General features: G+C 70.4%; 42 protein-coding genes (1 of these 42 running past the window's edge). 17 read left to right on the top strand and 25 right to left on the bottom strand.

The features are described 5' to 3' along the window. Positions 1 to 406: C40 family peptidase (locus HNO80_RS09310; RefSeq protein ID WP_175322562.1), on the top strand; the 406-nt coding region annotated here is incomplete at its 5' end. 28 nt (positions 407 to 434) lie between these two features. Here the strand turns inward: HNO80_RS09310 and HNO80_RS09305 are convergent. From HNO80_RS09305 to HNO80_RS09285, 5 genes are all read right to left on the bottom strand, one after another. Continuing rightward, the gene (locus tag HNO80_RS09305; protein WP_349627297.1) at positions 435 to 1,289 is read right to left on the bottom strand and encodes an ABC transporter permease; all 855 of its coding nucleotides are present in this window, start codon (positions 1,287 to 1,289) and stop codon (positions 435 to 437) included. Between the two features lie 7 nt (positions 1,290 to 1,296). Further along, positions 1,297 to 2,223 carry an ABC transporter ATP-binding protein gene (locus HNO80_RS09300; protein WP_175322576.1) on the bottom strand — a complete coding sequence of 309 codons (927 nt, stop codon included), beginning with the start codon at positions 2,221 to 2,223 and terminating at the stop codon, positions 1,297 to 1,299. Between the two features lie 83 nt (positions 2,224 to 2,306). Beyond that, positions 2,307 to 3,407 carry a LolA family protein gene (locus HNO80_RS09295; RefSeq protein WP_175322561.1) on the bottom strand — a complete coding sequence of 367 codons (1,101 nt, stop codon included), beginning with the start codon at positions 3,405 to 3,407 and terminating at the stop codon, positions 2,307 to 2,309. 60 nt (positions 3,408 to 3,467) lie between these two features. Then, complete coding sequence (locus HNO80_RS09290; RefSeq protein ID WP_175322560.1) at positions 3,468 to 6,284, bottom strand: PEP/pyruvate-binding domain-containing protein; 2,817 nt, start codon at positions 6,282 to 6,284, stop codon at positions 3,468 to 3,470. Positions 6,285 to 6,331: 47 nt separating this feature from the next. Next, the gene (locus tag HNO80_RS09285; protein WP_175322559.1) at positions 6,332 to 7,369 is read right to left on the bottom strand and encodes a universal stress protein; all 1,038 of its coding nucleotides are present in this window, start codon (positions 7,367 to 7,369) and stop codon (positions 6,332 to 6,334) included. A 379-nt stretch (positions 7,370 to 7,748) separates the two neighbouring features. On the opposite strand from HNO80_RS09285, the gene HNO80_RS09280 reads away from it, so the two are divergent. Beyond that, on the top strand, positions 7,749 to 8,390 hold the full coding sequence (locus HNO80_RS09280) for an NAD(P)/FAD-dependent oxidoreductase (RefSeq protein WP_175322574.1): 642 nt from the start codon (positions 7,749 to 7,751) through the stop codon (positions 8,388 to 8,390). Between the two features lie 14 nt (positions 8,391 to 8,404). Here the strand turns inward: HNO80_RS09280 and HNO80_RS09275 are convergent, their stop codons facing one another. Beyond that, entirely contained in the window at positions 8,405 to 9,073 is a 669-nt protein-coding gene (locus HNO80_RS09275; protein WP_175322558.1) for a copper resistance CopC family protein, read from the bottom strand. Between the two features lie 112 nt (positions 9,074 to 9,185). Between HNO80_RS09275 and HNO80_RS09270 the strand changes: the two genes are divergently transcribed. After that, positions 9,186 to 10,628: an NCS2 family permease gene (locus HNO80_RS09270; protein WP_175322557.1), complete on the top strand. Its 1,443-nt coding sequence runs from the start codon at positions 9,186 to 9,188 to the stop codon at positions 10,626 to 10,628. A 235-nt stretch (positions 10,629 to 10,863) separates the two neighbouring features. Further along, complete coding sequence (gene hutG / locus HNO80_RS09265) at positions 10,864 to 11,835, top strand: formimidoylglutamase (RefSeq protein ID WP_175322556.1); 972 nt, start codon at positions 10,864 to 10,866, stop codon at positions 11,833 to 11,835. Between the two features lie 3 nt (positions 11,836 to 11,838). Here the strand turns inward: hutG and HNO80_RS09260 are convergent, their stop codons facing one another. After that, positions 11,839 to 13,143: a cation:proton antiporter gene (locus HNO80_RS09260; RefSeq protein WP_175322555.1), complete on the bottom strand. Its 1,305-nt coding sequence runs from the start codon at positions 13,141 to 13,143 to the stop codon at positions 11,839 to 11,841. A 190-nt stretch (positions 13,144 to 13,333) separates the two neighbouring features. On the opposite strand from HNO80_RS09260, the gene HNO80_RS09255 reads away from it, so the two are divergent. Continuing rightward, a complete protein-coding gene (locus tag HNO80_RS09255; protein WP_175322554.1) occupies positions 13,334 to 13,570 on the top strand; it encodes a hypothetical protein in 237 nt (78 codons plus the stop codon). Between the two features lie 108 nt (positions 13,571 to 13,678). Here the strand turns inward: HNO80_RS09255 and HNO80_RS09250 are convergent, their stop codons facing one another. The 4 genes from HNO80_RS09250 to HNO80_RS09235 all read right to left on the bottom strand — a co-directional run bounded on the left by HNO80_RS09250 (position 13,679) and on the right by HNO80_RS09235 (position 18,625). After that, positions 13,679 to 13,915: a hypothetical protein gene (locus HNO80_RS09250; protein ID WP_175322553.1), complete on the bottom strand. Its 237-nt coding sequence runs from the start codon at positions 13,913 to 13,915 to the stop codon at positions 13,679 to 13,681. 151 nt (positions 13,916 to 14,066) lie between these two features. Beyond that, positions 14,067 to 15,716 (bottom strand): histidine ammonia-lyase, encoded by a 1,650-nt coding sequence (gene hutH, locus HNO80_RS09245; RefSeq protein WP_502707834.1) that lies wholly within the window; start codon positions 15,714 to 15,716, stop codon positions 14,067 to 14,069. Positions 15,717 to 15,834: 118 nt separating this feature from the next. Beyond that, the gene (gene hutU / locus HNO80_RS09240) at positions 15,835 to 17,589 is read right to left on the bottom strand and encodes a urocanate hydratase (protein ID WP_175322551.1); all 1,755 of its coding nucleotides are present in this window, start codon (positions 17,587 to 17,589) and stop codon (positions 15,835 to 15,837) included. Positions 17,590 to 17,749: 160 nt separating this feature from the next. Continuing rightward, positions 17,750 to 18,625 carry an IclR family transcriptional regulator gene (locus HNO80_RS09235; protein WP_249777241.1) on the bottom strand — a complete coding sequence of 292 codons (876 nt, stop codon included), beginning with the start codon at positions 18,623 to 18,625 and terminating at the stop codon, positions 17,750 to 17,752. Positions 18,626 to 18,828: 203 nt separating this feature from the next. On the opposite strand from HNO80_RS09235, the gene HNO80_RS09230 reads away from it, so the two are divergent. Beyond that, positions 18,829 to 19,167, top strand: coding sequence for a hypothetical protein (locus HNO80_RS09230; protein WP_175322550.1), 339 nt, complete (start codon positions 18,829 to 18,831; stop codon positions 19,165 to 19,167). A 5-nt stretch (positions 19,168 to 19,172) separates the two neighbouring features. Then, positions 19,173 to 19,538 carry a hypothetical protein gene (locus HNO80_RS09225; RefSeq protein WP_349627294.1) on the top strand — a complete coding sequence of 122 codons (366 nt, stop codon included), beginning with the start codon at positions 19,173 to 19,175 and terminating at the stop codon, positions 19,536 to 19,538. Here HNO80_RS09225 and HNO80_RS09220 read toward each other — a convergent pair. Beyond that, positions 19,526 to 19,978: a DUF5956 family protein gene (locus HNO80_RS09220; protein ID WP_175322549.1), complete on the bottom strand. Its 453-nt coding sequence runs from the start codon at positions 19,976 to 19,978 to the stop codon at positions 19,526 to 19,528. The two genes, HNO80_RS09225 and HNO80_RS09220, sit on opposite strands and share 13 nt — an antisense overlap. 237 nt (positions 19,979 to 20,215) lie before the next feature. Here HNO80_RS09220 and HNO80_RS17785 point away from each other — a divergent pair, with 237 nt between their 5' ends. Further along, positions 20,216 to 20,497: a hypothetical protein gene (locus HNO80_RS17785; RefSeq protein ID WP_217500745.1), complete on the top strand. Its 282-nt coding sequence runs from the start codon at positions 20,216 to 20,218 to the stop codon at positions 20,495 to 20,497. 46 nt (positions 20,498 to 20,543) lie between these two features. After that, on the top strand, positions 20,544 to 20,738 hold the full coding sequence (locus HNO80_RS17780; protein WP_217500744.1) for a helix-turn-helix domain-containing protein: 195 nt from the start codon (positions 20,544 to 20,546) through the stop codon (positions 20,736 to 20,738). A 44-nt stretch (positions 20,739 to 20,782) separates the two neighbouring features. Here the strand turns inward: HNO80_RS17780 and HNO80_RS09210 are convergent, their stop codons facing one another. The 3 genes from HNO80_RS09210 to HNO80_RS09200 form a co-directional block, all read right to left on the bottom strand. Then, positions 20,783 to 21,415, bottom strand: coding sequence for a flavin reductase family protein (locus HNO80_RS09210; protein ID WP_175322547.1), 633 nt, complete (start codon positions 21,413 to 21,415; stop codon positions 20,783 to 20,785). Between the two features lie 112 nt (positions 21,416 to 21,527). Then, complete coding sequence (locus HNO80_RS09205) at positions 21,528 to 22,277, bottom strand: 3-hydroxybutyrate dehydrogenase (protein ID WP_175322546.1); 750 nt, start codon at positions 22,275 to 22,277, stop codon at positions 21,528 to 21,530. A 48-nt stretch (positions 22,278 to 22,325) separates the two neighbouring features. Next, positions 22,326 to 23,705 (bottom strand): MFS transporter, encoded by a 1,380-nt coding sequence (locus HNO80_RS09200; protein ID WP_175322545.1) that lies wholly within the window; start codon positions 23,703 to 23,705, stop codon positions 22,326 to 22,328. A 133-nt stretch (positions 23,706 to 23,838) separates the two neighbouring features. Between HNO80_RS09200 and HNO80_RS09195 the strand changes: the two genes are divergently transcribed. Next, complete coding sequence (locus HNO80_RS09195; protein ID WP_175322544.1) at positions 23,839 to 24,756, top strand: LysR family transcriptional regulator; 918 nt, start codon at positions 23,839 to 23,841, stop codon at positions 24,754 to 24,756. A 28-nt stretch (positions 24,757 to 24,784) separates the two neighbouring features. On the opposite strand, the gene HNO80_RS09190 is transcribed toward HNO80_RS09195, so the two are convergent. Continuing rightward, complete coding sequence (locus HNO80_RS09190; RefSeq protein WP_175322543.1) at positions 24,785 to 25,735, bottom strand: spermidine synthase; 951 nt, start codon at positions 25,733 to 25,735, stop codon at positions 24,785 to 24,787. A 181-nt stretch (positions 25,736 to 25,916) separates the two neighbouring features. On the opposite strand from HNO80_RS09190, the gene HNO80_RS09185 reads away from it, so the two are divergent. The 6 genes from HNO80_RS09185 to HNO80_RS09160 all read left to right on the top strand — a co-directional run bounded on the left by HNO80_RS09185 (position 25,917) and on the right by HNO80_RS09160 (position 31,039). Then, positions 25,917 to 26,780: a hypothetical protein gene (locus tag HNO80_RS09185; protein WP_175322542.1), complete on the top strand. Its 864-nt coding sequence runs from the start codon at positions 25,917 to 25,919 to the stop codon at positions 26,778 to 26,780. Beyond that, entirely contained in the window at positions 26,777 to 27,208 is a 432-nt protein-coding gene (locus tag HNO80_RS09180) for a phage holin family protein (protein ID WP_175322541.1), read from the top strand. Before HNO80_RS09185 ends, HNO80_RS09180 begins: the two co-directional genes overlap by 4 nt. Positions 27,209 to 27,223: 15 nt before the next feature. Next, the gene (locus tag HNO80_RS09175) at positions 27,224 to 27,832 is read left to right on the top strand and encodes a DUF3618 domain-containing protein (RefSeq protein ID WP_175322540.1); all 609 of its coding nucleotides are present in this window, start codon (positions 27,224 to 27,226) and stop codon (positions 27,830 to 27,832) included. An 81-nt stretch (positions 27,833 to 27,913) separates the two neighbouring features. Beyond that, the gene (locus tag HNO80_RS09170) at positions 27,914 to 29,038 is read left to right on the top strand and encodes a YihY/virulence factor BrkB family protein (protein ID WP_249777240.1); all 1,125 of its coding nucleotides are present in this window, start codon (positions 27,914 to 27,916) and stop codon (positions 29,036 to 29,038) included. 77 nt (positions 29,039 to 29,115) lie between these two features. Continuing rightward, positions 29,116 to 29,967, top strand: coding sequence for a universal stress protein (locus HNO80_RS09165; RefSeq protein WP_175322539.1), 852 nt, complete (start codon positions 29,116 to 29,118; stop codon positions 29,965 to 29,967). Positions 29,968 to 30,085: 118 nt separating this feature from the next. Continuing rightward, a complete protein-coding gene (locus tag HNO80_RS09160) occupies positions 30,086 to 31,039 on the top strand; it encodes a zinc-dependent alcohol dehydrogenase family protein (RefSeq protein WP_502707833.1) in 954 nt (317 codons plus the stop codon). Here HNO80_RS09160 and HNO80_RS09155 read toward each other — a convergent pair. Both HNO80_RS09155 and HNO80_RS09150 read right to left on the bottom strand, forming a co-directional pair. Beyond that, complete coding sequence (locus tag HNO80_RS09155) at positions 31,036 to 34,206, bottom strand: HAD family hydrolase (RefSeq protein WP_175322537.1); 3,171 nt, start codon at positions 34,204 to 34,206, stop codon at positions 31,036 to 31,038. The genes HNO80_RS09160 and HNO80_RS09155 overlap by 4 nt on opposite strands. 61 nt (positions 34,207 to 34,267) lie before the next feature. Further along, a complete protein-coding gene (locus HNO80_RS09150; protein WP_175322536.1) occupies positions 34,268 to 35,239 on the bottom strand; it encodes a polysaccharide deacetylase family protein in 972 nt (323 codons plus the stop codon). 213 nt (positions 35,240 to 35,452) lie between these two features. On the opposite strand from HNO80_RS09150, the gene HNO80_RS09145 reads away from it, so the two are divergent. Continuing rightward, positions 35,453 to 37,387 (top strand): heavy metal translocating P-type ATPase, encoded by a 1,935-nt coding sequence (locus HNO80_RS09145; protein ID WP_175322535.1) that lies wholly within the window; start codon positions 35,453 to 35,455, stop codon positions 37,385 to 37,387. On the opposite strand, the gene ppsA is transcribed toward HNO80_RS09145, so the two are convergent. The 7 genes from ppsA to HNO80_RS09110 form a co-directional block, all read right to left on the bottom strand. Beyond that, positions 37,335 to 39,752 (bottom strand): phosphoenolpyruvate synthase, encoded by a 2,418-nt coding sequence (gene ppsA / locus HNO80_RS09140; RefSeq protein ID WP_175322534.1) that lies wholly within the window; start codon positions 39,750 to 39,752, stop codon positions 37,335 to 37,337. The genes HNO80_RS09145 and ppsA overlap by 53 nt on opposite strands. 82 nt (positions 39,753 to 39,834) lie before the next feature. Beyond that, positions 39,835 to 42,492 carry a cation-translocating P-type ATPase gene (locus tag HNO80_RS09135; RefSeq protein WP_175322533.1) on the bottom strand — a complete coding sequence of 886 codons (2,658 nt, stop codon included), beginning with the start codon at positions 42,490 to 42,492 and terminating at the stop codon, positions 39,835 to 39,837. Positions 42,493 to 42,654: 162 nt separating this feature from the next. Next, entirely contained in the window at positions 42,655 to 43,392 is a 738-nt protein-coding gene (locus HNO80_RS09130; protein WP_175322570.1) for a glycosyltransferase family 2 protein, read from the bottom strand. Between the two features lie 65 nt (positions 43,393 to 43,457). Further along, positions 43,458 to 44,873 (bottom strand): bifunctional PIG-L family deacetylase/class I SAM-dependent methyltransferase, encoded by a 1,416-nt coding sequence (locus HNO80_RS09125; RefSeq protein WP_175322532.1) that lies wholly within the window; start codon positions 44,871 to 44,873, stop codon positions 43,458 to 43,460. Beyond that, entirely contained in the window at positions 44,867 to 45,958 is a 1,092-nt protein-coding gene (locus tag HNO80_RS09120) for an acyl-CoA dehydrogenase family protein (RefSeq protein ID WP_175322531.1), read from the bottom strand. The genes HNO80_RS09125 and HNO80_RS09120 overlap by 7 nt, the downstream gene beginning before the upstream one ends. Before the next feature lie 168 nt (positions 45,959 to 46,126). Continuing rightward, positions 46,127 to 46,804, bottom strand: a complete 678-nt coding sequence (locus HNO80_RS09115; RefSeq protein WP_175322530.1) for an O-methyltransferase — start codon at positions 46,802 to 46,804, stop codon at positions 46,127 to 46,129. A 76-nt stretch (positions 46,805 to 46,880) separates the two neighbouring features. Then, positions 46,881 to 46,909, bottom strand: partial view of a thiamine-binding protein gene (locus tag HNO80_RS09110; RefSeq protein WP_175322529.1) — the 3' portion only. Its footprint extends 298 nt past the window's final position; only the last 29 of its 327 coding nucleotides appear in the window; its start codon lies off the right edge, out of view; the stop codon is at positions 46,881 to 46,883.

Here is a 46,909-nt window from a genome sequence, read left to right as displayed (position 1 = left end):
GCCGCCGCCTCCGACCCCGGCCCCGGCCCCCGGCGGTTCCAACCAGGCAGCACTGTCCTCGGCCATGGGCAAGGTAGGCGCGCCCTACTTCTACCAATACGGCGGAACAGGCGCCTACGGCTTTGACTGTTCCGGCCTGGTCCAGAACGCGTTCGCCGCGGCCGGCAAGAGCCTGCCCCGCACCGCCGCCGAGCAGTTTGCGCAGGCGCCGGTGAAGGTGCCGCTTGCCGCAGCACAGCCCGGGGATCTGCTGGTCTGGGGCTCCGCCCCGGGGTTCTACCATGTGGCCATCTACCTTGGCGGGGGCCGCGTGGTGCAGGCACTGAACCCGGAGAGCGGGATCACCGTGACGGACCTCGCGTCCATGTCCGGGATGCAGCTCTACCCCTACGCCGCCCGGTACTGATGCCAGGGATCGGCGTCGCCCGGATGCCCTAGGAGAGCACATCCTTCGTGGTGAACCGGGCGTAGGCGAGGGCACCGAAGACGGCCAGGTACCCGCCCTGTAGCAGGGCGTTGGCGGCGAACGAGTCCCAGACGATGGGCTGGCGCAGTAAGTCGGCGAAGTCGAGCCAGCGGTGGGTAAAGAGCCAGGGGTGCAGCCACTCCAGTTGGGGCAGCGCATCGGCGACCTGGGATACGACGGCGAACACCACCGTTGCCGCCATCGCGCCGACGGGCACGTCCGTGAGGGTGGACATGAACAGGCCGATGGCGGACAGCCCCACGAGCGACACCGCCAGGTAGGCGGCAATCAGCAGCAGCCGCGCCAACGCCTCGGCGGCGCCGATCGAGTCCCCGGACAGCAGGGTCACGGGACCCACCGGGAAGAGTGCCGCGCCGATGCCTGCACCGACCAGGGCCACCGTGAACGGGGCCGCGACGGCGAACACGACGGCGCCCGCGAACTTGACCACCAGCAGCCTTCCCCGCCCGGCCGGGGCCGCCAGCAGGTACCGCAGGGTTCCCAGCCCTGCCTCGCCGGCCACGGTGTCTCCCGCGACCACCCCGATCGTGAGCGGCAGGAACAAGGGGACAGCGACCAGCATGGCCGTGACGCCGGCGAACAACCCGTTCTGGCTGATCCGGTCCAGGAACGCGGGCCCGCGCCCGGGCGGCACCGCCGAGGAGAGCCGCACGGCCACGGCGATCAGCACCGGGATGGCGGCCAGGGCGAGCAACATGGCCCAGGTCCGGCGGCGCCGGAACAGGACGCCCAGCTCGGAGCCGAGCAACCGCAGGCCCGGCACCCTCGGGCCCGGCGTACCCGGGCTGGGCGCACGCGGCACTGTCGGATCACTGGGCAACGTCGAAGCCCTCCCCCGTCAACTCCACGAAGCGGTCCTCGAGGCTGCCCTGTTCCACGGCGAAGCCGCGGACCCGGACATCCGCGGCCACGAGGGCCGCCACCAGCTCCTCCGGCGAAGGGGCACCCGCAGCGGAGCCGGCAGGCAGCGGCGCATACAGCACCTCACCCCAGGTCCCGGCGCTCCCCCCGTTGGAAATGCCGCCGCCGTCGGGGGTCAATCCCAGGCCGGCCATGACCCTGGCCGCGGCCCCGGCGTCGGGCGTCAGCAGGCGGACCCTGGACTGCCCGGCCTGCCGCAGCTCCGCCAGTGGGCCCTGCGCCACCAGGCGTCCGGCACTCATGATGGCCGCGTGCGTGCAGATCTGTTCCACCTCGGCCAGCAGGTGGCTTGAGACGAACACCGTGGCGCCGTCCGCGGCCAGGGACCGCACCAGGTGCCGCACCTCGCGCGTGCCCTGCGGGTCCAGGCCGTTGGTCGGCTCATCCAGCACCAGGAGCTCTCGGGGTGCGAGCAGCGCATTGGCGATCCCCAGCCGCTGCTTCATGCCCAGCGAATAGGCCCGGACCTTCTTGTCCGCAGCGTGCGCCAGGCCCACCCGTTCCAGCGCGGTGCGCACCCGCGCGCGCCGCGTCCCGGCCGGAGCCTCCGGGTCGGCGGCGTCGAAGCGCAGCAGGTTCGCGGCTCCCGAGAGGAAGGGGTAGAAGGCCGGCCCCTCGACCAGGGCGCCCACCCGCGGCAGCACGGTGCGCAGTTGCCGCGGCATCTCCTCGCCCAGGACGCGGACCGAGCCGCTCGACGCAGCTGCGAGGCCCAGCATGATCCGGATGGTGGTGGTCTTGCCCGACCCGTTGGGGCCCAGGAAACCGAAGACCGAGCCCCGGGGCACGGCCAGGTCGACGCCGTCGACCGCCATTTGCCGGCCGAAGCGCTTGCTCAAGCCCCTGGTCTCGATGCTCAGCTCGGCGGACGGCAGCTCGGCGGACGGGGGGAGGGCGGTCACCGGGCGGCAGCCGCGGCCTGGAGCCGCTCCAGCGGGACCGACCCCGCGAAGATGCGGCCGTCGTCGAGGATCAGCACGTTCACCAGGGCGGTCGAAAGGAGCCTGCCGCCGGGCACTGGCACCGTCGCCTGGGCCAGCAACGACGCCGCACTGCCGGGGCCGCCCTGCTGCTCGGGCGCTCCCTTGGCCGGCGCTGCCTTGGCCAGGGAGCCAGCCGGCAGTTCGACGACGGATTCCCAGCCGGTGCCGCTGACTTTGACCTTGGCCTTCGCCGCCGCGCCGCGCTTTTCCTTGGCGCCGGTTGCCTTGTGGTCCGGGACCGGGAGCTCCTTGACGGTGGCACCCGGCGGCGGGCTGAACTGGAAGATCGCGGCGTCCGGCGCCCGCAGCGAAAGCTTGGTGAATGCGACGCTAAACGCCGGATCGGACTGGCCTCGGGCCTTCACTTCGACGCCGAGCGGCATTCCGCTCTGGCCGTCCACCGAAATCGAGATGGAGGCCAGCAGCGTGGCCGAGGACCTGGGCGTGAGCACCAGCTGGTAGGCGGCGCGGCCGGCGACCTCAACATCCGTCCCGACGCTCACGTTGCTGCTCCGGTCGAGTGCGGCGAGGAGCTTCGCGGCCAGGCGGTCCGGTGTCGGCACGGAGTCCTGTCCGGACGGGTGATGACCGCCGGCCGGGAGGACCGCGTGCGCGGCGGTGTTGTCCTTGGAGTTGTAGAACCAGAGCTGATCGCCGTGCCGGATGACGTCACGTTCGGCGAGCCGGTCCAGCACCTGGACGCGGGCGTTGTCCGCCCCGTCGCGGTAGACCCGGGCCGTGTGCGGTCCCGTCAACAGCTCCAGCCAGGCGGTGTCGCCGGACGCGGATCCCGGACCGGTTTTGGGAAGGTCCGGCAGGCCTAGGTTCGAGGTCTGTTCCAGGGTTCCGGAGAAGGACGGGTCGCGGTGCTGGGCGATCAGCTCCAGCACCTGCTCGGGTGATTTGGCGGGCAGCGGGTCCCCTGCGCTGGCCGGCAAGGATCCCGCCAGCACCCCGGCGGCGATCACGGCGGGAACGGTTGCGGCTGGCAGCCAGCGCAACCAGGTACGGGTCATTGCGACCGCGCTCCATCATGGCAGCTCATGTATCAACATTACGCCCGGACGCGGCCGGCATCACCGTGCCCCGGCAGATTCCTCCGGGGCACCGCCCGCCGGTAGCCGGCCGGCCTCCCGCGGCCTGTCCGGAACGACGGTGCCGGCGGCGCCGTCGACCGTAACGGCCTGCCCGGTGACGATCAGCGAGGTAGCGTCCGGGACCCCGACGACCGCGGGAATCCCGTACTCCCGGGCGACGACGGCGCCGTGCGAGTTGGGGCCGCCCATTTCCATCACGAGGCCGCCGGCAGTCAGGAACAGCGGCGTCCAGCCCGGATCCGTGGACGGTGCCACGAGGATCTCGCCGGGCTCCAGACGCGCGCCCTGCGGCTCAAGGATGACGCGGGCGGTGCCGGTGACGGTGCCGGCCGATGCGGGCGTGCCCGTCAGGACTCCGGGGGTTCCCGCCCCGGCGGCGCCGGCCTGCAGCGCCTCCGGTTCCGTCCCGTCCGAGAGCAGCACCCGCGGGATGTGGCGGCGGCCCAGTTCGCGGGCATAGGCTGCGCGGCGTTCCGCGACGAGGTGCTGCAGCGGGCTCCCGGCGAGGCCGTCACGGACCTCGATCAGGTCAAGGAAGAAGACGTCGTCCGCGTCCGTGAGACGTCCGGCCGCGGCCAGTTCCGTCCCGATGGCCTGGAGCTGTCCCCGCACCGCAGCCATCGCCTCGACGATGTGGTATTTCGGCAGTTCCCGCAGCCCGGCGAACATCCGGGTGCGCTTCAGTGCCGCCCGCACCAGCGCGGCCCGCAGCCTGCCCCGCTCCCCCGCGGCGGTGACCAGGCGCTCCACCTGGGCCTCGGCGTCGCGCGCCGCCTTGCTGAACTGCCGGTCCGGGGCCTGGCCCGGATCCTCCAGCCGCAGGTAGTTGGCCAGGACCCCGAGGATATGGGTCGGATCGTCGGACCAGCGGGGCATCCCGAGGTCTATTTCCGCCACCGCCCGGTGCCCGTAGCAGCCCAGGAACCCGGCGATCCCGGACTGCACGACGGCGGGCAGTGCCCGGGCTCGGTAGCGGCGGACGAGGTCCGGCACGACGGCTTCATCGAAGCCTGCGCCATCGAAGACGGCGGCGGCGCCGGCGTCGGCCCCGATGGCTGAGGCGAGCCGCCAGAGGGCCAGGTCCATTTCGGTGGTGACGTTGTTGGGCAGCCCCCGCAGGACCGGTTGCAGCGCACCGGGGGCGGCGGCAGGTCCCAGCAGCCTGCCGGCGGCCGCGAGCAGGGCAAAGCCCAGGGCCGGCAGCGGGAGGATATTGGGCACCACCGGGAAGAGCTCGCGGCCCAGGATGCGCTCCACGTGGTCCAGCCGCTGCACCGCGGTGGACCCGGCGGGGACCACCAGGGCGGCCCGGAACCGTTCGCCGAACCGTTCCGCCCGGCGCAGCGCGGCCTCGGGCCTGAACAGGGCACGAAGCAACGACTCGGGCACCCTGGCCCGCGCCGCCACAGGGCCGATGTGCCGCAACAGCCGCCACGGGGACCTGCTGGTGACGGAAAACCGGGGGTCCCCGAACAACTGCCGCAGCACTGCCGCGGAGCGGGCTTCCATCACGTCGAAAACCCGCGGCACGACGGCCCGCCCGACGGCACTGCGCACCACCGGGGTCAGGTCGAAGAAGAGCCGCTGCCCGGCCTGGACGTACGGCGCCGGCCCGTCGAGCGGCGCGGGAACCTCGAAATGCGCCGCGCGCGCCACGGACGAGGCGATCAGCCGGAAGCCTGCCAGCCCCATCGGGGTCAGTGGCCGGGTCAGGCCCTGGGCCAGGCTGAAGCAGAGGTAGACGCGGGTTCCGACGCGGACCGGCGCCCGCTCCGGCCCCTCCCGCCGCTCCGGCAGGGGGTAGAGCGTGGTGATGGGGCGCGACTGCGTCAGCCACGCCGCTCCGCCGCCGTCGATCGCCCATTCCAGGTCCTGCGGCGCGCCGAAGTGCACCTCCGCGCGGCGGCCAAGCAGCTCCAGGCCCAGGAGCCGGACATCGTCAACACAGGGCTGCTGGTTCGCGCCGGACCGGGCGGTCCGCTCGGTCCCGCCGCCCGGAAATGGCCGAATGACCACCGCCTTGCTCCCTATCCGGCGCTCGAGAATTCTCCGGGTTGCGCTGTCAATGACGAAGTGGTCCGGGTTGACCGCCCCGGACACCACGGCCTCGCCGAGGCCCGGGCTGGCATCGATCACCGCCTCGTGCCGCCTGCCGGTGACCGGATTGGCGGTGAACAGGACGCCGGCCACGGCTGCGTCCACCATCCGCTGGACCACGACGGCGAGCGACACGGCCGCCGGGCTGATCCCCTGGGTGGCGCGGTAGCTCACGGCGCGGTCGGTCCAGAGCGAGGCCCAGCACTGTCGGACGGCGGCCAGGACTGCGTCGGCGCCCACGACGTTCAGGAAGGTGTCCTGCTGTCCGGCGAAACTGGCGAAGGGCAGGTCCTCGGCGGTAGCGGACGAGCGAACCGCCACCGGGGTGTCCGTTCCCAGCGCCGCGTAGGCCTCCCTGACGGCCTCGGCAATGTCCGCCGGGATGTCCGCGGCCATGACCAGACGGCGGGCGGTGGCGGCCAGTCCGGCGAGTCCCGGAAGGTCCCCAGGGGCGGCCGCGGCCAGCCCGGCGTGGACGGTGTCGAGCCCGGCACCCAAGGTGGCTCGCCGGTAGGCCTGCGTGGTCAGGCAGAATCCGGCCGGCACCGGAAGCCGTGCGCGCAGCAGTTCGCCGAGGTTGGAGGCCTTGCCGCCGACGGCGCTCAGCAGCTCCGCGCCGACCAGCTCCAGGCCGAGCACCAGCCCCGGGCGCGGGCCCGGCTCATGCTGCGGCTCGTATGGAACGGGTACCTGTTCCACCTGCCGGTCCTTCCTTCACTGGGGAAGCGCGTGCTCCTGGGTCGGGGCTACGAGTCGCCGAGCATCGGTCCGAAGCTGGGCCGGTCGGCCAGCCGCGGGTCCTCCCGGTCCGGAACCACCATGACGGGGCCCTTCGCGTGGTGCAGGATGCCGTCCGAGGTGGATCCGAGCAGCATCCCGGCGAAGCCGCCGCGGCCGCGGGTGCCCACCACCACGAGTTCCACGTGCCGGCTCGCCTCGACGAGGATGTCGATCGGGGACCCGTCGACGAGCTGGGTTTCGACGTCGAGCCGGGGGAAGTGGCTCTTGACCCAGGCCACGCCGGCGTCGAGCTGGACCCGGATGTCGGCAAAGAGGGCCTCACGGTCCATCGGGGCCGGAACCCAGGCAAGCGAGCCGCTGTACTGCGGAACGGCGCAGACCAGCCGCAGCGGTGCAGAGAGGCGTTCGGCCTGGGCGGCCGCTTCGAGGACCGCCACCCGGGCCTGCTCGGAGCCGTCCACGCCCACCACCACGACGTTTTCCACCGGCTGGCGGCCGGACTTTTCCCGCTCGGCCCGGACGTGCTTGTCCTCCGTGGTCTCGCCCAGCCGGTCGCCGCAGATCAGCGGCACCGTGACCGTGGGGCATTTGGCGTGGGCGGGAAGAGCGCTGCTGACCGAGCCGAGGAGCCTGCCCACGAAGCCGCCCCGGCCGCGGGTTCCGAAAACCAGCAGCTCGGCGGTTTCCGTCATTTCCAGCAGGACACCGGAGGCGTCGCCGTTCTCCACGGAGGCATCGACGTCGATCGTGTACCCGGCCACCTTGTCCAGGGCCTGCTTCAGGATGGCCTCCGCGCCCTCGCGGATCACCGAATCGTCCACCGTCGCGTACCCGCCGTCCAGCCCGGAAGCGGCAAAGACGGGCACCGAATAGGCGGTCACGATGTGTAGCGGACGATGCCGGCGCTCGGCTTCCCGGGCAGCCCACACCAAGGCGCAGTGGCTGTGCTCCGAGCCGTCCACACCGACCACGATGCCCCGAGGAGCGGAGCCGTTGCCGGCCGCGTCCCCCGCCGGATCCGGATGCACCTGTTCTCGGGCCATGGGGTCCGCCTCCTCGCGTTACGTGGCTGTGTTGCGGCTATTCTGCCAGAAGAGTCAGGCCGCGGCTGCCACCCCGGACACAGGCAAGGTTTACCCAGTGTTTACACGGCCGCCGGCGGCCCCGGAAACCCGCGGATCAAGGGTTAACGCGCCTGCCCGAACCGGTGTAAACCTGCATAAACCCGTAAAAATACAAAGTCTGGCCGGCCCTGTTCACAGCCCGCAATCTTGGGTATCCTCTGAGTCGTTGCTGAACCGAGACTCGTCTTTCAGATCGCAGCCTCCCGCGCGGAGTGCGTCAGGACGGATCGACGGAAAAGCGTTCCGGGCATGGGCCCGGAACCCGCGTTATTCGAGGAGGGACCCCGCAGTGTCGAGCATGCCTGTGTACGGCGGAATCGAACGGACCAGCACTGTGGTCATCGGCACGGGCCTGTCCGGGCTGGCGGTTGCCAGCGAGCTGCAGCGCCGCGGGGTTGGTGCCATCGTGGTGGACGGCCTGGATCTACTCGGCGCCGGGAACCCGGCCAACACTTCCTCGCTGCAGCGCTGCGACGCGGCGGACGCGGCCACCCGCCAGGAGCGCAACGAGATCCTGCGCCACCTGCGGAACTACGCCGCGAGCCACCACCTCGATGTCCGTAACAACGTCCGCGCCCTGCAACTGGACCACCTCGACGCGGACGGCCGCCTGGACTTCCACGGAACCGGGCACCCGGCACAGCAGTGGGCCGTCAGCACCCCAAACGGCGTCCTGTACGCCGACCACCTGGTCCTCACCCGCTGCGCGCACAGCCAGCTGCGCCGCATGCTGGCCGAGCTGGGGGTGGCCGCGGGCCAGAACCTCATGGCCGCCATGCACGCACTCGGCATGTACCTCGTCGGCGTCGGCGAGCTGATTACCCCCACGCCGAAGGAAGTCCTGCGCCAGGCCAAGCTGGTGGGCCAGGCGATTTCCGCCAAGGTCCACCCGGAAGGCATGCCCTCGCTGCTGTCCGCGGGGCTCGCGCTACCGGCCTAGGAGCCGGCTCCGGCCTAGGCCCGGGGTTCCCCGGCGGGTTCGTCCGGGTTGGCGGTTGCGTCGCCCGCTGTTTCGCTGTCGCTGTAGCCGTCGTCGCCGCCATTGAGCCGCCGCTTTGCCATCAGGCCCAGGGCCACCAGGATGCCCACCGCCACCGCCACGAAGACGACGATGCTCCACGGAAAGGGCTGCGAGGCGTCCGGCGCCGGCGAGGGCGCAATCGTTGTCCCCGGCTGGGCGGTACCCAGCGTCGGTACCGTGCCCGACGCCGGGGCGGCGCCGGTCGCCGAGGCGCCGCCCGCCGCGGTAAAGGTGAAGGTGCCCTCAATCGGGTGGCCGTCCGAGCTGGCCACCCGCCACTGCACCGTGTACAGCCCGGCCGGCGCGCCCGCCTTGAGCTTCTGCGAGGCCACGTTGTCGACGATCTCCACCGCACCGTCGGCCCAGTTGCTGCCGGCGGCGCTGACCTTGATCTGCGTGCCGAGGGCCAGCGGGTGATTGCTGAGCGTGAGCGAGACCTTTGCGGGCGGGGCGGGCACCGTCGCGCCGGCGGCGGGGCTGGTCGACTCCACGGCATCGTGGGCGGACGCCGGTCCGGCGCCCAGCAGCGCGGCGCCCAGCAGGAACGCAACCAGCGTGATCAGGCCCAGCAGGGCACCCGGAAGTTGTCTGGTCAAACGCATGGCTGGCCCGCTCCTAGTGTTGGCTTCCTTACAGACTAGGCGAGTTTGGCGGGTGGGCGCCGTCACGCCTAATAGGATTTAGCTAACACCCCTTTTCCCTCCCGGAGGACCAATGCTTAAGCAGGGCTCTGCACTCGACCGGTATTTCAAGATTTCCGAGCGGGGGTCGAACTTCTCGCGCGAGATCCGTGGCGGGTTCGCCACGTTCTTCGCCATGAGCTACATCGTGGTCCTGAACCCGCTGATCCTCTCCGGCCCGGATTCCTCCGGCGGAACGCTTGGCTTCCCGGCCGTCGCCGCCGTGACCGCCCTCGTGGCCGGCATCCTGACCATCCTGATGGGAGCCTGGGCCAAGCATCCCTTCGCGCTGGCAACCGGCCTCGGCGTGAACGCCTTCGTGGCCGTCACCGTCGCCACCAACCCGGGCCTGACCTGGCCGGACATGATGGGCCTGGTGGTCCTCTCCGGCGTCACCATGCTGATCCTGGTGCTCACCGGTTTCCGGACCGCGGTGTTCCGGGCCGTCCCGGAAGGGCTGAAGACGGCGATCGTCGTCGGCATCGGGCTCTTCATCGCCCTGATCGGCCTGGTCAACGCCGGCTTCGTCCGCCGCATCCCGGACGTCGCGGGCACCACCGTCCCCGTCGGCCTCGGCTTCGACGGCAAGCTGCTGGGCTGGCCCACGCTGGTGTTCGTGATCGGCCTGGTCCTGACCATCGCCCTCGTGGTGCGCAAGGTCAAGGGCGCGATCCTGATCGGCATCATCACCTCCACCATCCTGTCCGTGATCCTGGAATTCACGCTGCACATCGGGCCCAGCTTCGACGGCAAGAACTTCAACCCGCAGGGCTGGTCCCTCGTGGCGCCAAAGTTCACCGAATGGGCCGCCCCGGACCTGTCCCTGATCGGCAAGGCCAACCCGTTCGGCGCCTTCGAGCACCTCGGCTTCGTGGCCGCGACCCTGCTGGCGTTCGTGATCCTGCTGAGCATCTTCTTCGACGCCATGGGCACCATGGTTGGCCTGGCCACCGAGGCCGGCACCATCGACAAGGACGGCAACATCCCCAACGTGGACCGCGTGCTGCAGATTGACGCCCTGGGCGCAATCGTGGGCGGCGGCGCGTCCGTGTCCTCCAACCAGATCTACGTCGAGTCCGGCGCAGGCATCGGCGAAGGCGCCCGCACGGGCCTGGCCTCGATCGTCACCGGCCTGCTGTTCCTCGTTGCCATGTTCTTCACCCCGCTGATCAACCTGGTGCCGTTCGAAGCCGTGGCTCCGGCGCTCGTCGTCGTCGGCTTCATGATGGTCTCCCAGGTCGGCAAGATCGACTGGCAGGACTGGGGCATCGCGATCCCGGCCTTCCTGACCTTCACGCTGATGCCGTTCACCTACTCGATCGCCAACGGCCTCGGCGCCGGATTCATCTCCTTCGTGCTGATCCGACTGGTCCAGGGCCGCGCCCGCGAAGTGCACCCGCTGATGTGGGTCGTGGCCGCCGCGTTCCTGCTGTTCTTCGGGATCGGCCCGATCGAGGCCGCGCTCGGCATCCACTAAGGATCTCCGCACCGTCCTCTCCGCCGAGATGACAGTTCGCGGCAGTGTTTTTGAAAAACATTGCCGTGAACTGTCTCCCCACCCGCACCCTCACCTCGCAAGCTCGGTCAGGGAACCCTGCGGGTGTGGGCCCACGTTGGCGTTTAAGCGGCGTTTAACCGGAGTTTCCGGGATTTCGGACACTCTGACGGCGGCGCTGCTGGTTTTCGGGTCTGGGCTGCGGTGAGCTAGGGACATGCCTTCCGCCAACCGCGCCACCGATGTCCCGCCGCAGCCCTGGACCGGAAGGTTCGACGGCGACGGCGCCGACCACCGCCGCTGGTGGCAGGCCGTGACGCCCTACGCCGCGCACCCGGCTGCCCACCCGCGGCCGGCCGCGTCCGCCGGCGCGCGGCCCGCCGTTATCCTCGGCTTCGGCAGCGACGCCGGCGTGCGGCGCAACAAGGGCCGGGTCGGGGCGGCTGCCGCGCCCGCCGCCATCCGCGCCGCCCTCGGCCCGCTCGCCTTCCATCTGGACCGGGAAATCCATGACGCCGGCGACGTCACCGTCATGGGGGACGCGCTGGAGGCCGGGCAGGCGCGGGCCGGGCTCGCCATCACCGGACTGCTCGACGCCGGCGCCCTGCCGGTGGTCCTCGGCGGCGGCCACGAGACGGCCTTCGCCAGTTACCTGGGCGTGGCCGGCTCCGCCGCGGTCCGCGAAGGACTGCGGGTGGGCGTGCTGAACCTGGATGCACACTTCGACCTCCGCGACGAGCCGGTGCCCAGTTCCGGCACCCCGTTCCTGCAGATGGCCCGGGCGGAAGCCGCCGCGGGACGCGAACTGAAGTACGCCGTCGTCGGGATTTCCGAACCGAACAACACCAAGGCGCTGTTCCGGACCGCCGCGGAGCTGGGTGTGGACTACCTGTTGGACGAGGACTGTGCCGCGGACGCCTCGCAGGCTTTCGTGGCCGCGTTCCTGGCCCAGGTGGACGCGCTGTACCTGACCATCGACCTGGACGTGCTGCCGGCGTCGGTGGCCCCCGGGGTGAGCGCCCCGGCCGCCTACGGCGTCCCGCTGCCGGTGATCAACGCGGTCTGCCGGCAGGTGGCCGCGAGCGGGAAGCTGCTGCACCTTGATGTCGCGGAGCTGAACCCGGACTTCGACGTCGACGGCCGCACCGCCAGGGTCGCCGCGCGGCTGATCAACACGCTGCTGCGGTAGCCCTTAGATGGCGGTGTGCGGCGCCTGGCCCTCATCGCCGTGCTGTTCCACCGCGCGGCGCTCGCGCAGCCGGTCCAGCCGGTTCATCACCGGCGCCGTCGTCGCCCCGTGCAGCACGATCGACATCGCCACCACGAGTCCCACAAAAGCCCAGAGCTCCTGCGCCTGCGCGCCGAAGTTCCCGTGGCCCAGGGCGTATGCGAGGTAGTAGAGCGAGCCGATGCCGCGGATGCCGAAGAAGGAGATGGCGATGCGTTCCCGTGGGCCGGTCTTGCCCCGGGCCAGCCCGAGCCAGCCCGCCAGCGGGCGGACCAGGAGCAGGAACGCCAACGCCACCAGCACCTCGGTCCAGCCGATCCCGGCGAGCAGTCCGCGGGCGATCGCCCCGCCCAGCAGCACCAGGATGACCACGGTCATGAGCCGCTCCAGCTGCTCCACGTACGAGTGCATCACCCGGTGGAAACCGTGCGTGCGCTCGGCGGCCCGGATGGTGACAGCGCAGACGAACACTGCGACAAAGCCGTAGCCCTCGATCAACTCGGTCACGCCGTAGGCCAGGAAGGTCGCCGCGAGGGCCACAAAGCCCTCGGAGTGGTTGGACAGCCGGACGCTCTCATGCCGGGCCGTGAAGAAAAGCCGCCCCAGCAGCTTGCCCGTCGCGAGTCCCAGCAGCACGCCGATGCCGATCCGCCAGAGCACGTCCACGGCCAGCCAGTGACCCAGCCAGCCGGACGGTGAGGCGCCGACGAAGCTGATGGCGATGGCCAGGTAGACGAAGGGGAACGCCAGCCCGTCGTTCAGGCCCGCCTCGGAGGTGAGGCCGAAGCGGATCTCGTCCTCGCGCTCGGTCTCGTCTTCCTCGTCCGCGGGCTCCCCCACCTGCACCTCGGAGGCCAGGACCGGGTCGGTCGGGGCCAGGGCGGCCGCGACGAGGAGCGCGGCACCAAGACCGAGCCCCAGGAACCACAGCCCCAGCAGGGTCAGGCCGATGATGCACAGCGGCATGGCAAGGCCCAGCATCCGCCAGGTCGTGGACCACCGCCGGCGTCCGACGGGCCGGTCCAGCGCCAGTCCGGCGCCCATCAGCGAGATGATGACGCAGACTTCGGTCAGGTGGGTGACGAATTCGCCGTGCTGCAGGGGATCGGGGTCCGGCAGGGCCGGCATCAGCGTGAACGCCAGCATGCCTGCGCCCAGGAACACCATCGGCATCGACAGTGGCGCGTTGCGCAGCAGCTTGGGCAGCACCGCGGCGATGAAGACCGCGATTCCGGCCGCGAGAAAGACAATACTGGGAGCTTCGAACATGTGCACGCCCTCCTGCCACAACCGGGGTGCAGGCCCGGAATGGGTCGGGGCGCCGTTCCAACAGAACGGCGCCCCTCGCCTAAAAAGATATACCGCCACCTGCACACTATCGGCTCCGGACCGGGACGCCACGCCGGACAGACTAGAATAGAGGGCGGCCAACCGGCCGGATTCTAGGAAAGACCAGTCAATGAACACACACACCATGCGGACCCAGGCCTCTGACGCCACGTCCATCAAGCTCTCGTTTGCCAGTGCGCAGGAGGTCCACCACGGCCTCGAAAACGCCGTCAACACCCTGATCGCCTCGGCCGTCCAGGACCGCCGCTGCGGGATCCGGGTTACCCGCCACGAGCCGGGCGCCTACACCGTGGCGCTGGACGACACCGTGCCCTTCGGCGAGACCCACGAGGACGTCGCCGCCTAGTCTGCGCGGGCCGGAACAGGCCAAGGGCCGGTGAGGGACTCTCCCACACCGGCCCTTCTTTGTGTTTCTATCTGCGCCGTGTTCCTATCTGCGCCGCGGCGCCAGCGCCTAGCTGCGCCGCACCTGCACGCCGTCGGACTTCAGGAACAGCTGCGCCTCCGAGGGTGCGCCCGGCACCAGCCAGAGCACATTTCCGCTGGACGACACTTCTTCGACTTCCCCGGCTGCCAGCAGTTGTGCGTGCTTAAGGATTTCCACGTTGTCCCCCGCCTTGAGGCTCCTCCAGTCGGAGACCGTGGCGGCGAACGCCGTGCGCCTGGACATGACCGTCCCGCGTGATTTCATGAACTTCTACCCCTTTGTAGGTTCTTGCCACAACGTCTTTGGTGTGGGCTACATCATATTTGTACTACATTTCCGGCGCCCCCGGCGGCCGTGTTGCCGAACTTTTCGGGGGGGCCGGGAAATGCCCGGCCGGCTCGTATTTTCTTTGCCGTCAGGCCAGATTTCCGACGGCGGATTCGGCGGCGGCGCGCACCTTGCCCGAGGCTACGAGCAGGTCGGCGGCCTCCAGCTCCGGTGAGAGGAACCGGTCGGTTCCGGGCCCCTCGACGACGTCGCGCAGCACCGCGATCACCGCGGCCCCCGCCGGTCCCGGCGTGAGTTCGCCGCCGGAGAGCTGGGCGCGGATGTCCAGGGCCCGGGCGGAAGTCACCAGCTCGATCGCCAGGACGCGGCGCAGGTTCTCCACCGCGCGGCGCAGCTTGCGGGCGGCGTGCCAGCCCATCGAGACATGGTCCTCCTGCATGGCCGAGCTCGGGATCGAGTCCACCGAGGCCGGGACGGCCAACCGCTTGTTGTCCGAGACCAGCCCGGCCTGGGTGTACTGCGCAATCATCAGGCCGGAGTCGACGCCGGGATCCGCGGCGAGGAAGGCCGGCAGTCCGTGTGAGCGGGCCGGGTCCAGCATCCGGTCGGTCCGGCGCTCGGCGATGGAGCTCAGGTCCGCGACGGCGATCGCGAGGAAGTCCAGCACGTAGGCCACCGGGGCGCCGTGGAAATTGCCGTTGGAGCTGACCCGGCCGTCCGGCAGGACCACGGGGTTGTCGATCGCCGCGGCGAGTTCGCGCGAAGCGACCAGCGCGGCGTAGTCCACTGTGTCGCGGACGGCGCCGGCCACCTGGGGGGCGCAGCGCAGCGAGTAGGCGTCCTGGACCTTGGTGTCGTTCACCCGGTGCGAGGCCACGATCGGGGAGTCGGACAGCACCCGCAGCATGTTGTCCGCGGAGGCGGCCTGGCCAGGATGCGGCCGGAGCGCGGCGTGCAGCTCCGGCAGGAACACCTGGTCCGTGCCGAGCAGCGCCTCGACGCTGAGCGCGGCGGTGATGTCCGCCGTCGTGAGCAGCTGGCGGATGTCCGCGATGGCCATCAGCAGCATGCCCAGCATGCCCTCGGTGCCGTTGACGAGCGCCAGGCCTTCCTTTTCGGCCAGCGTGACGGGTTCAATGCCGTGCGCGGCGAGGAGCTCGGCGACGGGGCGTCCTCCCTTGCCGCCGAACAGTTCGCCGTCCGGGCCCACCGCTTCGCCCTCGCCCATCAGGACCAGGGCGCAGTGCGAGAGCGGGGCGAGGTCGCCGGAGCAGCCCAGCGAACCGAATTCGCGGACCACCGGCGTGATGCCGGCGTTCAGCACGTCCACCATGGTCTGCAACACGACGGGGCGGACGCCGGTGCGGCCGGAGGCGAGGGTCTTGGCGCGCAGGAACATGATGCCGCGGACCACCTCGCGTTCCACGGCCGGGCCCATGCCGGCGGCGTGGCTGCGGATCAGCGACTTCTGCAGCTGGGTGCGCAGCCCGCCCGGGATGTGCCGGTTGGCCAGCGCGCCGAAGCCGGTGGAGATGCCGTAGGCCGGGGTCTCGCTGTGGGCGAGGTCGTCGATGTGGGCGCGGACCTTGGCGACGGCGTCGAGGGCGTCCTGGGAGATGGTCACCTTGGCGTCGTGGCGGGCGACGGCGACGACGTCCTCGGGGGTGACGCCGCTGGAACCGAGGGTGACGGTGAGCGGTTCGTGGGTTGGGCCCACGCGGACAGGGTTCCCTGGCCGAGCTTGCGAGGTTAGGGGGTTCGTGGGGATGAGAGTCATTGAAATCTACCTAAATCTGATGGTTGAGCCGGGTTTCCCATCGATTGCTCCGTAACGGCCCTTTCCAGGGCTCAAAACGGCGCTTACGGAGCAATCGACGAGGTTTTCGCGGGCTTGGTTAGCGGGACTCTGGGGCCACGCGGACAGGGTTCCCTGGCCGAGCTTGCGAGGTTAGGGAGTCCGTGGGGAGCATGGGGATGCGGACGCCGCGTTCCTTGGCGACCTCGACGGCGCGCTCGTACCCGGCGTCGGCGTGGCGGATGACACCCATGCCGGGGTCGTTGGTGAGCAGGCGTTCGAGCTTCTGCGCGGCGAGCTCGGTGCCGTCGGCCACGGAGACCTGGCCGGCGTGGATGGAGCGGCCGATGCCGACGCCGCCGCCGTGGTGGATCGAGACCCAGGTGGCGCCGGAGGCGGTGTTGAGCAGGGCGTTGAGCAGCGGCCAGTCGGCGATCGCGTCGGAGCCGTCCGCCATCGCCTCGGTCTCGCGGTACGGGGAGGCGACGGAGCCGGAGTCGAGGTGGTCGCGGCCAATCACGATGGGCGCCTTGACCTTGCCCTCCTTGACCAGCTGGTTGAACAGCAGGCCGGCCTTGGCCCGCTCGCCGTAGCCCAGCCAGCAGATCCGGGCCGGCAGACCCTCGAATTCGACGCGCTCGGCGGCGGCGTCGATCCAGCGGTGCAGGTGCTTGTTCTCCGGGAAGAGCTCCTTGATGGCCTTGTCTGTCACCGCGATGTCCTCGGGGTCCCCGGACAGGGCAACCCAGCGGAACGGGCCGAGGCCCTCGCAGAACAGCGGGCGGATGTAGGCCGGGACGAACCCGGGAAACTCGAAGGCCCGGTTGTAGCCGCCCTTGCGGGCCTCGTCGCGGATGGAGTTGCCGTAGTCGAAGACCTCGGCGCCGGCGTCCTGGAATTCGACCATGGCCTGGACATGCTTGGCCATCGAGGCCTGCGCCTTCTTGGTGAAGCCTTCCGGATCGGCGGCGGCCTCGCGGTGCCACTCCTCGACCGTGATGCCCTCGGGCAGGTAGCTCAGCGGGTCGTGCGCGGAGGTCTGGTCCGTGACGATGTCCACGGTGAGCTCGCCGGCGTTATGGCGGCGCAGGATCTCCGGGAAGACGGTGGCGGCGTTGCCGACGTAGCCCACCGACCAGCCGCGGCGCTCCTCCTTGGCTTTGAGCACCTTGGCGATCGCGGCATCGAGGTCGGTCTCCACCTCGTCGAGGTAGCGCTTGCCGGCGCGGCGGCGCAGGTGGCTCTCGTCGACGTCGACAATCAGGCAGGCGCCCTCGTTCAGGGTGACGGCGAGCGGTTGCGCGCCGCCCATGCCGCCGCAGCCGCCGGTGAGGGTCAGGGTGCCGGCGAGGGTGCCGTTCTCGTCCCCGGTGAGCTTGCGGGCGATCGCCGCGAAGGTCTCGAAGGTGCCCTGCAGGATGCCCTGGGTGCCGATGTAGATCCAGGACCCGGCGGTCATCTGGCCGTACATCATCAGGCCCTCGGCCTCGAGCCGGCGGAATTCAGGCCAGTTGGCCCAGTCGCCGACGAGGTTGGAGTTGGCCAGCAGCACCCGCGGGGCCCATTCGTTGGTGCGGAAGACGCCGACCGGCTTGCCCGACTGCACCAGCAGGGTCTCGTCCTTTTCCATGGTTTCCAGGGTGCGGGTGATGGCGTCGAACGCGGCCCAGGAGCGGACGGCGCGGCCGGTGCCGCCGTAGACCACGAGGTCATCCGGGCGTTCGGCCACCTCGGGGTCAAGGTTGTTCATCAGCATGCGCAGCGGGGCTTCGGTCTGCCAGCTCTTGGCGGTGAGCTCGGTGCCGCGGGCTGCTTTGACCGGGCGGGCACCGGTGGTGAAATCGGCGGGTGCCATGGGGGCTCCTTCGTTGTCTGGGGTGGTTTTTGGGAAGAGGTTCTGTATCAACTAAAGCCTGTCCGGAGTCCCGTAAACAGGGGCTTCCGGCGGGCGCTGTCCGGGATGCCAGACCCAACCAGCCCGCACTGCTTGGCGTCGTGGGTGCTCGGAAGGGGAGCTACTGCGGGCCGGTTGGGCCGGGGCGGCCGTGGATCCGGACCGAGAGATCGTCCGCCACCTTCTTGACCCGCGCGGCCAGGACCGGCCACTGGTCCGCGGGCAGTTTGTCCTCCAGGAAGGTCACGGCGACGGCGGCCGTCGGCCAGCCGGTGTGGTCCGTGACGGCGGCCGCGATCGAGCCGAAGCCGGGTGTCACTTCGCCGTGTTCGGTGGCGTAGCCTCGCTGCCGGACCTGGTCCAGATGCGAGGACAGTGCGGAGTACTTGGTGATCGGCGATTCGGTCTCGTGCCGGGCGCTGAAGGCCGCGGCGTTCGGGTACAGCGCCCGGACCTGGGACTTCGGCAGCGCGGCCAGGATCGCCCGGCCGCTCGCGGTGAGGTGGCTGGGAAGTCGGACACCGACGTCGGTCACGAGGGAGGGTCGGTTCTTGGCCCGCTCCTCGACGATGTACAGCACGTCCCGGCCATGCAGCACGGCCAGGTGGGCGCTCTCCCCGATCACGTCCACCAGCGTCGCAAGCATCGGCCGGCCGAGCCTGGAGAGCGGCTCCTGGCGGGAGTAGGCGGAGCTGAGCTCGAAGGCGCTGATGCCGAGGCCGTACCGCTGCTCCTCGTGCAGGTGCAGCACAAAGCCGTTCGCCTCCATCACGCCGAGCAGGTGGTAGACACTGGAGCGCGGCAGGCCCAGCGAGGTGGCAATGTTCGACGCCGCCATCGGCCCGCGCTTGGAGGCCAGCAGTTTCAGGATGCGCAGCGTGTTCTCGGCCGCGGGCACCTTGGACGCCGGCCTGGCGGCGGCGGGCCTGGCCGCACCCGCCTTCGGTACGGCACTGGGGGCTCCCGCGGGCGGGGTGATGGCGCTGGCGGCTGACATGTCGTCCTCTTCGTTTCGGGGGTGTCCGGTATCCCGTACTTAAGCATGCGCCCGGCATTCACCCCATAGGGGCATGACGCATCTTCCGTTGTCTGGAATACCAGACGTTCATGCCAAACCGGGCGCGGGACTTCCGACCCTAGCCCGGCCGCGGGAGGCGGTGCTTCGCTGAACGAAGCCGCCGGAACATCAGGAGGACCGCCGTGCGCTGGATCGCAGGACTGTTCTTAATCGCCCACGGCCTCGTTCACCTCGCCATCTGGCTGCCGCGGCCGGACGAAAAGGCGCCGTTCGACGTCGGCCGGTCCCCCTTCGCCGGGGAGGTGCGCCGTCTCGCAGTTGCCCTGGCCATCGCCGCCGCGGCGGTGCTGGGGCTGGCGGGCCTGGGACTCCTGGTGGCGGCGCCGTGGTGGATCCCGGTCACCGTAGCCGGGGCCGGAATCTCGGCCGCGCTGCTGGTGCTCACGTTCAACCCGTGGTGGCTGATCGGGCTGGGCATCAACGCGGCCATCATCGTCCTCGCCGTGCAGCAGTCCGGGTGACGGGCGTGGATACCCGGCGCACGGAGTTTCAGGGGGCGCGGCTGAAAGCGATCAGGGCGGTTCATACCCTGGCGTGGTTCACGATCGAGGCGGCGATGGTCTACGTCCTCTACTCCGGTATCCGGGGACGCTCCGACCGGAGGGCGGGCGTCGCCGGCGCCGTGGTCTTCGCCGAAACCGCGGTCTTTGCAGGCAACGGCTTCCATTGCCCGCTGACGGCGGTAGCCCAACGACTCGGCGACAGCACCGGCTCCGTCACGGACATCTATTTGCCGAAGTGGTTTGCCCACAACCTCCCGGCGATCCACGTCCCGCTAATTGTCGTGGCGGTGGGGGTCCACTGGCGGAAACTGCGGCGTCAGCTCCGGTAGAGCCGGTCCACCGCCGCCGCGGCGGCGACCCTCAGCCTCAAGGGATGAAGTCCGTCGTGCGGCAGCCCCGCCGTCGTGGCTTCCCAGACGGCGGCCCAAAAAGCGTCGGGACCGGCAGCGGCAGCGCCAGGCGGGCGCAGGTACCAGTCGAAGCCGCGCGGGCGCGGCGGGAGACCGGCCTCGGCAAGATAAGAGTCAATATCGTCGTCGATGGATTCCAGGTCGGCGTCGGTCAGGCGCGAAGGTTCCCGCGCCTCGCGCCCGTCGCTGTATCTGGTGACGACGGCGGTCTCCCGGTTGCGGGGTGCGGCGGGGACCCGGACGACATTTAGCGGCCCCGCGGCCCACACCACGAGCGCACCCCAGCCGTTCTCCGTGGCCGGAATCCAGCCTTCGGGCGCGGCGGACGCCTGCCTGGCGCCCCACGGGTCGTCACTCATAGGCCCACCCTAACCATCGCGCCGGAATCGCGCCGGCACCGCCACCCGAGTATCCCCGGAGGCCATCCAAGTGGTGCTCGGCGAAGAAGGGGTATGTGTTACGCGTGTTACTGGTGGGACGAATTCGTAGAGTGGGCGGACGGGGGCGCCGGAACGAAGACGGTAAGGCTGGGGAGTCCGTCTGTGTCGTTTCGGTCCCCCGCGAATGAACTTCGTTCGCTGGCAAGGAGCAGTCCGATGCGCATTTCCCCAGCACAGCCAATCAGCACAGCACAGCCCGTACGCCCGCAGCGGGCGGCCCGAGTCGCCCGGGTCTTGCGGCAGGCTGCACACCGCATCTACGAGGGCCGCGTCCCGTTCCGCATTGGCCAACTGGTCGTGGGCGACGACCCGTTCAATGGGCGCAGGGAGGGAACGGTCGAAGTCATCCGTGCCCCGTTCGTCGGCCTGCGCGTCCCCGGGACTCCCGCCGGAACCCTGTTTTTCTTTGATCACCGGAACGTACGGCAACCCGAATAGGCAGACCCGGACATCCCTTGCCGTCCCCATGAAGGAGTTCACATCCATGTTCGCCGCAGACTCCGCGCCCGCCTACCTGACCACCGCCGAAGTCGCAGCGATGATGCGCGTGTCCAAGATGACCGTCTACAGGCTGGTCAAGTCCCAGGCCCTGGCCGCAGTCCGCTTCGGGAAGTCCTACCGCATCCCCGAATCGTCGGTGCAGGACTACATCCGGCAGACCGCCACACCGACCTCCTAGCAGCATCACGCCAGCGGCTCGCCGGCCCGGGCCATGCGCGGGCGTTACGCCTCCCGTTCGCCCCTCCGTCGGAAATCGCCCGGCCAGTCGGACCTCCGGATCCGGCCTAGTTCCTGAACCGGCCCCAGGTGCCCCCACTCGTCGCGCCCGAGCCGGGCCAGCGGCCCGAGCAGGTCGATCCGAGGGTGGCTACCCTCCAGGACATCGACAGAGACCGCGGCGTGGGTGACCTCGCCGAACACCAGCACGCAATCGCCCATGGCCAGCGTCGAATGCAGCCGGCACTCCAGGGCCGCCGGCGACTCCGCCACCCGCGGCACGCTGACCGTCAGGCTGGCCTCCCGGGTGACGTTGGCGGCGTCGAACTCGCTGACCTCCGGCGGAAAGTTGGTGCCGGTCGCGTTGACCTCGGCGAGGAAATCGGCCGGCGCAAGATTGACCACAAATTCGCCTCGCGCGGAGATGTTCCGCAATGTGTCCTTCCGGCCCACCGAGGTGAACTGGATGATCGGCGGTGTCACCGACGCGACAGTGAAAAAGGAATGCGGAGCGAGGTTGTCCACCCCGTCGGCGGAGGTACTGGAAACCCAGGCAATAGGACGGGGCACGACGACGGCTGTCAGCAGCCGGTAAAACTCTGCGGAGGGCAAGTCGGCGGGGCTGAAATCCTTGCGCATGCCCCCAGCCTAGTGGCACGCCCCGGCGGCAAGGCCGCCACCAAACCGGACCGGGCTGACAGACGACTGACCCGCCCGGACAGAGCTGCCCGGGCGGGTCAGAGTTAGCGCTCTATCGGGCGGACCAGCCGCCGTCCATGGTGTAGCTGGCGCCGGTGACCATGCCGGCGTCGTTCGAGGCCAGCCACGCCACCAGCGAGGCCACCTCCTCGGGTTCGACCAGCCGCTTCACGGCCGCCTCGGTGAGCATGATCTTGGCCAGCACCTCGGACTCCGGAATGCCGTGCACCTTGGCCTGGTCCGCAATCTGCGACTCGACCAGCGGCGTCCGGACATACCCGGGATTGATGCAGTTGGACGTCACACCGTGGGCGCCGCCCTCCAGCGCCGTCACCTTGCTCAGCCCTTCCAGGCCGTGCTTGGCGGAGACGTAGGCGCTCTTGAACGGCGAGGCCCGAAGCCCGTGGACCGAGGACAGGTTGATGATCCGGCCGAAGCCGTTGGCGTACATGTGCGGCAACGCGGCCCGGATCAGCAGGAACGGCGCCTCAAGCATGAGCGTGACGATGCGGCGGAAATCTGCCGGATCAAAGTCCTCGATCGGGCTGATGCGCTGGATCCCGGCGTTGTTGACCAGGATGTCGCAATCCAGGCTGAGCGTCTGCAAGGCCTCGACGTCGAGCAGGTTCACCGCCCACGCGGTGCCCCCCACCTCGTCGGCGAGGGCGGTGGCGGCGGCTTCGTCGACGTCGGCAACCACCACCTTCGCGCCCCTCGCAGCGAGGGCACGAACGCTGGCAGCGCCGATCCCGCCCGCGCCGCCGGTGACCAATGCCTTGCGGCCGTTGAGTGTATTTTCCATTACCCAGCCTTCCAGTTCAGAGATTCACGGTCATCAGATTCAAGCAGTTCAGCGGACGGCCGCTACTGCCAGGCCTTCACGCTCGGCGTCGGCCCGGTCCACGTCCTCGAGGGCGATGCCCTTGGTTTCCTTGAGGCTGAGCACTGCCACCGTGGTGATAGCACAGGCCACCACGAGGTAGATGGCGGTGGGCAGCCAGGAACCGGTGTCCTTGAGCCACGCCGTGGCGAGCAGCGGCGCGAGCGAGCCGGCGAAGATCGAGGTGACCTGCGAGCCCAGCGAGACGCCCGCATAACGCATCCGGGTCGGGAACAGCTCCGACATCAGCGCCGGCTGGCCGGCGTACATGAAGGCGTGCAGGCACAGACCGATCGTCACGGCGAGCACAATGATCACCGGGTTGCGGGTGTCGAACATCGGGAAGGCGAAGAACGGCCAGGTCGCGCCGGTGATGGCGCCGACCAGGTAGACCGGCTTGCGGCCCCAGCTGTCCACGAGCCGTCCGACCTGCGGGATGACCAGGAAGTGGATGAGGTGGGCAATCAACAGTGCCAGCAGCAGCGAGGACGTGTCGTACTTGTGCACGCTCTTGAGGTAGACAATCGCGAAGCTCACCACGAGGTAGTACATGATGTTTTCCGCGAAACGGAGGCCCATGGCCTGCAGGATGCCCTTGGGGTACTTGCGGATGACTTCGCGGACGCCGTAGCTGGCGGCCTGCTCCTGCTCCAGCTGCGCCTTGGCTTCGAGGAAGATCGGGGCTTCGGAGACGTTGGTGCGGATGTAGTAGCCGACGAACACGATCACGGCGGAGAGCCAGAACGCCACGCGCCAGCCCCAGCCGAGGAAGTCGGCGGCGCTGAGCACGTTGGACACGATGAACAGGACCAGGGTGGCCAGCAGGTTGCCGACCGGGACGGCCGCCTGGGGCCAGCTGGACCAGAAACCGCGGGTCTCGTTGGGGCTGTGCTCGGCAACGAGCAGCACAGCGCCGCCCCATTCGCCGCCCAGCGCGAAGCCCTGGATGAAGCGCAGTGCCACCAGCAGGGCCGGCGCGAGGTAGCCGATGTCGACGAAGCCCGGGAGGCAGCCCATCAGGAAGGTGGAGACACCGATGATCACGATGGTCAACTGCAGGGTGGGCTTGCGGCCCAGCTTGTCGCCGATCTGGCCGAAGACGATTCCGCCGAGCGGGCGGGCGACGAAGCCCACGGCGTAGGTCAGGAACGCCTGGATGATGCCGTCCAGCTCATTGCCGGTGGCGGGGAAGAAGTACTTGCCGAACACCAGGGTGGCGGCGGTGGCGTAGAGGAAGAATTCGTACCACTCCACGACGGTGCCGACCATCGATGCGGCGACGATTTTCTTGAGGCCTGCACCCTTGGTGGCTGCGGCGGGGGGTGTTGCGGAGCGTTGGTCTACGCTCATTTCGTTCTCCTTAGTGTCCACGATGACACGCGCCGTGATGCACAGCACTGAAAATGGGCTTCATCGAGTATTGCCGCAGATTCCTTGCGGTTCAATGGCCAAACCGGCACTATGTATGTGCAGAATTGCAGATATGAATGCAAATCCCGACGACCTGTTGGTGCTGCTGGCGGTCTCGCGCTCGGCCAAATTTACGACGGCGGCCCAGGTCCTGGGCCTGAACCACACCACGGTCTCCCGCCGGATCGCGGCCCTGGAGAAGGCCCTCGGCGGCCGCGTGCTGTCCCGGGCCGCGGGCGGCTGGGAACTGACGGAACTCGGCGCCGCGGCGGTCGCCGTCGCCGAGCAGGTGGAAGGCGCCGTGCGCTCGCTCGAAAAGCCGGGGACGACGCCGGACCCCGTCACCGGCGTCGTGCGGATGACCGCCACCGACGGTTTCAGCGCCTACATCGCGGCCCCCGCGGTGGCCCGGCTGCGCCGCCACCACCCCGGGCTCAGCGTGGAGATCATCACTGTGACCCGGCGGGCGCTGCAGCAGCGCTCCGGCCTGGACATCGAGGTGGTGGTCGGCGAGCCGCAGGTGCACCGGGCCGAGGCGGCCCAGCTCGGCGAATACATGCTGGGGATGTATGCCTCGCGGAGCTACCTGGCCGAGTACGGGACGCCGCGATCGGTGGACGAACTGAAGGCGCATCCGCTGGTCTACTTCGTCGACTCCATGCTCCAGGTGGACGACCTCGACGCCCCGCGGCGGCTGGTGCCGACCATGCGGGACGGGCTGAGCTCCACCAATGTCTTTGTCCACGTGGAGGCGACGCGGGCCGGGGCCGGAATCGGGTTCCTGCCCTGCTTCGCCGCGGACCTGCATCCGGACCTGGTCAGGCTGTTGCCGGATAAGTTCGCCGAACTGCTCCCCTACTGGATGGTCCTGCGGCCCGACTCGATGCGCCGGCCGGCCGTGGCCGCGGTAGTCCAGGCCCTGCGCGAGCAGACCGACGCGCACCGCGAGGCGCTGATGGGCCGGGACGGGTACGCAGCGATTGCTCCGTAGGCGCCGTTTTGGGGCCGCAACAGGGCCATTACGGAGCCGTCGACGACGTCGGGTCCGCCGTCATCGGGTCCGCCGTCGTCGGGTCAGCGGATGCGGGGTCGTGGCGGACGGCGGCGCCGGCGGCGAAGGCGCGCACCTTGGCATCGTGCCAGATGTGGGCCGGCACCGCGCCGCCCAGCAGGCGCCGTGCGAGGCCGGGGTCGTCGTCGAACGGCACGTCGCTGCCGGCGATGATCATGTTGCCGTAGCGCCGGCCCTTGAGCATGGCAGGGTCGGCGATGATCACCGTGTGCTCGAAGGCCGCCGCGATCGTGGCAGCATCCTCGCGCGCGTTGGCCAGGGCCGGGGCGTCGCCGGAATTCACCAGGTAGATCCCGCCGGGCGCCAGGACACGCTTGGCGTGCCCGGTGAATTCGCTGGTGGTGAGCGGCCGCGGGGTGATGGAGCCGGCGAAGACGTCGCGAATGATGAGGTCCCGCGTCTGCGGCGTGAGGCTCTCGGTAACCTCGCGAGCCTCCCCCACGCGCAGGCGCAGCAGCGGCGCCTTGGGCAAGTCGAACCAGCCGCGGACGTACTCGGCGAGTTTCCCGTCCAGCTCCACCACCACCTGGCGGGCGTCCGGATAGGCGGCGTGGAAGTAGCGCGCCAGCGAGCAGGCTCCCCCGCCCAGGTGCAGGGCGCGCAGCTTCGGCCTGGCCACCGGCGGCCAGCGCGATTCCACCAGCGCCGCAATCCAGCGCATGTACTCGAAGTCGAGGAACAGCGGGTCGGCGAGGTCGATATGGGAGCTCATGACACCGTTGATCCGCAGTAGCCACCCGGTCGAATTGTCCTGGTCCGGGATCAGCTCGCAGTCGCCGGTGTCGATGTAGTAGACCCCCGAGACCGGACCGTCAGGGCGGCTGCCCTTCGGCACTTCCACCACTCCCGGCGCCGAAATCCCGGCGTTTCGACCGGCCGCCCTGCCTCGCTTTGCCATCAGCTGTCCGCCGTTCCGCTCATGCGTCAACCCTAGCTGGCCGGCAGCCGACGATTCTCGGAATCTCCTTGTAATCGAATGCAAAGCGTGCTTACTATCGGATAGTAATCATGCTTACTATTCGGGTTCGGCGCTGCTGGTTTGCTAACCGGCAGCAGATCTACAAGGAAAGAGAGCGACGATGACAGAGAACCAATGGCCCCAGGACGGCAGCTACGGAACCCCGACGGCGACGCAGGGCACGGAGCTAGGTACAGAGCCGGCACTTCGGGAGAGCTCGACGTTCCCGCCCGCCTCGACCGGGACGCCCTCGAAGACCGACACCGCCAAGGGCGAAGCCGGTGAGGTCAAGCAGCAGGCCGCGGAGTCGGCCCAGAACGTCACCGAAACCGCGAAGGCCGAAGCGGCCAACGTGGCCGGCGAGGTCAAGAGCAACGCCAAGGACCTCATCAATCAGGCGCGGACAGACCTTACCGCCCAGGCCGGCACGCAGCAGCAGAAGGCCGCCCAGGGCCTGCGCTCCATTTCCAGCGAACTCCACACCATGGCGGACGCCTCTGACCAGCCCGGCGTCGCGACCGACCTGATCCGCCAGGCCGCCGAGCGGTCACAGTCCGTGGCCACGTGGCTCGACAACCGCGATCCCGGTTCGTTGCTCACCGAGGTCAAGTCCTTCGCCCGCCAGCGCCCCGGCACCTTCCTGCTGGCCGCTGCCGGCGCCGGCATCCTGGCCGGACGCCTCAGCCGCAGCCTCAGCGCCGGGGCTCCGGAAACGACGTCCACCGGCAGCACCGGCACCCCGGCGCAGTACAGCGCCCCGGTCTCCAGGGTGCCCGATGCCGGCGTCGCGGTGCCCCCGCCGCCGGTGACCTACCCGGAAACCACGACCGCCGGAGTTGCCGACACCTACCCGCCCAGCCCGCTTGAGGGCACCGGTGCGCACGCCGACCAGTGGGCTAACGACCCGCTGGCCTCCGATCCGTACCGCATCGACCCGAGCATCGACCCCGACCGTAAGGATCCGTTCGACGGAGGCCGTCGATGAGCAGCGAGATGCCCACGGGCGCCCCGATGCCTCCCACCGAGGCCCATGTGAAAGCGGAAACCAACTCCCTGGGCGACCTGCTCGGTGACGTCACGCGGGACATGTCCACCCTGATGCGTCAGGAAGTGGAGCTCGCCAAGGCCGAACTGAAGCAGACCGCCGGCCGGGCCGGCAAGGGCAGCGGCATGTTCGCCGGTGCCGGCGTCGCAGGCCACTTCGTCCTGCTGTTCCTCTCCCTCGCCCTCTGGTGGGGTTTGGGAACGCTGATGGGGCTGGGATGGTCCGGCGTCGTCGTCGCGATCATCTGGGGCATCATCGGCGCCGTCCTGGCCTCGATGGGCCGCAAGGAACTCAAGGCGATCAAGGGCATGCCGCAGACCGCGGAAACCCTCCAGGAAATCCCCCCGACCCTCAAGCCCAGCCACTAGAGCGAGGAAAACACAATGAGTGAAAACCCGGATGCCATCCGCGCCGACATTGAAGCAACCCGCGCCCGGCTCGGCACCAACGTCGACGCCGTGGCCGACAAGGTCACCCCGTCGCACATCGTCCAGCGCCAGACCGACAAGGTCAAAGAAAACGTCAAAGACGCCGTCTTCGGAGTGAAGGAGAAAGTCATGGGAGCAGCCGACTACACCGCCGGCAACGTGCATTCCGCAGGCGGCAGCGCCGCCTCGCACCTGAACGACGCCGGCTCCGCCGTCGCCGACGCACCGCACCTGGCCAAGACCAAGACGCAGGGCAACCCGCTCGCCGCAGGGCTCATCGCCTTCGGCGCCGGCCTGCTGGTGTCCTCGCTGATCCCGGCGAGCCAGAAGGAACGCGAGGCAGCGGACGCCTTGAAGACGGCCGCCGAGCCGCTCACCACGGAGCTGACCGAAGCCGCGCAGCACGTGGCCGAGGGCCTCAAGGAGCCTGCCCAGGCGGCCATGGAGAACGTCAAGGCGACGGCCACCGACGCCGCCCAGAACGTCAAGGGCGAAGGCCAGATGGCCGTCGCCGACGTCAAGGACCGTGCGGCCGACGCCAAGGACAACGTCCAGCAGGCCTAGCCCGACCTGAAAGACGGCCGGTTGCCCTCGCTGACGCGCTGGGCAGCCGGCCGCTGCGCTTAACCACGAAAGAAGATTCCGATGGCCAAGAACCTCACCAAGGCGGACACTGGCTCCATGGACGACGCCGAAACCCCCGAGAGCAGCACCGCTAAGGCGCGCACTGCCCCCGCCCCGGACGACGCGCGCAAGCCGGGCCGCCCGACCGATGTCACCAAGCCTTCCTGGAAGTACATCGCCAAAAAGACCCTGCGGGAATTCACCAAAGACCAGTGCCCCGACCTCGCGGCATCGCTGACCTACTACTCGGTGCTCTCAATCTTCCCGGCGCTCCTGGCGCTGGTGTCCCTGCTCGGTCTTTTCGGAGACGCCCAGAAGACAACGTCGGCGCTGCTGGACATCGTCCAGGGCATCGCGCCCGGCCAGACCGTGGACACGATCCGCCCGGTAGTCGAAGAACTGGCCAGCTCCTCGGCCGCCGGCCTGACGTTCATCGTGGGCCTCCTCACCGCCCTCTGGTCCGCCTCCGGCTATGTCGGGGCGTTCGGGCGGGCCATGAACCGGGTGTACGAGATCGATGAGGGCAGGCCGTTCCTGAAGCTGCGCGGCACCATGCTCGGAGTCACGGTCGTCAACCTGCTGATCGTCGTCGTGCTGGCCGCGATGCTGGTGCTCAGCGGCCCGGTGGCAGAGTCCGTCGGGAACCTGATCGGCCTGGGCGGGGCGTTCCTGGCCGTCTGGAACATCGCCAAGTGGCCGGTGATGCTGGTGCTGGTGATCGTGGCGATTGCCGTCCTCTACTACGCCACCCCCAACGTGAAGCAGCCGAAATTCCGCTGGATGAGCATGGGATCGGCCATTGCCCTGGTGGTCTTCCTGCTGGCATCCCTGGCATTCGGCTTCTACGTGGCCTACTCCAACAGCTACAACAAGACCTACGGTGCGATCGGCGGCGTCATCATCGCCCTGCTCTGGCTGTGGATCCTGAACATGTCGCTGCTGTTCGGCGCCGAGTTCGACGCCGAAACCGAGCGCGGCCGCCAGCTCCAGGCCGGCATCGAGGCCGAGGAAACCATCCAGCTGCCGCCGCGCGACACGAAGAAGAGCGACAAGCTGCAGGCCCAAGAGGAAGAGGACATCCGCCGCGGACGGGAGCTGCGGGAGGAACACGGCGGTACCAAACGGGCGGGGGACCAAAGCCCCTAGCCGCCCCGCTCCCCCACCGGTAGTACTGGGGGGACGCACCGCTGGGGAGTGCTACGTCCGCCTACCCGGGAGGATCCATGCCGGCACCCGCAGCAGGTCCCCGACCCGCCGCCGTCGCCGTGGGCTACGACGGCTCCGAATCCTCGCAACTCGCCGTCCGCTGGGCCGCCGACCATGCCGCCCTCCGGGGCCTCCCCCTGCGGGTGGTTCACGCCTGGGTCTGGCCGATGTTCACCAAAGACCTGGGACCCGTCAAGGGCGTGGCCGGCAGCGGCCTCCGGCATTCCGCCGAGACCATCCTCGCCGAGGGCGTGGGGCTGGCCCACGGCGTTGACCCTGGTCTCGCCGTCGACGGTGTCATGGAGGCCGGACTGCCCGCACAGGTCCTGCGCCAGGCCGCCGCGGATGCCTCCCTCCTGGTGGTGGGAAGCCGGGGCATGGGCGGCGTGCTCGACCACCTCGCCGGTTCGGTCTGCCTGGAGCTGGCAGGCGCCGCCCCGTGCCCGCTCATGGTGGTCCGCCGTCCGCACCTGCCCGGCAGGCCCGTCGTCGTAGGCGTCGATGCCGCGGCCCACAGCTCGGCCGTGCTCGCCGACGCCGTCCGCCTCGCCGCCGCGGTCGGCGCCGAGTTGCAGCTGATCCATGTGGATCCGGACCCTGGCGGGAAGCCTGCGGAGCACGGCCGGCACACGCCGCTCCACGGCGCGGAACTGCTGGAGTACTCCCTCGGCGAAGCAGGGAGACTCGCTCCCGGGCTGGCAGTCTCCGGCACGCTGAAGGATGGCCGGGCGGCGGCCAAGGAACTCGTGGAGGCAGCCGAAGACGCGGATGTGCTGGTGCTGGGCACCCACAACCGCGGCGGAGGCATTGGCAACACCGTCTCCGCGGTGCTGCATAAGGCGGCCTGCAATGTCATGATCACGCGCTGATTCCTAGGCTCCGGGGTCACTGCCGCCGCAGCCCGGGTCAGGAAGATGAGCCAGAAAGGGAGGCTCTGTGCGAGCCTGGTGGGTTGCGCAGCCCGGACCAATCGCGACGGGTCCGCTGGTGTCCGGCGAGCGCCCGGACCCCATCCCCGGCCGCGGGGAAATCCTGATACGCGTACGGGTGTGCGGGGTGTGCCGCACGGACTTGCACCTGGCCGAGGGCGAGCTGGCCCCCAGGCGGGCCGGCGTCGTTCCCGGGCACGAAGTAATCGGCGAGGTGATCGGCGCCGGCCAGGGCGCGGACCGGTTCCGCCCCGGCGAGCGGGTGGGGGTGGCCTGGCTCGGCGGCACCTGCCGGTCCTGCCGGTTCTGCCTGCGCGGGCAGGAAAACCTGTGCCTGTCCCCCACCTTCACGGGCTGGGACCGCGACGGCGGCTACGCCGAACTCATCACCGTCGCCGAGGACTTCGCCTACCGGGTGCCCGAAATCTTCCCGGATGAGGAGGCGGCTCCGCTGCTGTGCGCTGGCATCATCGGCTACCGCGCCCTGAGCCGGGCCGAACTGCCGATCGGCGGCCGGCTGGGCATTTACGGCTTCGGCGCCTCGGCCCACCTCGCCGCACAGATCGCGCTCTACCAGGGGGCCCAGGTCTACGTCATGACGCGGTCCCCGGAGGCCCGGCGCTTAGCCTTGGATCTGGGCGCCACGTTTGCCGGCGGTGCCGAGGAGGAACCGCCGGACCCCCTCGACGCCGCCATCCTCTTCGCCCCCGCAGGCGGTCTGGTTCCGCCGGCCCTGCGCGCCCTCGACCGTGGCGGGACGCTCGCCGTCGCCGGCATCCACCTCAGCGACATCCCGCCCCTGCACTACGCCGCCGAGCTGTTCCAGGAGCGCCAACTGCGCAGTGTCACCGCCAACACCAGGGCCGACGGCGAGGAGTTCTTCCGCCTCGCCGCTGAGATTCCGCTGCGCCCGACCACGGTGGCCTACCCCTTCGACGCCGCGGACCAGGCACTGCGGGACCTCGCCGGGGACCGGGTGACCGGTGCCGCCGTCATCCGCGTGGCCCGCTAGTCGGCGCGGAGGAATTCATGCTGTTCGCCGGCCCGCAGCAGCACCTTTCGGGGGCCAACCCGGACCAGTACGGGGGCGGCGTCCCCGGGGGCGGCGGAGACGAGGAGCCGGTCCGTTTCCAGATGCACCGCCAGCAGTTGGTCGCGGTAGCGGACCTGGAAGTCGACCCGGCGTAGTTCGGCCGGGAGCCGGGGCGTGAAGTCGAGGGCGTCCCGGGTGATCCGCAGCCCGGCGAAACTGCGCTGGACGACGTCGATCGAGCCGGCCATCGCGCCCAGGTGGATGCCCGAGCTCGTGGTCCCGCCCTGGGTGTCGTCCAGGTCAGCGTCCAGGGCTTCGCGAAACGTGGCCCAGGCCTGCTCCGGATCCCGCGGCACGAGGACCGAGGCGTGCGCCACCCGGCTGAGCGTGGAGCCGTGCGCGGTCCGGGCCAGATAGAAGTCCACGGTCGCGGCCATCTGGGTTGCGGTGACGGTGTAGCCCATCCGGCCGAGGAATCCCACGAGCTGGTCCTCGCCCAGGACGTAGAGCAGCATCAGGACGTCGGCCTGTTTGGCCAGCCGGTAGTGGTTGGTGCTGTCCCCTTCGGCTTCCAGGATGAGGTCCAGCCGTTCGATGTTGCGGTAGCTGCGGCGGTAGTGGGTCCAGTCCAGTTCCCGGAGCGCGCCGTAGCCGGCGAACTGGCTGATGATGCCGTCCCCGTGGAAGGGCACAAACATGCGCCGGCTCAGCCGCGCCCAGCCGGCGATTTCCGCGGCCGTAATGCCGAGCCTGGCCCGGAGGTCCTCCATGTCGAACCCCTGGACGGAGTGCATGATCCATTCGGCCTGGTCGAACACCCACGCGGCCATGATGTTGGTGTAGGCGTTGTCGTCCAGGCCCCCGCCCGGGTTGCCCGGGGTGCCGGTGTGGTACTCGTCCGGCCCCATGACACCCCTGAGGTGGAACCGGTCGTCGATGGCGTCGTAGTCCGCCATCGAGGCGAACAGGCGGGCGACGTCGACAATGAGTTCCGCGCCGTGCTGGGTCAGCCAGCCGCGGTCCTGGGTGGCCTCGAAGTACTGCCAGGCGTTGTAGGCCACGGCCAGGCCCACGTGGCGCTGGAGATGGGAGTAGTCCGGCATCCAGTGCCCGGACAACTTGTTGAATAGCAGCTTGGGGGTCTGCTCGGTGCCGTCGCTGCCGCTCTGCCAGGGGAACAGCGCGCCCCGCAGCCCGGCCGCCCTCGCCGCGTCCCGGGCCGTGCCAAGACGCCGCCAGCGGTAGTCGATCAGTTCCCGGGCGAGCGAGGGCAGCCGGGAGTTCAGCACCGGCAGGACGAACAGCTCGTCCCAGAAGACATGTCCGCGGTAGCCCTCTCCGTGCAGTCCGCGGGCCGGCACGCCCGCGTCCAGCTCGGCGGTGTGCGTCGTCAGTGTCTGCAGCAGGTGGAAAACGTGCAGGTTCAGGATCAGCTGCGCCTGCGAGGGGGCGTCGGATTCGATGATGAACGGTGCCAGCAGCAGGGCCCAGGCCTTCTCGTGCTCCGCCAGCAGCGCCTCGAAGCCGCCCGCGCGCGCCAGCACCGCCTCAGCCCCCGTCAGCGGCGAGGAAACCGCGTGGTCCCGGGAGCTGGCGACCCCCACCGTCTTGGTCACCGTCACCGCTGTCCCGTCCGCGGCCGGCACGTCGAAGCGGTGCGCGTACAGTCCGCCCAGCTGCTCGAAGGCGGAGTTGGCGGGCCCGGACACTTCGGTGCGCAGCGCCAGGGCGATGCCCACCCGGCTCTGGCTGGTCTGCACCTGGACGTTCAGCACGACGGCGCCCCGTCGGGCTGTTTTCTGCCCACCGGCGGACTCCGTCACCTGCACCGCCGTCAGGTGCCGGGTGGACAGCTGCGCGTCCTCCGGGACGTTGGAGTTGGTCACGTCCGTGTCGCAGCCGCTGCGGACGCTGATGCTGCCGCTCCAGCCGTCCGCGGTGAGCACCGTTTCCAGCGCAGCGAGGTGCGGCTCCGCCATCGAAACCAGGCGCCGCTGCACCAGCTTCAGCCGCCGGCCGGCGTCGTCCTCCAGCAGTGCCTCCCGGGTGAGTAGGGCGCGTTTGAGGTCCAGGGTGCGGCGCTCCCTGCGGAGCACCAGGCCACCCTCCGACCACCAGGCGCCGCCCTCGATCCGCAGGTCCAGGTGCAGCCAGTCCGGAATGTTCACCATGTGCTCGTCCACCGTTTTCTGGCCCTCCACGACGCTGGCCAGCCGGTTGTAGACCCCCGCCAGGTAGCTCCCGGGATAGTGGATCTCGCCGCCGCGGTGTTCCGGGGCCGCACCCCGGGTGGCCATGTAGCCGTTGCCCAGCGTGGTCAGGGCCTCCCGGTGCCCTTCGTGGGCCGGGTCGAAACCCTCGTAGACCAGCATCCAGGGGTGCGTGATGACCAGGCCGATGTCCAGTTCGCTGACGTCTTCGACCACGATGTCGGCCCCGGCGGTTTCCAGTTCGGCCCGCCGGCCGGTCCGGTCGATCCCGACGACGAGCCCGAAGCCGCCGCGGCGGCCCGCCTCCACCCCGGCGACGGCCGCTTCGATGACCATGGCCCGGCCGGGCGGGATGTCCAGCCGCCGCACCGCTTCCAGGGCCAGGGCCGGCGACGGCTTGCCGGGGATGGCCTGCCGCAGCGCCGCCTGCCCGTCCGCGACATGGTCGAAAAAGGCTTCCAGGCCGACGGTGGCGAGCAGCGCGCCCGCGTTGGGGGCCGACGTGGCCAGCAGCACCGGAATCCGGCCGGCCCGGAGCCGTTGCAGCAGGGCCAAGGTGCCGGGGAAGGCCCGGGGCGGCTGGCCGCGCAGCAGTTGCCCGAAGAGTTCGTCCTGGCGTTTCCCGAGTCCGAACGCCGTCCAGTCGCCCGGACCATCCGCCGGCGAACCCGGCGGAAGCGAGACGCCGCGCGAGGCCAGGAACGCCGAGGCACCCTCGGCGGGCGTCCTGCCTTCGATGTAAAGGGTGTAGTCGGCGTCCGCGATCGGGTCCCGGCGGGCGCGGGGCGGCAGCCGGGGGTCCCGGAAGACCTCATCGAGGAGCCGCTTCCAGGCGGCGGCACGGAGTTCCGCGGTATCAAGCACCACGCCGTCCAGTTCAAAGACCACCGCGTCGACGGGTGCCAGTGCAGCTGCAACTGTGGGCGACTCCGTCATGCGTTATTCGTACCAGTCATCCCCGTCCGGGAACAGTGGCGGTCGGCCCGGTTGCGGGCGGTCAGCCGAGGAGCGCGTCCAGGGTCGTGAAGCCGTAGCCGGCCTGCCGGATCCGGCTGATGAGTTGCGGCAGGGCGTCGGCGTCCAGGGTGCTGCCGTCGTCGGGGTTGGAACCGATGTGCATCAGGACGATCTCCCCCGGCTGCAGGCCGGCGAGCGCACGGTCGGCGACGATCTGTGCCGTGATCCCGCCGCTGGTGCCCTTCCAGCCGAGGGTGTCGACCGTCCAGCGCACCGGCAGGTAGCCCCGCGCGTTCACGGCGGCGATGGTCCGTGCGTCCCGCTCGCCGAACGGGAAGCGGAACAGCGGCCGGGAATCCGCGCCTGCGGCCGTGATCGCGGCCTGCGCGCCGGAGAGCTGCTGGGCGATCTGGGCGTCGGTGAGGGAGGTGAACCCCGGATGCGTCATCGAGTGGTTGCCCACCCGGTGGCCGGCTGCCACGATCGAGGCGACGCCAGCGGGGTTGGCGCTGGCCCAGTTGCCCGTCAGGAAAAACGTTGCCCGCACTCCGGCGGCGCCGAGGGTGCGCAGAATGCTGGGCAGGGCCGCCGAATTGGCCCCGGCATCGAAGGTCAGGGCAACCACGCGGCCGGCGCCGGGGATGACCTCGACGTCGGCGCCCCGGAGTGACGCGGGGAACGGGGCCGCGGGTGCCGGAGGCGGCGGGGGTGGCGCCTGGGTCACGGGCGCCGTCGTGGCCGGCGGAGGGACCGGAGCGGCGCTCGACGGCGGCAGGGGCGTCCGGCTTGGGGTCGCACCCGGCGAGGAGGTGCCGGGCGCGGTGCGCGACGGCGAAGGGGTAACGGAAGCCGACGCGGTGCCAGACGGGCCGGTAGCGGGGGCCGCCTGCGGAGCGGCGGCAGGGGGTTCCCGGGAGAGGACCAGCGCCGTGACGACCGCGGCGGCAAGCAGCAGCACCGCGGCCACCAGCGCAATCAGCCGACGGCGTCCGCCGGCGAAGAGCGACCACATGCCTCACCATGGCACCACCGGCCCCAGCGGGGTAGGGCTGAAAGGCCCGACGGATTCCCCACTCCTTTGCGCGAACGGGCACTTGGGGCCCTGGAGATCCCCGGATTAGGGGCCGCAAGTGTCCGTTCGGCCCGGGGCGTGGAAAGGGCCGCGCAGTAGGATTCAAGTAGTCGCAGACGCCAGGTCTTGCGCGAGGAACGAGGCGGGACAACCGTGAAAATTGCGCTCCGGTATCCGCTTGTCACGGGCACGGTCGCCGCCCTCCTGGCGGTGATATTGCTGCTTGCCTCCGGCCAGGAAGCTATCGCGCGGATCGCCGCCAGCATCTATGCGCTGGCTGTGGCGGCCTACCTCGCCGTCGGCATGGTCCGCCGCCTGATCGGCGGCCAGTGGGGCATCGACATCCTGGCCGTCACCGCCATTGTCAGCACCGTACTGGTGGGCGAATTCGTCGCCTCGATGATCATCGTGCTCATGATGGCCGGCGGTACCGCCCTTGAGGACTACGCCGCCGGCCGTGCCAAGAAGGAGCTGACGTCGCTGCTGGAGCGCGTCCCGCAGACGGCCCACCGGGAACGCAACGGCGGTGCCGCCGGAGCCCGTGCCGCCGAAACCGACGGCCAGCACGAGGACGTGGCGGCCACCGACGTCGAGGTCGGCGACATCCTGCTGGTGCGGCCCGGCGAAGTGGTGCCGCTGGACGGGGTGCTGCTCTCCGAGTCCGGAACGTTTGATGAATCCTCCCTGACCGGGGAGAGCCTGCCGGTGGAGCGTGCCGCCGGCGAGGGGCTGATGAGCGGGTCGTTGAACGGCGAGGCGGCCATCCGGATGCAGGTCACGGCGCTGATGGAGGACTCGCAGTACAGCCGGATCGTTGCGCTGGTGAAGGAGGCGGCCGAGAGCAAGGCCCCCATGGTCCGACTGGCCGACCGCTATGCCGTCCCTTTCACCGCCCTCGCGTACGTTCTCGGGGCGATCGGCTGGATCGTCAGCGGCAGCCCGGTCCGGTTCGCGGAGGTGCTGGTGGTGGCCACGCCGTGTCCACTGCTGATCGCCGCCCCCGTGGCGTTCCTGGGCGGCATGAGCCGTGCCGCGCGAGGCGGCATCATCGTCAAATACGCCGGGGTTCTGGAGCAGCTGAGCCGGATCAAAACGGTGGCCTTCGACAAGACCGGCACCCTGACCTACGGCCGGCCCTCCCTGGTGGGCATCCGGACCGCGGGGTCCTTCACCGAGGACCGGGTCCTCGGGCTCGCGGCATCCGCCGAGCAATATTCCTCCCACGTGCTCGCCGCCTCGGTGATGGACGCGGCACGGTCCCGCGGGTTGGTTTTCGAGACCGCCACGGAGGCCACCGAATTCGCCACGCACGGCGTCCGGGCGCGCTTCGACGGCCGGGACGTGGTCGTCGGCAAGCCCAATTTCGTGTCCGAATCGGCCGCCGGCGTCGTGGAAAGCGAGCTGGCCAGCGGCGAACTCGCCATCTACGTGGGCGTGGCCGGGGAGTTCGCCGGAGCCCTCGTGATGAGCGACCCCATCCGCCGGGAAACCCGCCGCACCGTGGCCGAGCTCCGGGAACTCGGCGCCACCCGCACGGTGATGCTGACCGGCGACGCCCTCGCCACCGCCGAGCACATCGCGGCAGAGGCCGGGCTGACCGACGTCCGGGCCGAGTGCCTGCCGCCGGACAAGGTGGAGGCGGTCCGCTCACTGCCCCGCCGTCCGGTGATGATGGTGGGCGACGGCGTCAACGACGCCCCCGTCCTGGCCGTCGCCGACGTCGGGATCGCGATGGGCGCGCGGGGCTCGACGGCGGCCGGCGAGTCCGCCGACGTCGTGATCATCTTGGACGACCTGTCCAAGGTGGCCTCGGCCGTGCGGATCGGTCAGCGCACTGTGAAGGTGGCGCTGCAGAGCATTTGGATCGGCATCGCGCTGAGCGTGGCGCTGATGCTGGCGGCAGCCGCGGGCTACGTTCCGGCCATCGCCGGCGCCCTCTCCCAGGAGGTGGTGGACCTCGCCACGATCCTGAACGCGCTCCGGGCGCTGGGCTCCGGGACGCGGACCCCGCGGCCGGGCAGGGCGGCCGGCCGGCCTAGCCCTCGGACGCCAGCTTCTCGGCTTCCGCGATCCGCGGGACGGTCCTGAGGTAGCTGTCCGGGTTCAGCGAGATCGAATCGATGCCCTCGCCAACCAGGAACGCCGCGAACTCCGGGTGGTTGCTGGGGCCCTGCCCGCAGATACCGATCTTGATCCCTGCCGCGTGCGCCTTCCGGATCGCCTCGCTGATCATCGCCATGACGGCCTCATCGCGCTCGTCGAACAGCGCCGCCAGCTGCGCCGAGTCCCGGTCCACGCCGAGGACCAGCTGGGTGAGGTCGTTCGAGCCGATCGAGAAGCCGTCGAAGCGGGTGGCGAATTTACTGGCCAGGACCACGTTGGAGGGGATCTCGCACATCATGTAGACCTGCAGGCCGTGCTCGCCGCGGACCAGGCCGTTCTCCGCCATCACCGCCAGCACCTTGTCCGCCTCCTGCGGTGTCCGGCAGAACGGGACCATGACGATGATGTTGCTGAAGCCGATCCGCTCCCGGACCCGTTTCAGCGCCAGGCATTCGAGCGCGAAGCCTTCCCGGTACCGCTCGTCGTAGTACCGCGAGGCGCCGCGGAAGCCGAGCATCGGGTTCTCCTCGGCCTCCTCGAAGGAGGCGCCGCCGATCAGGTGCGCGTACTCGTTGGTTTTGAAGTCGCTGAGCCGCACGATCACCGGGTTCGGATGGTAGGGCGCGGCGATCTTCGCGATGCCGAGCGCCAGGGCATCCACGAAGTAGTCGCATGGATCGGTGTAGCCGCGCGTCAGTTCCCGGATCTGCGCCGCTTCCTGCGGGTCCGTGACCCGTTCCGGGTGGACCAGCGCCATCGGATGGACCCGGATCAGGGCGCTGATGATGAACTCCATCCGGGCCAGCCCGACGCCGTCCGCGGGCAGCCGCCACCACTGGAAGGCGGCCGCGGGGCTGGCGATGTTGACCATGACTTTGGTGCGCGTCGCCGGCAGCTCCCCCAGGTCCACCTCCTCGGTTTCGAACGCGAGGCTGCCGGCATAGACGCGGCCCTGGTCGCCTTCGGCGCAGGACAGGGTCACGGCCTGGTCCTCGGCCAGGACACTAGTGGCGTTGCCGGTCCCGACGACGGCGGGCACCCCCAGTTCCCGGCTCACGATCGCCGCGTGGCTGGTGGGGCCGCCGTGGTCGGTGACAATCCCGGCGGCGCGCTTCATGATGGGCACCCAGTCCGGGTCGGTCATTTCGGTGACCAGGATGGCGCCGTCCCGGAACTTGTCGATATCAGCGGCGCTCCGGATCACGCACGCCGTGCCCTGCGCGATCGAGTCGCCGATGGCCGCCCCGGTCACCAGCACCGTCCCGGTTCCCAGCAGGTGGTGCAGGGTGAAGCGGGAACCGGTCTTTTGCGACTGCACCGTCTCCGGCCGGGCCTGGACCATGAAGAGCTCGCCGGTCACGCCGTCCCGGGCCCATTCCATGTCCATCGGCCGGCGGTAGTGCTCCTCGACGCTCACGGCCCAGCGGGCCAGGGTGAGGATCTCGGCGTCGGCCAGGACGAAGGACCGGCGTTCCGCTTCCGAGGTGTCGACGGTGCGGGTGCGGGCGTGGCCGCCGCGGCTGTAGACCATCTTCTGCGCCTTGGAGCCGAGGGTCTTTTCGATGATCGGGCTGATTCCCTCCGCCGGTCCCTCCGCCGGTCCGCCCGCGGCCTCGCTCAGGAGCGGTTTGAACACGAGGTACTTGTCCGGGTTGATCGTGCCCTGGACCACGGTCTCGCCGAGGCCCCAGGCGGCGCTGATCACGGCCGCCCGCGGGAACCCGGAGTCCGTGTCGATTGAGAACATCACCCCGGAGGCGCCGACGTCGGAGCGCACCATCCGCTGGACCCCGATCGAGAGCGCGACGTCGAGGTGGTCGAAGCCCTTGACCTCCCGGTAGCTGATGGCCCGGTCCGTGAACAGTGAGGCGTAGCAGCGCCTGCAGGCGTCCATCAGTTCCCGGTCGCCGGTGACGTTCAAAAAGGTTTCCTGCTGGCCGGCGAAGCTGGCATCGGGCAGGTCCTCGGCCGTGGCGCTGCTCCGGACCGCGACGGAAAGCCGCTCCAGGCCGGCGCGCTGCCCCAGGTCGCGGTAGTGCGAACGGATGGAGTCGGCGATGTCCGGCGGGAAATCGCTGGCCAGGAACAGTTCCCGGATGGCTTCCCCGGTCTCGCGCAGCGTCGCGTCCCCGGAGCGGTAGGCCAGGATCCGCGAGCGCATCGCCGGTTCGATCGCGTTCGCAGCGACGAAGGTCCGGTAGGCCGCGGCGGTGGTGGCGAAGCCGTCGGGAACCCGTACGCCCCGGGCCTTGAGGGACTGGATGAGTTCGCCCAGGGAAGCATTCTTGCCGCCGACCTGCGGGACGTCCCCCATGCCAATTTCTTCAAACCACTTCACGTGTTCGGGCATGCCGGCGCTCCTTTGGGCGTTTGTCCATCCATGGTCCGATCCTGCGGCCCGGGGCGGTGTGGGGTCAGAGGCTTTGGACCTCTTAGGCGGCGCGTTTGGCGGGCCGGCCGGACCTGCCGTGCCGGGCCAGCTTGTAGAGCCAGTCCGCGAGCAGGACCGCCGGGACGGCGGCGAGGGCCACGGCCAGCCCCCCGGGCGTGGGTGGGGCATGGCCCAGCAGGGCGGCGAGCGGGCCGAGGAACAGGAACACGGAAAGCAGCCCCAGCTCTGCCAGCACGGCCCAGAGCAGCAGCCGGTTGGTGAACCAGCCCAGCCGCCAGGGCGGGGAGGTGGCGCTGCGGCAGGCGAAGGCGTTGGCAAGCTGGGCCAGGACCACGGTGGTGAACGCTGCGCCCGAGGCCGCCATCAGCACATCTGACGGCGGCAGTTCGGCCCCGGGACTCCAGCCGGCGCCGAAGAGCACGGCCGTGTAGGCCGTCATCTCCATCAGCGCCTCCACCGGGCCCAGCAGCCCGAAGACCCGGAACATCAGGGCACGGTCCATCAGGTGCCGGCGCTCCGGTGCACGTTTCAGCGCCCCTTTGCTGGGCGCTTCGCTGCCGAGGGCCAGCGCCGGCAGCAGGTCCGTACCAATGTCCAGGGCGAGGATCTGCAGCACGCTCAGCGCCAGCGGGAACCGGCCGCCGGACATGGCCCAGAACACGAACGGCGTCAGCTCGGCGACGTTGTCCGTGAGGTGGTAGGTCAGGAAACGGCGGATATTCGCGTAGGTCGCGCGGCCCTGTTCCACGGCCGCGATGATCGTCGCGAAGTCGTCGTCGAGCAGCACCAGGTCCGCCGCCTCGCGGGCCACGTCCGTGCCGCTGAGGCCCATCGCGACGCCGATGTCCGCCTGCTGCAGCGCAGGCCCGTCGTTGACGCCGTCACCGGTCATGGCCAGCACGTGGCCGCGGTGTTGCAGCAGCCGGGCCACCCGGAGCTTTTGTTCCGGCGTCACCCGGCTGACCACGACGCCGTCGCGGTCCAGCAGCGCGGCCAGGACCTCATCGTCCTCCGGCAGGGTGTGGCCCTCCAGCACCAGCTCCGGGGAGCCGATCAGGCCGGTTTCCCGGGCAATGGCGGCGGCCGTGAAGGCGTGGTCGCCGGTGACCATGCCCACCTTGATGCCGGCGTCGCGGGCCGCCTGCAGCGAGAGGCGCACCTCGGCGCGGGGCGGATCGTGCAGGCCGATCAGCCCCAGCAGCGTCAGCCCGGTCTCCACTTCGTCCGCCGTCGTGCCGTCCCGCACCGGGCCCGGCAGGCTCCGCTGCGCGACCGCGAGCACCCTGAGCCCGTGCGAGGCCATCTGGTCCACCATCTGCAGGGCGCGGTCGGCGCCTTCCTCGCCGCCGTCCTCGCCGCCGCCGTCGCCGCGGCACAAGGGGATCACGGACTCCGGGGCGCCTTTGACGAAGAGCTTGGTGCCGACGATGGCGGATTCCCGAAGCCGGCGGGGATCGAAGGCGAAGCGGTGCGAGGGCGTCGGCTCCTCCGGCCGGCCGCCGGGGCCGGCCAGCCGGGTGGCGAGCGCATCGATGGCGGCTTCCATCGGGTCGCCCTCGGCGATCCACTGCCCGTCGTGCGGCACCGCCCGGCCCACCGAGGCGGCCCGGGCGGCGGCGCTGAGCCGCTGCCCCGCCCGGAAAGCCTCTGCCCCGGCGTCCGCGCCGCCCTCTCCGGTGACCTGGGCTTCCGGCCCGTAGCCCGAGCCGGTGATGCCGAGCAGCCCGGAGGGTGTCCAGACCTCGACGGCGTTCATCCGGTTCTGCGTGAGGGTTCCTGTCTTGTCGGTGCAGATGAACGTGGTGGAGCCAAGCGTCTCGACCGCCTGCAGGTTGCGCACCAGCGCGTTGCGCGCGGCCATCCGCTGGGCACCGATGGCGAGCGAGAGGGTAACGGTGGGGAGCAGGCCCTCAGGCACCAGCGCCACCGCCACGCCGATCGCGAAGAGGAACGCGTCCCGCCAGGAGATGCCCACCAGCAGCGAGAGGATGAAGAACAAGGCGCCGATGCCCAGGGCCACGCCGGCGACGATCCGGACAATCCGCTGCAGCTCCAGTGCCAGCGGGCTCGGCGGCGCCTCGACCTTGCCGGTCAGCGACGCGATCTCGGCGAGCCTCGTCTGTCCCCCGGTGCTGGCGACCACGCCTTCGGCCGTGCCGATGACCAGGAAGGTTCCACCGAACACGGTGTCGCCGGAGGCCTTGGTGACCGCTTCGCTTTCGCCGGTGAGCATCGATTCGTCCACCGTGCAGCCCGCAGCCAGCGCCAGGCGGAGATCCGCCGGCACCCGGTCTCCGGCAACCAGCACGACGGCGTCGCCGGGCACCAGCTCGGTGGTGTGCACCTTGACGATGCGGTTGTCCCGGCGCACCGAGACCATGGCGGGCAGCAACTCCCGCAGCTTGGCGGCCGCGTGCTGGGCGCGCTCCTGCTGGATGTAGGCGAATACCCCGTTCACCACGATCACCACGACGATGGCGATACCCAGTTGCGGCATTCCGGCGACGAAGGCGAGGACGGCCGCCACCCAGAGCATGACGGCAAAAAAGTGGGTCAGCTCTGCCAGCAGCCGCCGCCAGCCCGGCACGGCCCGGGCCTCGGGCAACCGGTTCGGCCCGGCGCGCTCCAGCCGCAGGGCAGCCTCCGCCGAGCTCAGTCCGGAGATCCCGGGTAGCGGCCCTGCCGCGGCAGGGTTCACCCTCCGCCGCCCGTCATGCGCAGCACCTAACGCCAGCACTGCCCAGGTGCATCATGCCTCCGAGGATGCTCCGGCGCGGCACCCCTTGTTAGGGCCAAAGGTCACCGGGGGCCGGCGCGCGGCTACGCTGCCCCGGAGCGGCTTCGGTTGCCGGGGCCGCCCTCAGTTGCCGGTGGCGGCAGGCGGCCGCTGCCGTCCCAGCGAGCGCAGGTACGCGCCGAAGCCCTGCGGTGCGCGTGCGTGGGTCCGGCCGGAGGTCAGGACCCGCATGCTGTCAGTTGCGAGGACGGTGAAGGCGAGGCTGCGCAGGCTCTGGACCAGGGTGCGGTCCTCGTGCGATTCCAGCGTGGAGAAGCCGCCCGCGGCGAGGTAGGCGGAGGCCCGGACGCCGAAGTTGGCGCCGTAGATGTGCGGGTGGTTTTCCTCGAAGGGGTGGCGGTCCAGCCAGCGGCGCAGCAGTTCCGGGTCCATCCCGACCGGGTCCGGTTCCACCGAGCCCAGCACCGCGTCGGCACCGGCCTCGGCGAATTCGAGCTGCCGCACCAGCCAGTTCACCGGGACCTGCGAATCGGCGTCGGTGTTGGCCAGCCAGGTCCGTCCCGGCCAGGGCAGCGGCGCGGAACGCTGGCCGGGGGCGCGCCGCTGCGGACTGAGCACGGCGGCGCGGACGCCTGCCGCCCGGCTCGCGCCGGCGCTGCGCAGCCGGACGTCGAGCGCGCTGAAGCGCGGGTCGGCGTCGACGTACCCCGCGGTGATTTCGGCGGAGCGGTCGGTGCAGCTGTCCAGGACCACCGTCACCCGGACGGCGACGCCGGGCCGCTGCCGCTGCAGCTCGTCGGCGGCGCGCTGCACCGCCCGCAGCGCCCGGTCCAGGTGCTGGTCCTCGTTGTGGGCCGGCATCACGACGGCGACGGCGTCGATGCCGGGGCGTCGTTGCGGGGGCCCGGCCGGGGCCGCCACGTTGCTCACGCGAGCGGCTCCGGGGCGCGGAGGATTTCCAGCACGAAGTCACGCTCCCGGTAGAGGCCGGCGTCGGCCCAGCGAAGCTGCCGGCGCGCTGCTGCGTGGACGGTGTCGCCGTCGAGCTCCCAGCCGTCGATCGGGTGCCGCCAGTGGCAGAGCGCCAGGGTGCCGCCGGGCAGCAGCGTGGCCTCGACCCGTTCGAACAGGGCCGCCAGTTCCTCCGGCGAGAGGTAGTAGCCCACCTCCGACACCACGATCAGGTCGAACGTGCCCTCCGGCCAGTCCTGCGGCACCGTCAGGTGGCGGGTCTGCGCGGCCGGCAGGTGCTCGAGCCGCCGCGCAGCGTGCGCCAGCGCCGCGCTGCTCGCGTCGACGGCCAGGAAGCTTCCGCAGCGTTCAGCGAGTTCCACGCTGAGGGTGCCGATCGAGCAGCCGATTTCCAGGCCGGCGGAGTAGCTCCGGCCGGGGAGCGCCGCGAGGGTCAGCGCGCGCTTGCGGTGTTCGTACCAGCTGGTGGTGTACTCCCAGGGGTCCTCGCTCCGGGCATGGACTTTGTCGAAGAGTCCCTCCGCGTCCGCCGCGGCGTACGCGGGCGGCAGCCCTGCGGGGGTTGCCGCCGTTCCGGCCGGGGGAACTGCCGCCGCGGTGGCGGGCCGCTGCCAGGCGAACGTCTCCCAGTGCCGGGAAAAATGCTGCAGGAAGGCCTGCGGGAGCAGCACTTCATCCCCCGGCTGGTCCGAGAGTGCCCGGACCTGCGAGGTGTGAGCCGCCATGGCCTGCGCCTTCGCCTGCTCCTCGGCCGGGGTCAGCGGGAGCCGCAGCCAGGATTCCCAGGCCGGGTCCGCGGGGCCGGCCCAGAGCCAGTACCAGACCGGGTACTCCAGCAGCCCGTGGCCGGAGGCGGCGGCCGCCTCCGCAGCCGCGGAGCCCAGTGCGTCGTGGTCGGTGTGGCCGTCGTTCCGGTAGGGCGCCACGAGGACGACGCGGTCCGCGGCCCGTCCGGTGGCAGCCGCGGCCTCGCGGATCGCGGCGAGGACCTGGTCCCGGTGGCCGGCGAGGTTCCCGTCCGGCAGCCCGAGGTACCGCCACTCGGCGTTCGGGACGAGCCGCCCGAGCGCGCCGGCGAACTCCCGCAGCCGCAGGCCGGCAAGCTGTTCCGGTGTGGTGCTGGGCGAGTCGGGGTGGGAGGCCTCCCCGGCCGTGCACAGCAGCACGCGCACCTCTGCGCCGAGCCCGTGCAGCCGGGCCATCAGGCCGCCGGCGCCGAGGGATTCGTCGTCGGGGTGGGCGGCCAGGACGATGAACGCCGTACCGGCCAGCTCCCCGGCGCCGAGCGGGAGTTCCGGCAGGGCGGCGACGCCGCTGCGCGCCCAGTCCTCTTCGTGCGTCCCGGCGTCGTTGTGCGTGAAGCTCACCATGGGTGGTCCCCTTTGAAGGTCAGGGCGCCGAGCTGGGCGTCGTCGCGCATGGCGTGATGCTGCCGGATGTAGAGCGAGAGGTCGGCCATGCGTTTGCCGTAGCGTGCGTCGAAGGCCAGCGGGGCGGGCCCGAGGTTTTGGCTCACCAGCGACTGGACGCGTTCGACGGCGGCGGCCACGCTGCCGCGGACGCGCAGCGCCTCGCTCCATGCGCCGGCGCCGGAGAGCTCCCCGGCGTCGATCCGGGCCGCGGTCCGGGCGAGGTACTGGGTGAGCCCGGTCAGCGTGCGGTCGATTTCGCCGAGGTGGGCGAGGGCGAGCTGGTCCGGTTCGCGGCCGCCGTCGGCCGCTTTTTTCAGGGACTCCGCATAGTTGCGGGCCACGGCGACGGCGCCGCCGAACCAGCAGGCGGCGACCCCCATGCCGCCCCAGGCGAAGCCGGGACGCTGGTAGTACCAGCCGGCCGGGCCGAGCGGTATGGCCGGCACGGCGTCGAAGTGCACGGTGCCGCTGGGGACCTCGCGCAGGCCCAGGCTGGTCCATTCCGGGTCCGCAAAGCTGACCCCGGCGGCGTGCAGGTCGACGGCGAAGGCGGCGCGGCCGCCGCCGTCGAGGTGCGCGGTCAGCACCGCGTGGTCGAGCTGCGCGGCGATGGAACACCACGGCTTGGAGCCATTCAGCACGACGGCGCCGTCGGCGTCCTGGGCTTCTAGCCTCAGCCCGGGGGCCTCGGCGGCGAAGACGCCCCAGGTGCCGTCGAAGGGGAGATCAACGGGGGCATCATCGAAATCCGCAGCACCGGCCTGGGCCAGGATCGCGGCGGCGTCGAGGTGGGGTTCCAGAATCCGTCCGGCGGCGACGTCGACGGCGGTGATCGAGGCGAGGATCTCCCACAGGAACGCGGTGCTGCCCGTGCCGGGTTTCGGGGCGGTCTCCCCCACGTCCTTGGCGAGTGCCAGCAGGGCCGGAACGTCCCCGACGCCCGCCGCGGCGGCGTCCAGCAGCGGTGAGATGTCGGCCAGTTCGTCAGGTGTGGAGCTGATCCGCACGGCCTTGGGAGAGCGGGCTTCCTGGGTCGCGTTCATTGCCTCGTCCGTGTCCTTTGCGATGTGCGCCTGGTGTTGTCCGTGCCTGCAGCTGCCGGCCGAAGCCGCCGGGTAAATCTAAGCATACTTAGCACTTCGCCGGCCTGCGTCGGCATCGCGCTACCGCGCTGCTCCCACAGCGCGCTACCGCGCTGCATCGACAGCGCGCTACCGCACGAGGGCGAGCGCGAAGCCGTCCCAGCCCTTCGATCCCACCGTCTGGATCACGGTGGCGTCCAGCCGCGGGTCCGCGCCCATCATCTCCAGCGCCGCGACGATCCCCGGGGCGTTGACGGGATCCAGGGCCGGTTCCAGCACCGCGCCCTCCCACACCACGTTGTCCATCACCACCGTGGTGCCGGGCCGGCCCAGCCTGATGGCCCAGTCCAGGTATTGCGGGTTGTGTTCCTTGTCCGCGTCGATGAACACAAAATCGAAAGGCCCGGCGCCCTCGCTTTCCAGCGCGGGCAGCGTATCCAGGGCCGCGCCCACCCGGATGTCCACGAGGTGGCCCAGCCCGGCCCGGTCGAGATTGGCGCGCGCCACCTCGGCGTGCCGGGGCAGGTATTCGCAGGTGACCAGCCGGCCGCCGTCGGGCAAGCCCTGTGCCATCCAAATGGTGCTGAACCCAGCCAGCGTGCCGATCTCCAGCACCCGGCGGGCGCCGGAGAGCTGGACCAGCAGCTTCAGGAGCTTGCCGGCGTTCGGGGCGACCTCGATGGGCGGCATCCCGGCGTCGAGGGCGGCGGCCACGGCGCGCCGCAGCGAAGTGTCGGGCCGGACCACAACGCCGGAGAGGTACTCCTCGACGGCGATCCAGCGGGATGTGGGCAGATGCTCGATCATGCGGCCCAGTCTTTCAGCTGCCCCCGCCGGAGGGTAGGGCCGTGGGCTCCCCGCCCAGGGCCAGCGCGGCTCCGGATTAGTCGCCCAGGGCCTGTTCCAGCCGGT

It is taken from the genome of Arthrobacter sp. C9C5 (assembly GCF_013359735.1).
In the GTDB taxonomy this organism is placed as follows: domain Bacteria; phylum Actinomycetota; class Actinomycetes; order Actinomycetales; family Micrococcaceae; genus Arthrobacter.
This window is presented reverse-complemented; position numbering and strand designations above follow the sequence as displayed.

Excerpts from the sequence above, each read along its gene's own strand:
- HNO80_RS09285 (WP_175322559.1), bottom strand. The coding sequence starts at position 7,369 with ATGGCCCGAGAACAGGTGCATCCGGATCCGGCGGGGGACGCGGCCGGC.
- HNO80_RS09200 (WP_175322545.1), bottom strand. The coding sequence starts at position 23,705 with ATGAGCGTAGACCAACGCTCCGCAACACCCCCCGCCGCAGCCACCAAG.
- hutU (WP_175322551.1), bottom strand. The coding sequence starts at position 17,589 with ATGGCACCCGCCGATTTCACCACCGGTGCCCGCCCGGTCAAAGCAGCC.
- HNO80_RS09170 (WP_249777240.1), top strand. The coding sequence starts at position 27,914 with ATGGCCAAGAACCTCACCAAGGCGGACACTGGCTCCATGGACGACGCC.
- HNO80_RS09175 (WP_175322540.1), top strand. The coding sequence starts at position 27,224 with ATGAGTGAAAACCCGGATGCCATCCGCGCCGACATTGAAGCAACCCGC.
- HNO80_RS09185 (WP_175322542.1), top strand. The coding sequence starts at position 25,917 with ATGACAGAGAACCAATGGCCCCAGGACGGCAGCTACGGAACCCCGACG.
- HNO80_RS09205 (WP_175322546.1), bottom strand. The coding sequence starts at position 22,277 with ATGGAAAATACACTCAACGGCCGCAAGGCATTGGTCACCGGCGGCGCG.
- HNO80_RS09250 (WP_175322553.1), bottom strand. The coding sequence starts at position 13,915 with ATGAAATCACGCGGGACGGTCATGTCCAGGCGCACGGCGTTCGCCGCC.
- HNO80_RS09125 (WP_175322532.1), bottom strand. The coding sequence starts at position 44,873 with ATGGTGAGCTTCACGCACAACGACGCCGGGACGCACGAAGAGGACTGG.
- HNO80_RS09235 (WP_249777241.1), bottom strand. The coding sequence starts at position 18,625 with ATGTCAGCCGCCAGCGCCATCACCCCGCCCGCGGGAGCCCCCAGTGCC.
- HNO80_RS09155 (WP_175322537.1), bottom strand. The coding sequence starts at position 34,206 with ATGACGGAGTCGCCCACAGTTGCAGCTGCACTGGCACCCGTCGACGCG.
- HNO80_RS09130 (WP_175322570.1), bottom strand. The coding sequence starts at position 43,392 with ATGCCGGCCCACAACGAGGACCAGCACCTGGACCGGGCGCTGCGGGCG.
- HNO80_RS17785 (WP_217500745.1), top strand. The coding sequence starts at position 20,216 with ATGCGCATTTCCCCAGCACAGCCAATCAGCACAGCACAGCCCGTACGC.
- HNO80_RS09165 (WP_175322539.1), top strand. The coding sequence starts at position 29,116 with ATGCCGGCACCCGCAGCAGGTCCCCGACCCGCCGCCGTCGCCGTGGGC.
- HNO80_RS09275 (WP_175322558.1), bottom strand. The coding sequence starts at position 9,073 with ATGCGTTTGACCAGACAACTTCCGGGTGCCCTGCTGGGCCTGATCACG.
- HNO80_RS09150 (WP_175322536.1), bottom strand. The coding sequence starts at position 35,239 with ATGTGGTCGCTCTTCGCCGGCGGACGCCGTCGGCTGATTGCGCTGGTG.
- HNO80_RS09300 (WP_175322576.1), bottom strand. The coding sequence starts at position 2,223 with ATGGCGGTCGACGGCGTCGACCTGGCCGTGCCCCGGGGCTCGGTCTTC.
- HNO80_RS09260 (WP_175322555.1), bottom strand. The coding sequence starts at position 13,143 with ATGTTCGAAGCTCCCAGTATTGTCTTTCTCGCGGCCGGAATCGCGGTC.
- HNO80_RS09270 (WP_175322557.1), top strand. The coding sequence starts at position 9,186 with ATGCTTAAGCAGGGCTCTGCACTCGACCGGTATTTCAAGATTTCCGAG.
- HNO80_RS09195 (WP_175322544.1), top strand. The coding sequence starts at position 23,839 with ATGAATGCAAATCCCGACGACCTGTTGGTGCTGCTGGCGGTCTCGCGC.
- hutH (WP_502707834.1), bottom strand. The coding sequence starts at position 15,716 with ATGACTCTCATCCCCACGAACCCCCTAACCTCGCAAGCTCGGCCAGGG.
- HNO80_RS09120 (WP_175322531.1), bottom strand. The coding sequence starts at position 45,958 with ATGAACGCGACCCAGGAAGCCCGCTCTCCCAAGGCCGTGCGGATCAGC.
- HNO80_RS17780 (WP_217500744.1), top strand. The coding sequence starts at position 20,544 with ATGTTCGCCGCAGACTCCGCGCCCGCCTACCTGACCACCGCCGAAGTC.
- HNO80_RS09255 (WP_175322554.1), top strand. The coding sequence starts at position 13,334 with ATGAACACACACACCATGCGGACCCAGGCCTCTGACGCCACGTCCATC.
- HNO80_RS09280 (WP_175322574.1), top strand. The coding sequence starts at position 7,749 with ATGCCTGTGTACGGCGGAATCGAACGGACCAGCACTGTGGTCATCGGC.
- HNO80_RS09210 (WP_175322547.1), bottom strand. The coding sequence starts at position 21,415 with ATGCGCAAGGATTTCAGCCCCGCCGACTTGCCCTCCGCAGAGTTTTAC.
- HNO80_RS09220 (WP_175322549.1), bottom strand. The coding sequence starts at position 19,978 with ATGAGTGACGACCCGTGGGGCGCCAGGCAGGCGTCCGCCGCGCCCGAA.
- HNO80_RS09115 (WP_175322530.1), bottom strand. The coding sequence starts at position 46,804 with ATGATCGAGCATCTGCCCACATCCCGCTGGATCGCCGTCGAGGAGTAC.
- HNO80_RS09295 (WP_175322561.1), bottom strand. The coding sequence starts at position 3,407 with ATGACCCGTACCTGGTTGCGCTGGCTGCCAGCCGCAACCGTTCCCGCC.
- HNO80_RS09180 (WP_175322541.1), top strand. The coding sequence starts at position 26,777 with ATGAGCAGCGAGATGCCCACGGGCGCCCCGATGCCTCCCACCGAGGCC.
- ppsA (WP_175322534.1), bottom strand. The coding sequence starts at position 39,752 with ATGCCCGAACACGTGAAGTGGTTTGAAGAAATTGGCATGGGGGACGTC.
- hutG (WP_175322556.1), top strand. The coding sequence starts at position 10,864 with ATGCCTTCCGCCAACCGCGCCACCGATGTCCCGCCGCAGCCCTGGACC.
- HNO80_RS09190 (WP_175322543.1), bottom strand. The coding sequence starts at position 25,735 with ATGGCAAAGCGAGGCAGGGCGGCCGGTCGAAACGCCGGGATTTCGGCG.